Source organism: Bartonella raoultii (assembly GCF_019659805.1).
GTDB lineage: Bacteria > Pseudomonadota > Alphaproteobacteria > Rhizobiales > Rhizobiaceae > Bartonella > Bartonella raoultii.
Map to the genome: position 1 here is coordinate 1 of NZ_JAIFRO010000009.1, position 46,419 is coordinate 46,419.

Sequence of the window (46,419 nt, forward strand, 5' to 3'; positions counted from 1 at the left end):
AGATGTGTATAAGCTACAGCCCTAAAGCTTACCCCGTAAGCCCCAAGCCTAAAGCTTACCTCCCCCGTAAACCCCAAGCTTAAAGCTTACCCCCGTAAGCCCAAATTTCCACAATTTAAGAAAATATTTAAAACCGCGTTGGAAGAATATTTGAAGAAGCCCTTCGACGTGATGTTTCAATGCGCAAAGCTTGAACCTGTTCTTGAAAATCTCTAAAAGAGACAGCAGCATATTCAGGATCTTTGAGAATATTTTTATAAAGCTCGTATTTTGCACGTGCTTTAATAAGATCAAAAGCATAAAACAGCCAAGGATCTTCTTCCAACCTGCTGGTTTTATCTCGCAAACGATAAATATCATAAGAAAGGCGCACAATTTCAACTTCTTTTGGTGTTGGGAAGAGCCCTATTTTATGCTCTAGAACCGTATAAAAGAGAGGTATTCCCTGTATAGGCCTCACACCATATTGCTGTTGCAACAGTTCAGCGGATTTAAAAAACAATTGTGTTTCTGCCTGTGTTCCTAAAAAAACAGCTTGTAAAGCTCTTTCCGATTCAAGAACAACCCCGTCTTCTTGTCCATACCATGTTTTTCCACTTTGGGTTTTGAAAATCTCTTGTTTTTTTTCATTAAAGAAAAAGAGTTCTCGTTGACACAAACGCAAAGCGATTTCAATTGAATCTTGAATTTGAACAGTATATTCTGCAGTTGTATCATCAATTTCATCTTGGATAAGCGTGACCATATCAGCAAAGGTTTGAGAGTGGTCTATAGGTACAGGATCAAGATCAGTGGACAAAGAAGTCATGATCAGTCATCCTCCTTTTTATATTCATAAAGAAAGCTTTTTATCTTTTCCCCAACGAAAATATTTTTATTGAGGAAAAGATTGAAAACATTCCCCAATTCCCTTAATTGGGCTTTACATAACTTGAGATAACGATTGTACCAAAATCTTGAATCTCTTCCTTTTTTCCTGGCAACTGGAAACGTGTTTTTTTCATACCGATAATGGTTTTTGCCGCAACACCGAACTCCCGTTCATAATCGAAGAGTTCTTCAACCAATTTATAGCGCGTAGCACCACGGTCTTTACCAAAAGCAATAACAGCACTTTGTGCACCAAGCAAGACAGCACGGCGGACAATAGGAATAGAATTTTTATAACTAATAGTCTGAACACCTTCGGTAACATGTTCAGCCTCACGCAATACAACCCCATTGTACATACCAAGAGATCCATCATAGATAGGATTTTTGATACGGTTTCCACTATAGATCGCTTTTGTAATATCAAGCCATTGCCCTGCATCTGTATTGGTTCTCAATTGCGTTACTTGCTTTGGATGCAGATAAAGCACATAAACATTTTCTCCATCAACGCGAACAGGTCTAATTTTCGGATTTGCAAGTTTTGCGCGTTCAACCGCTTGATCGATTAACGTAAGATCAAAGGTCTCCTTTGAGGTTATATCTTCATCTTTCGTTTTGTTATTCGGGCGCAAGATGCGTTTACTGGTTGGTGCAGTTGGTGTATTAAATCCATAATGAACAGGTTTAAGTGTAATTGTACGTCCTTCAAAGTGTAATTCTTTGGCATCATACCCACACGCTTGAAGAAAAAACATCATACTCAAGCGATCCGCATACCAATCAACGAGTCCATTTTTGGCTTCGGTTCGCAAATCATGTAAAATACGTTGCTGATCAATGGTGCCTTCATTTTTGACCCGCACCGCATGAACGAGTTCATTAATAGCCACGCGATCATTGAAAAACTGGAGCGCTTCTTCATTGCCCTCAAGTGTCTGTCCTTCGCTAACCCCATCACCGAACAGTTGCATACGCAAATTAAAGTTAACAGCGTCTCCACTTGCCTTATTGGTTTCATCTTTTAACTGTATAATACTATTTGAGTCAGTCCCAATCAACGGAGCAATCGGGATCGCCTTTGAAACTTCTTGATTTAATAATTTAGACCATGCGCACACTGCCATTGGGTCATTGAGTCCGGTATAAGTCACACTCATGTTATCCTCTTAAAAAATTATTGACATAAAAAAAACCGGCCAAATACCGGTTATTGACATTCCACATTTTTTTAATTTTCAAATGATGGATAGTTTTTTAGATCTTTTTTATGGTTTTGTTGGTTTCCTTTTCCTCCCCTTTGCACGCTTTTACTACGCTTTTGCGCGTTAAGTCCCATAAGGTTTTTCTTTAAGAAATGCTCTCAAAGATTTGTGCTTTAAAGCCCCCATTGTTTTTTAGGGTTCTCCTCCCCCCATTAAGCGGTTAAAAGCGGCTTTATTTTTGGGATCAGCAATCCAAGTACTAAATTCTGCTTCTGACATTTTGTTAAGCATATCCATAGAAATAGGACCATTTGGCGTCATACCATTATAGGCCGCAAGGGTTCGCGAAGAATTGTGTCTTTCTTGTAGATTTCCCACCATATTTTGGTCCACATTTGTGTAGCCAATTTTTTGCGCAATCGTGTAAATAACCTCAGCAGGATTTTGATTTTTTTGCGCACAATCATGCAAGATCTGTTTTAGTTCCTCACCAATGACTGCATCAACGACTTTTGGATCAGCCACTTCAGGATAGAGTGAAGCAAAAGCAGCCAACTGCTTGGCACGCGTATCATAAATAAAATCAGCTGCTTGATCAAAATCATGATATTTGTGTTTCACATGTGCAACAGAGTTCTGATAAAAAGCGTTTAACTGTTCTGCTTCAAAAGCAGGAGGGTCTTGTTGTTGTTTTTTTTGTAAGACTTCTTGTTTATGGAGCATTTTCCCCAGCCATTGCATATAACCCATAAAGTCTTTTTGCGGATCTGGTATCCCCTCCCCTTCTTCGTGCTCTTCTTCCTTTTGCAATGAAGGCTGTTGTTTGTGTACGTCTTGGTGTCCTTTGAAATTTTCTTGAAGCGTTTTTGCCTTTTCTATGCTTTCCGTGTTGCTGTCTTTTCTTTGAGAGGTTTCAGGCAAAAAATCCTGTTTTAATTGATTTTGTTCTAGTGGCGTTAAGTGTTCTTGATCCATAACTGTTAGCCTTTTCTTCTTAGACAATAAAATGATATTTTTTTAAATGACCCTGCTTATTTTTAAAAATTCCCCCAGCAATGGCTGAACTGTTTCCCTCTACACGCGCCTTGCCCCTTTGCCCTTTCTTTCCCAGAACATCTTATAGACTCCAGTTCATTTTCATCATGCTTTTTGCGCAAACATATCTGTTCGTCTCCTTTTTTCCTTTCCTGTGATGGGAAGCACACGTTTTTTTAAAAAAGGGCTTTAACAAACTTTACGCTCAGCTGAGAACTTTAAGAGACAGCACCCCTTGAAAAGAAAAAGCGAAGAGAATTTTCACTCCCAGCGTTTAATTTTGAGCATTTTCTCCTTGTAAAATGCTCTGTAACATCTGCTCTATTTCGGCCTGTTGTCCTCTTTCCATACCGTTTTCCTCTTTCAACTGTGATGCAGGTTCTAGCTCTTCTTGGAAAGGGCTCTGTTTTTGTGCTTTAAGAGCAATTTTATGAATAAGCGATGCCGGTAAAGGCGAATAACGTAAAAGATCGAGCATAATCTCTGGTGTTGCAAAATTTTGCATTAAAGGGAGCAATTGCATAATAAGTGCAAAAGTACGCTCTTTTTCATTCAGGCTTGTTGGAGCATCATCAACCACAATATCATATTCTAAACTTGTTACCATTTCACGTGTCAAAGGGACATATTGAGCATTCTCATCACCGGCAATACGCACCAAGCGCCCATCGGAAAGATAATTTTGAATAAGATAGAGAATAATTTTTCCTTGTCGTTGACGATATCGCCGCAAACCATCAAAGAAAGAAGCGAGCAAATTGAGAGAAGATTGGCGGCGTTGTTCTTCAAGAATTCCCGGTTGATTGACAGCACGTGTTCCAATAAATTCAGCAGACAAACCTGTTACATGTTCAAGAGCAGCCTTTGCTTCATTAAATAATTGGAAAAAGCCTTGAGGAAATTGCGCTACAGGTTTAGGCTGAATTCTTCCACCCGATACAGCACCACTTTTAAGCCAAGTAATACTATCAGCTCTTGCCCAACTTTCTAAAGCTTGTCGATCATCATCAAAGGCATCGCGTTCAGCCATAATCCCGCCTTTTGACTGGCTATTGAGCAAATGCATAATTTGGCTAAAATATTTATTTGCCCAACGTTGTGGATCTTTAGTTGGTCTAACGATCCCATAGAATTGTCGGCTCAGCTTATCAAAAGTACCCGTGATACATTCCCACCCCAATTGATTGGATGGAACGAGTGGTTTATCGGGAGCTTCGAGCAATTTTTTCCCCAAAAAGGCCCGTTTAACGACTTTTTTACGTACCTTTGTTGCTTGGATATCAGGAAACGCTTTTTGTAAATTATTGAAATCTTGCTCAGAATAATCGATCAATTTTCCACGCAATGGATCAACCACTTTATAAACCACCTCACGTTCAAACCACCGGCATTCAGCCAATGTCACCATTTTGGGGCTCTGAGCACTTATTGGCTCTTGTGTATCTGGATAATAGTTATGGATTTTATTGTTGTTTATTGTCTGTAAAGATGAATACTTAACCCAATCAGCATGAAGATCACTCCAATGAACATGCGGAAACATTTCCTGCGCAACAGCGAGCGGTTTTTCATCGATATACCATAAGCGTTGCGCATCGATAAGATTTGGTTTTACAGCACTTGCATCCCAGACCATTTTCATAGGGTCCAACCGAGCAATCACTGGTTTTCCTTGTGGGTCTTCCTCATAGTCAAGACGTGTATCTGTCCATCCCATACCGCAAATAATAGAATCTTGAAAAGCATCGGAATCTTCATATTCTCCATCGGCCTCATCACGAAACCATTCTGCTGCTCCGGTAAGGATTTGGTTTGCAAAAGCAGCCCCTTCTTGTCGTGGAATGAATTGTACTTGTCGTTTATTATTACGCTCAGCACCGACGACAGCGTTAATCAAAGGTGCAATACGGTTAAAGGTCATAACGGGCCTATTTTGTTCGTGCAATACGGCCAGATCTTGCTCATTCCATTGTCGCCCATTATAAAAGTCATAATCTTCTTGGGCATTTTTTCTCCATTTCTCGACATGCACAATATCATCGTGATACCAGCCGACAAGTTTTTTAAAGAGAGCTTGATCTTCAAGCGACTCGTATTGATCAAAAGAATCTTTAACAGTATTCATTAAAAAGCCATCCATGAAGTTTGAGAATGGTGAAAGGAACGATAGGCATTTTTTTTGGGTTTTACATTTGGCTGTTCATAAGCCACACACATGAGTCCAAAACTATCAGCCCCATGGCTTGCCCAGTCATGCTCAGCGCCCAAACCGATATTGCGCTGTTCATCGCGTTTTTCGTGGTACCAAGCAAGAGCCTTTCGTCCTGCTTGTGTTGTTTGACGGTTAAACCATATAGCAGGAAATAATCGTCTTACGGCTTCAATACGCATTTTAACAGCGCCCACCCCTTGATTAGGAATGACTTTTGTTTGAAACCCAGCTTGTTGGAGAGCGCTTTCAAAACTAACATTATAAACACGATCTTTTGTTGCACCATCATGCGGTAAGACCATAAGGGCTTTTTCATATCCTCTTTGAAAGATCCACCCAACATGTTCACAAAGAGGTTGGCCTTGTGCTTCATAATAATCCAAAACGCGGATTTCCCGTCCCACAAATTGTGCAACCCACAAAGCAGTAGCATCGGCTTTTGCGCCTGTTCCACCAATATCCCAAAAGATTTTAATTTGTATCAATGGATCACGTGGAACGGTTGTAATGCGTCCCTCCTGTTCAGCTTCCAAGAGCGCTTTTTGGTAATAAGCACCTTGTACAGCTTGGAGATACTCTCCTTCCCAAATATGATTATATTGTTCAGGTCTTTGTTGTAAATCATCCATACGATCTCGATTGAGTTTTTCTGGAAATTGAGGATTATCGCGCCAATTAATTTGTACGCCTTTTATATTTGGATTATCGCTATATCGGAAACGTTTTTCCACAGGGGCATTTTCGCGACATGGGTTCCATGTCACCCATAATTCAGCATTCCAATCCTTTCCTTCTTCACGCAAAGTCGGAATAAGTGTTTGCCAAGCAGTTTCCGTTACAGGTTCAGCCTCATCCACCCAGCAAAGAAAGACACGCCCCATTGATTTAATACTCGCGATATTGCGATCAAGACCAGCAAAAACATAGGCAATGCGTCCATCTTTTGATTTAATATATTTATCACCAATTTCATAATAATCCTTCAAGAAAGGATAAGCTTCTATAGCGCGCTTAATTTCTTCCAAAGAGCTTTCATGAAGAGAATTTTGAAATTGTCTAGCACACAGAATAATGCCGCGTTCTCCCGCCTTACCATGTCGATATCCGATCACCGCCGACATGAGAGCAAAAGAGCGCGTTTTTCCAGAACCACGCCCTCCCCAAGCAGCACGCACATCGGCTTTGCCAGAAAACACAGGGATAAGTTTTGGAATAAAAGCCACTTGAACAGTTTTCATGATAGTATTTTATAATTGAGAAATAAATTTTTCTTTTTTTACGATTTTGCGCTTTTCTTTAAAGGCCTCAAGCCTTCTCAGCGCTTTCCTTCAGGCACAACGCCCTCAATTTTTCGCAAAATCCTCCGCACCCACTTCTCATGCCTCCCCCTCATCAAGTGCATTCTTTCCAAGAGACTATTCTCAGAGCACTGCACCCTTTTTAAGCATTTGCTCCAATCTTCGTTTTTTTTGATTTCTTCTCTTCTTTTGTAATCACAGGAACAATCTCAACACGTGAAATTGTTTTACCATCGCCTCCAGCATCCCCCGTCACTTGAAGTGGTAAAACTTTTGCCAAAAGCGAAAAAAAAGGAACTGGATTATTTAATGCATGATATTGAAGATAAGAAACCAAACCATCTTCACCATAGTGATATCCCGCCTGCTCAGCAGCTGTCAAAAGAGCTTCATTAAAGCGCTTTGTTGTTTTATTTACCTCCCCCTTTGATCGCCCTCTTCGGCGTAAAGGAAGACAAGATTTCTCTGTCATTATCATATTCCTTCCCATAAAGAAGAACAAATTCCATGACATAAAATTTTCTAAGAAGCATTGCTACAACGCACTCCCTTGCAGCAAATGCAGCCAAAAGGCATCACCACAGCAAGCATCATGCCAACAGCGGCCTTCTCCAAAACTTGGCCTGCTTAATAGAAAAGCTTAAGTCCTGTCTCTCTTCTGTACACTGTTTTTGGAATACTCAAAAAGGCCTTCAGGAGCCTATTTTACGCTTGTTTTACGCTTGAAAAGTCTCTGGAAAAATTTTTTCCTGTAAAGAAAGCTTAATACCATCCCTCTAGAAAAAGGTTTGTCTAGAAAGCAAACTCCATTGGCACACAGCAAGACTTTCCTGATCACAACTCCTCTGGCCTGATCACAACTCCTCTGGGTTGCTTTATTCCAACTTCTGCTGATTAATTCCCCAGCATGCAATCTTTCTTGCAAAACCCTTCTTCCATTTCTTAGAAGATTCTTATAAAAGCATTTCTTGAAAAATTCTTATAAAAGAGTTCACATCCGTAAAAGATTTTACACAAGATTCACGAAAGAAATTCTCCAATTGAGCAATATCGAAATTTTGAGCAATGTCGAAATTCTACAATTGAGAAATCTCACTAAGAAATGCTACAATTGTGATCATAGCATTATGATAGCTTTTTAGATTAACCCTGTCAAGTCTTGATATTTTTTTCATTTTTATGCACATAGTCTTTTCTTTTTCTACCATAATTTTTTATGTTTCTGGTAGAAAGACCAAGCGCTCTCCTTGTTTTTCAACTTTTACGGTTGTTTCCTCATGAATTTCTCCAAATAAGATTTTTTCTGCAAGAGGATCTTGAATTTCTTTTTGTATAATGCGTTTCAAAGGACGCGCCCCATAGAGAGGATCATATCCTTTATGGGCGAGGAATTTTCGTACTTCCGGTTCTATATGCAAGGTTATTTTGCGTTCATTGAGTAAATTTTGCAAATTCTGTATCTGGATATCGACGATAGCTTCCATATCATTGCGCTGTAATCTTTCAAAGAGGATAATTTCATCGACACGATTAAGGAATTCGGGACGGAAAGCGGCTTTAACGACATTCATCACATCATTTTTTGCCTGATTGGTTTTTTCGCCTTCAGGCAGAGCGGTTAAAAACTCTGCTCCAAGATTTGAGGTCATAATCAGCAACGTATTGCGAAAATCGACGGTTCGTCCTTGACTATCGGTTAATCGTCCTTCATCTAATACTTGAAGCAAAAGATTAAAGATATCGGGATGGGCTTTTTCAATTTCATCAAAAAGGATAACCTGATAGGGTCTTCTACGAACGGCTTCGGTAAGCACGCCTCCTTCTTCATATCCGACATATCCTGGAGGTGCTCCAATCAAGCGTGCAGCAGCATGTTTTTCCATATATTCGGACATGTCAATACGTAACATTGCATTAGCATCTTGGAAGAGGAAAGCAGCCAATGCTTTTGTGAGTTCGGTTTTTCCAACCCCTGTTGGTCCTAGAAACATGAAAGATCCAAGAGGACGGTTAGGGTCTTGCAATCCTGCGCGCGCGCGCCGAACGGCACGCGCGACCGCATGCACAGCTTCTGCCTGTCCCACGACACGGGTTGCAATTTCGTCCTCCATACGCAAGAGTGCTTCTCGTTCTGCTTCAAGCATACGATCCACGGGAATTCCCGTCCATCGGGAAACGATACGGGCGACATGTTCGGCTGTTACGGTTTCCTCAACGAGATGATTTTTTTGATCATCATTTTCCGCCAAAGTTAATTGTTTTTCAAGCTGTGGGATCACACTATAAGCAAGTTCTCCAGCTTTTTGGAATTGTCCATTGCGCTGAGCGATAGCCAAAGCATTGCGCGCTTCTTCGAGTTGTTTTTTCAAATCGGCCGCATGTCCTAATTTTTGTTTTTCGGCCTGCCATGCGGTTGTCATTTCCGTTGACTTTTGCTCTAGCGTTTTCAGTTCTTCCTGCACCGATTGCAAACGCTCCTTTGCCGTTGGCTCGACATCTGTTTTCAAAGCTTCCCGTTCAATTTTCAATTGTAGAATTCTACGATCGATAGCATCGAGCTCTTCAGGCTTTGAATCGACTTGCATACGCAAGCGTGCAGCTGCTTCATCGATAAGATCAATCGCTTTATCAGGCAAGAATCGATCAGTAATGTACCTGTTAGACAAGCGTGCAGCAGCAACCAAAGCACTATCTGCCAAGCGAACTTTATGATGTTGTTCGTATTTTTCTTTAATACCGCGCAAGATAGAGATTGTATCGTCTAGAGAGGGCTCTGGAACAAAAACGGGTTGAAAGCGGCGTGCAAGAGCGGCATCTTTTTCGACATATTTTCGATATTCATCAAGTGTCGTTGCCCCCACACAATGGAGTTCTCCACGTGCAAGAGCAGGTTTTAATAAGTTAGAAGCATCCATAGGCCCATCGGATTTTCCTGCTCCAACGAGATTATGCAATTCATCAATAAAGAGAATGATTTGTCCATTTTCGGCTTGCACTTCAAAAAGCACAGCTTTAAGCCGCTCTTCAAATTCGCCACGATATTTTGCGCCGGCAATCAATGCGCCCATATCGAGGGCATAAAGTTGTTTATCACGCAAAGTTTCTGGGACATCGCCATTAACGATCCGCAATGCCAAACCTTCAACGATTGCCGTTTTTCCCACGCCAGGTTCTCCAATAAGGACGGGATTATTTTTCGTCCGTCGAGAAAGCACTTGTATAGCGCGTCGAATTTCTTCTTCTCTTCCAATGACAGGATCGAGTTTTCCTTCACGCGCATCTTTTGTGAGATCACGTGCATATTTTTGCAGAGCATCATATTGTCCTTCGGCATGAGGGCTTGTCACTGTTTTTCCTTTACGAAGATTTTGAATAGCTTGATTAAGTGCTTGTGGTGTCAATCCTGATTTTGTAAGGATATCGGCTGTTTTTGCAGATTTTTCCATCATAAGCGCTTGCAACATGCGCTCTAGAGTAACAAAGTGATCCCCTGCTTTTTGTGCAAGATCTTCCGCCAAAGTAAAGACTTTTGCCAAGGGCTGAGAGAGATAAAGCTGCCCATTTCCCCCTTGGACTTTTGGCAAAGCATCAAGGGCATTGGTGAGTTCTTTTTGAATAAGAGAAAGATCACCACCGGCCTTTTGAATAAGCGAAGCGGCCAATCCTTGAGAATCATCTAACAACACTTTTAGGAAATGCTCAGGCATAAATTGCTGATGATCAGAAGAGAGTGCATGATTTTGTGCTGTTTGTAAAAAACCTTGAAGCCGTTCGCTATATTTTTCTAGGTTCATTTTTTTTCCTTTCTTGCACCACCTCCACCCTTTTTTTCAAGGATCTCGAGATCAAGCAAACCACGGGATCAATCACACCACAAAAGCACTGGAACAATGTGGCATTATAGAAGGGTTTTGGTGCTGCTCTTATCAATATGGGTTTTCTACCAGCCCTTAGCAAGGGGGCTAGAAAAAAGACAAGCTATCCTTTTTCAAGAAAAGGGGATCCTTTCTCTATCACACAATCTTCTTGTTTCTCTTACAAGAGTTTCCCCATTCTCTTTTTCAAAGAGACCTCTTTTGAACAATAAAAAAACATATTTCATTTATAGAAGGAGACATTCCATTTTTTGGTCGTTTTCCTGAAAATACAAATGTTTTTATTCTCTTCTTTAAAGGGAGGTTTTGTATTTATACTTTTCAATTTCTGCGCTTAAAAATTCATTTTATTGCATAGAAAAAGGTAGATTTATGAATTGTCATGTAAAGAAAATATTTTTACTTCTTTTTTTGTTTCTTCTCAGCAAACCAAGCTATGCGGTTTTTGCGGGTAAAATTATTACGATACAACATACATGGCCTAGCAACGATTCCTTTGATACGCTCTCTTTTTTTCAGCAAGTCACTTATAATGGTGGAGCAAATGCTCTCTATTTTTGGGGAAACCAATTTCAATTTAAAAACGGTGAAACGGGTTATATTGGTTTATTCAACAAAGGCGTACACACTGTTCATTTTTCTATTCGCAACGCAACGGAATGGAAGAGTGAGCACTGTCAATATTTCATGCAGGAAGGTCCAGGAGTAAGATGCGAAATTGTATTTCCTTGGAAGATTGGGCATCAATATCAATTAACTGTTTCCAAGACAGGCAATATGGTGACAGGAACAATTATCAATCTCATGACTGGTAAAGAAACTTTAATCGGTATTATTGAGATACCACCCACCTTTGGCAACATGCACCAATCTTTCAGTTTTGTTGAAGACCATTCACACGCAAAGAAACGTCTTTCTTCATGTTTTGTCTTAAAACCACAAAGTTCCATTTTTTGGTCTCCCGTAGGGGATAATAAATTCAAAGCAGCACTCCATTCCTCTACGCAAGGTAGCTGTAATGATCCTTACATCGTGCAAGCCTTATGCAATAAAGATTTTTGTATCAACACGATCAACCATCTAAGTGGTGTAGCATCTCCCGCAACAGAGCGCGTTACCATTGTCAATGGCAAAGATCTATCGGCCTCCATAATTTCTTACACATTGAAAAAACATGAATTTATTACCATTTATTTGGAAGATGGTCATTGGGCCCAGAATATCTTTTTTCCTCCTCCTGGTCCCTTTAAATGGAAATCTATTTTTATGGACAATCGTGCCCCTTACGATTCCTTCATCCACGTCAATAACAAAACACGAAAGCTTATTGCGGGTCAAAAGATCATGTACAGATCCGATGGTCAAGCTTGGAAAATTATAAAAACACAGTAAAGAATCTTTTTTCTTCTGAAGAAAGACTTCGTCTTATGCTTTTTTCAAGGTCTCAATAAGAATCATCTCAATGCTTATTTTTCAACCTCTTCACTGTTTATTGGAAATAACGCAATCTTTTTCTGTTTAAAAAGAACGCTTCTACACAGACCATCCCCAAGCCCGCCTTTACGTCCCTATACTGCATACGCGCTTTTTTTAAAATTTTATTATTTCTTTGTCTCACACCGCCATAAAGGGCAATATTTCATGAAGGTTTTTAAGCAAACAAAAAAGAAGAGAATTCCTCTCTTCGTTTTTAAATAATACGTACTGCACATGCAAACTTGCGTATATGCTTAAAAAAACATCCTCTTGAAAGGGTACAAGCTTGTTTATCCAATTATGCAATGCGCTTTGCTATTATATATTCCACGGAAAGATTTACCGCTATTTACCCAACAAGCACTGTATAACATTTTTAGCCGGTAAAATTTTCGCAAAACACCCATAGGGTCAATTTTCTCCACCTTCCCGCTGAAATAAGGCCTTTTGAAAGCACAACAGAATGATTTTCTCTCAAAATTTCTAAATGAGCCCCTGTCGTTATCCAGACATAAAAAAACAAAGAAAAAAGCTGCACACATTTTTTGCAAAGCAGCAGCTTTTTTCTTTAAAAATTTCTTTCTCACATTTTATGGATAATGTGTTTTTCAAACCTCTTTTTATTCTGAAGAGGGTGTGTTTTCATCAACAGACTCCCCTTCTTGCTCTTTTTGCTCAGTAGGCTGTTTTTCTTCTTCACTGTTTTGTCCCTGCTTTGCTTCTGGCTCTTGCTGCATAGGCTGCACTTCACCTTGGTGCTCAACAGGCTGCGCTTCCTCTTGGTGTTCAACAGGCTGCGCATCTTCTTTTACGGGCTGTGCTTCCTCTTGGTGCTCAACAGGCTGCGCATCTTCTTTTACGGGCTGTGCTTCCTCTTGGTGCTCAACAGGCTGTGCATCTTCTTTTACGGGCTGTGCTTCACCTTGCTCCTCAACAGGCTGCGCATCTTCTTTTACGGGCTGTGCTTCCTCTTGGTGCTCAACAGGCTGTGCATCTTCTTTTACGGGCTGTGCTTCACCTTGGTGCTCAACAGGCTGTGCATCTTCTTTTACAGGCTGTGCTTCACCTTGGTGCTCAACAGGCTGTGCATCTTCTTTTACAGACTGCGCTTCCTCTTGGTGCTCAACAGGCTGTGCATCTTCTTTTACGGGCTGCACGGACTGTGCTTCACCTTGTTGTTCAGCAGGTTGTTTGTTCTGTTTGTCTTTCTCACACCCCATGATTGCTAACCCTGCCGTTAACATAACCATGCATAAAAAAATAAGCTTTTTCATTTTGCCTCTCTTTTCCTATCACTCCAGCATCCCCTCAAAACGGAGCTTGAAGTTCCATACGGTATAACACTAAAGCCTTCATTATCATGACTTTCTTGTTTTTTCAATGAATGACATTACAGCCCTCATCTCAGCACTTTATTTTCAGCCTTTTACTCTTCTTCATCGGTTTTTTGTGCGAATGGAGGCAAAATATATGCCCCTGACAGCCAACGGTTAAGATCAATAGCACGACAGCGTGCTGAACAGAAAGGATAAGTATTTTGTTGTGACATCTGACCACAAATTGGGCAAGGATGCACAGGACGCTTTGGAGATTTTTCTTTTATAAGAATCTTTGCTTGAGTCTCTGCTTGGTCTTCTGTCTTTTTTGCCTCAATTTTTTGCTTTTTATCCTGTTTCATCAGGTTTTCCTGCTGATAAGTTTGTTTCATGGACTTCTTCGCTCCACTGGGGAAGAATTGGATATTTATAAGCCATTAAAAGATCCATTGTTTCAGCTAAGGGCAATCCCACAACATTGGAATAAGAACCGGCAATATCGACCACAAAAGCCCCTGCTTTTCCTTGGATAGCATATCCTCCAGCTTTTCCTTGCCATTCACCAGAAGCAAGATAGGCTCTCATAACCGGAGCGGTTAACCGTTTAAAGCGCACACGACTTTCAACCAATTTCACGACAACTTTTCCATATTCATTAATGGCACAAAGAGCACCATAAACCTTATGCGATCGCCCTGAAAGGAATCGTAAACATTCGTAAGCCTCATCTTCGTTTTCTGGTTTAGGAAAGATAACACGCCCAACAGCGACCACGGTATCTGCAGCTAAAATGACTGTTTTTTTGTGTATTTTTTCCGCGTCTTTATTTTTATTGTACCATAAGAGCGTTTCTTGCGCTTTGAGCGCTTTTTGCTTTGCCAAACGTTTTGCTAGATTTGCAGGATGCTCTCTTAATTTTGGAGTTTCGTCGATATTTGCAACATAAACCTGATGGGGATCAATGCCAATTTGCGCTAAAAGCGCTAAACGACGAGGCGAAGCAGAAGCAAGAATCAAATAGATTTCTTCGGAAGCGTTTTCCCCTAACTTTTTTTTTCCTAAGAAGGTTTCCTTTATGTTCTTCATTTCCGACCTCTTAAGAATGCTTTTAAAAGCACTATCCCATTTATTTTAGCGCATCCATTTATTTTGGCGCCATGACTCTTTTTTTAACGACAGCTTTCAGATTTTCCCCTCATAGACTTTTAAGCTCCACATATCCTTACGACACGCACTCTATCCCTTTACAAATGACTCTTCAGGCTTTTCAAGCCGATATTCTTTTTTTAAGAAACGCTTAAAGAGGTTTTAGAAAAAACATTGCCACTTTTAAAAAAGCAGCCAGCATTTTCACTTTACTTATAGCGGTATGTAATGCGCCCTTTCGTCAAATCATAAGGGGTCATTTCCACCATAATTTTATCTCCTGCTAACACGCGAATACGATTTTTCCGCATTCTTCCTGCAGTATGCGCAATAATTTCATGATCATTTTCCAGTTTTACACGAAACATTGCATTGGGAAGGAGTTCAGTTACAACACCAGAAAATTCTAAAACTTCTTCTTTTGACATTAATAATAATTTCCTTTACAGTATCGATATTTGTTTAAGCTGTGCATTATTTTCAGCGTTCATACCCTATTTTCTTGGTTTTGTGAACAAAATTTCATAAAAAGAGGCAGATTTTCCTTTTTTATTTGTTTCTTAACGCTTTCAAAAAACTTGAACACAGCCCTCAACATCCACTTTTTAGTGTATGATGGAAGAGCATTCATCTTTTTATAATATAGAGCTTATCCCAATTTTTTCTTCCCCTTTCAGCGCTTTTTTCCACGCTCTGCTTTTCATATCCCTCCTTTTTTCTTTTTACCAACACACAGCATTTTCTCTCCCCGGCACCATTTCCCCCCTTTCTTTTTTATAATCCCTCTTCTTTACGAAGAAGGTTATCAAAAAGATATCGCAATATGCCCATTTTCCGCCTTAAGTCACAAAGCCAAGAGAGCAAATTTTTTCCTCTTTTTAAAAAGTTTTTACAGAAAAAAAGAAAAGCGTATAAAATTAAATACGATAATACTTTATTACGTTTTTATGCTCTCATCACATTACAACACCGATAAAATGCTTTCGTTATCCCCACACGAAAAATAGAACCAACAGCATTCATATTTTACCCGCTAACGAGGCAGGATCCTCCACTTCCTCACGCCCTCTACGCCTCTTGACATGCTTGTCTTCAACCCTAGCAGCTCCTGTCCTAGACACTCCCCCCTTCCTTCCAATAGTCCTTGCCTTTCTCCTCTCAAACAATGACACTCTTCATACATATTGGGCCGCCCTGTATATATTTTTTCTCTTCTCTCAAGTGTCTTTTACATCATATTCATTTTCCTGTGATGGACACGCTTTATAAAATAACCGTCACAAAATCCGCCTATAGATTTGTGCATTTTGCAAAGGAAAGACCACGCTTCGTACACCAGTTTATGGCATCTCAGCTTTTCTAGCAGCAATAAGAAGAACGGAAAGCTTATCATCTATGGAAAGCGTTTTTTTAAATAAAAGAGTATTTTTTTCTGTTTTCATTTCTCATACGCATATCAATTGCGTTATTTCCCCCTTCAAGCAGTTTTTTATCGCATTTTACACATTAAAAAAAACGATCAAAAAGCAAAACTATAGACTTTATTTTTGGGGTTAAGCTATGACAAAGTATCCATTTTTTATATGTTGAAAGAGCAAAAATTTTACAAATATTTTTCTTTTTAAAAGAGAGAGGCTCTGTTTCTTTGCTTGTCTGCGCATCAGAAGAAAACTCTTTCAAATGCTGTCACAGCGTTATAAAAGCATTTTTTCAATGAAGTTCGGATCATAAAAAACACGTTTTTTTGTTTTTACAAAGATGCGAATAGGAAGCGTGAGCACTCTATAAAAAACCGCCCTTTCAGGCGGTTTTTTATAAGGGTGAAACCAGTCCAAAGTCCCAGTTTTCACTCTCCTACTCATCACTTAATTCATTTCACTTCCGGTATTTTCTTCTTAAAAGAACAAAAGATGAAGCAACCACAACCTCATATTCGCCTTTAAAAAGAAGAACACCTACAAGTCCTCAGAAAGTTCAAGAGGCAGTTTTATTAACTGCCCCTTTATAATTCAGGATATAGAGCGCACTCTTTTTTTGACAAGCTCTTATCTTAAGAAACTTTTTTAAGATGAAGAAGGAAACCAACTGGATAACAGCTCATATCTTACTGGATCATCAGCACATTGACCACCTCCACATTCAAGGATAGTGGAAATCAAATTTGCAGCAATTAAAAATACAAACAAGAAACTTGCAGCTTTACTCAAGATAGGGAGAGGAGAAAAGGCTTTAAATTTATGCGCATATTCGCTTAATATCATCACAAGAGAAACAGCAAAAATACAAAGAACCGAAATAATGAATGCCCAAGTATAAAAATGCAATCCTAAAAATGTTGAACCATATCCAAGATCATCTGGTGTAATATGTAAAAAGACTTGGCGTGCAGCAACAATACTGGTAACCATACAGCCAAGAATAACCATACCATAATGGGTATTTTTCACCCTATGATGAATATTGAGTAGGAAACCACATCCAGCCAACATCAAACCAACGCGCTGAAGCAAACAAAGCGGGCATGGCAACTCAAACTTTACTAACTGATAATAAAAAGCCACGAGCAGAACAACAGAGAGTCCAATAAGGCCTAAAACATTGAGAAGCGTAATGAAGTGAGGGTTTTTTTGTTCAACATGTTCCATGATAATGACCTCAAAAAGATAAGTTTAAAGTAGAAGTTGCGTGATGATTAAAAGTAAGAAGAATAACAACGAGCAGAGCTGCCCAAAGAGCGTAACTTATATTTTTTTTACCATATACAGTTGTTATTGCCGTACCAAGGGCTATTAAAAATGGAACAAACATGGCTTTAAATCTCCTTTCTTTATTGTGACACCTACCATATTACAAAATAGGGCAAAAAAGAGACAAAGCACGCAATTACTCACAATTGATGCATAGATTTTATGCTCTATACATAAATTATGGGAAAAATAGAGATGCCTATAGGCTACTACAAAAAATATCAACAAAAGAATTTGGTGATCTGCAGCCGTTTTCTCAACAAGCAAAAGAGCATATTCCCCCCTAAAAATGAAAAAATCACTTAAATGGCAAAATAGCCGTTACGCGCTGAATTTTTTTTAAAATTTTTTCTCTTTAGAATTTAATAAAAACGTCCTTTTTTGCCTTTTTTTTGCCATTAGAATCATTTCGTTACAAAACACTGTTACAAATTGCAACAGTTTTTGTGTATTTGTCCCTTAGGCGCTTTTTTTATAAAAGGAGATAATTTCTTAAAAAGCTTATCATCATACAGCTCTTTTTTCTAAAATGTTCCCTATATAAACACAGCTTGATTCTTCCAACGCCCATTTTTCCAGCTTCTCTTTTAAAGAAACCGCACATCTTGGATAAAACAACCAAAGAACAGAATAACTTTACTCTTTATGCCTTTGCGTTTTCCATTTAAGAAAGCACATTTTACCCAGCATTTGCCAGTCTATAAGATCATTTTATAAAGTTTTTTCCAAAGTAAGCCATAGGGTGCTCACCAACAAAAGCTTTGCACTTTTGACTTTTATGGAAGTGTTTTTTGTTTTTGAAACGCTCGATTTTTTTATTTTTGACCTCTCTCCCTCTTAAACATAATTGAAAAAACTGTTGCCGAGTGATCAATTCACTTTGCAAAGAAAGTGTAAAGCTTTTAAATAAAGAACAAATTGAATCGCCTTGAATCATTGAAAAGGATGTGAAATGACAAAAAAATCATATGATGTCGCGATTTTAATGGGAAGCCAATCAGACTGGCAAACAATGCGCCATAGCGCAGATATTTTAGCGCATCTTCATATTTCACATGTTTCGCATATTATCTCAGCACATCGAACCCCAGAACGTCTTTATCAATTTGCACAAGGAGCCAAAGAGGCAGGTTTTAAAATTTTAATTGCCGGTGCAGGAGGCGCAGCACATTTACCAGGCATGCTAGCAGCACTTACGCCTCTTCCTGTTTTTGGTGTTCCCGTACACTCACAGTCTTTATCTGGTCAAGATTCTTTGCTTTCCATTGTGCAAATGCCGGCAGGAGTACCCGTTGGCACATTAGCGATAGGTAAAGCAGGCGCTATTAATGCGGCGCTTTTGGCTGCAGCAGTTATGGCCGTTTATGATGAACATCTCGCACAACGGTTACAAGATTGGCGTCAGCAACAAACAGCCAATGTCGCGCACACCCCTGTGACCGAGGTTTAAAATGATACACCCCCCGCACCCCCGCGCTCTTTCCCCCCTCAATACCACCCCTTCTTCTGATGTTCTTAGATCCTCCAGCAAGAAACCTTCATACACCCTGTTGCCTTCAAGAAGCGTTATTGGTTTAATAGGCGGAGGACAGTTAGCACGTATGCTTGCCATAGCAGCAGCGGAATTAGGATTTCGTACAATTGTTTTTTGCCCTGAAAAAGATTGTCCCGCCGCCCAAACAGCAAATGAGCATATTCATGCACCTTATGATGATCTTACAGCCTTAGATCGTTTTATTTCTTTATGCGATGTTGTCACTTACGAATTTGAAAATCTTTCTCTTAAAACCGTTCAATATGTTGAAAAATCAAGGGCTGTTTACCCCTCTTCCAAAGCGCTTGCCATTACGCAAGACCGGCTTTTCGAGAAGCAATTTTTACATGAACAAGGTATCCCTACAGCATCATGGCATGCCGTTGATAGTGCTTCTTCTCTTTCCTTTGGACTTTCTAAATTAGGTGGACGTGGTCTTTTAAAAACACGACGTTTTGGTTATGATGGCAAAAATCAGATAATGCTTAATCATCCCAACGAAGTTGTTCTTGACGAAGCCTTTACAGCTTTTCAAGAACAGCCTTCCATTTTAGAAGAGGTTGTTCCTTTTTTATCAGAGATTTCTGTGCTTTCTGCACGTACAAAACAAGGGGAACATCTTTTTTATGACTGCCCCGAAAATCAGCATAAAAACGGTATTCTTCACAAATCCTTTGTCCCCTCACATGTTCCGCTAGCCGTGCAAAAAGCCGCCCAAGAAATAAGTGTAACAGTCATGGATTGCCTCAATTATGTTGGTGTGCTTTGCATTGAATTTTTTGTCTTAACAGATGGTACACTTTTAGTGAATGAATTGGCGCCTCGTGTTCATAACTCTGGACATTGGACACAAAAAGCATGCGTTACTTCGCAATTTGAACAGCACATACGTGCCATTTGTGGTCTTCCTTTGGGAAGCACCTATCGTCATAGTAACTGCCAGATGATAAATCTTCTTGGCAACAATTTAAGCGAATTAAAATATTTTCTAACACAAGAGAACACATCGGTCCATTTATATGGAAAAAGCACTGTTCAACCACAGCGCAAAATGGGGCATGTCATCCAATTGCTGGAGCCTTCCAGCAAAGCAAAATAAGAATATTTTCTTTTAACCGTCTCTCACCACCAAAGGCATTCACAAACAAAAAGAAAAAAGCATTGTCTTTTTCTTTTTGCTTTATTTTTTCTCTTTTCAACATTTTGAAAACATTTTTCTTTTTTCCTCTTTTAACACGGCTCACTTTGCTCCAACCGCCAGCTATCTGCCCAAAATGATCAGCGCCATTGCAAAAGAAGCAATAGCTATAACTTTGATGAAAAATTTTTGCGCAGATTTTATCAAAAGCCTCTCCCTTTTCAAAAAATCATGATGATACATGAAGACCATTCCATCCCTTCTGTCACAAAACATTAAAAACACTTCAACCGCTTCAAACCACCAGCGTAAAACCTTTCATCACACAAACGACCACACAGCATCCTCCACCTTCCCTCGTCTATCGCCCACCTCCCAGCTCTTTTCTCCTTCGCTTAATAGGGAATTTATAAGGGATCTATACTTGACAAGGAATGTGCTTTTTGCTAGAAGAGCGACGTATTTTTACAGTTTTTACTTGCTTATTGTACAGATAAAAGAGAGCGTTTAGATAAAAGAGGACGTTTACAGATAAAAGAGAGCGTTTTTTGCTTTTTTTAAAATGTATTTTACTTTTATAAGTACAAAAGAGAAGATATATAACGCAATGTTGGAGTACAATCCCAATATATGTGAGATAATATTGCTTGAGATAATATAGCTCATGTGTCATAAAATTTGTGACATAAAGGGAGTGTATATCACATAAGAGGGTAAAATGTTGTTTTTAGAGATTACTTTATAGCAAAGTGTTATAGTTGCAAGATAACTGTTTTAAAATGAGCGCATTGCGTTCCATAAAATTTGTGTAAATGTTACTTAGAATCTGTATAAACGGTGAGTATAATGAAAATTAAAAATTCGCTTAAAGCACTAAAAGAACGTCACCGTAACAATCGTTTGGTGCGTCGTAAGGGTCGTGTTTATATCCTCAATAAGGTGAATCCGCGTTTTAGAGCGCGTCAAGGCTGATATTATCAAGGTTGCTATTATCAAGGCTACTATTTTTTGCCTACTTTTTATGGGTATAAAGTTTTGATCTTGGGCTTTTTCGCCAAGGTTTTTTGCCTATATCTTTTTGCCCAGATTTTTTTATTTGTGAAGATTGATTTTAGGTTACAAGTCCATTTTTGATCATTTACCGTTTGAGGGCTTGTTTTATGCGTCTTTTGATTTTTTTAAAAGCTTTACGATTGCGCAATTATTGTATTTCTGGTCAGAGTTTTTTAGTTGCTTTTGCAGTTTTTTTCTTTTCCATTGCAAACAACATCTGCTTTACTTCCCTTGGATACGCAAACAAGCTGCCTTCCTTACCTTCGGATCCTCCCGCTCCCCAAACGCTTTTACCCTTAGATGATATCATTCCCTCTCGTCCTAGCTCAGAACCAGCAATTCCTGATTCGGATTCAACGGCCGTCACTCTTGAAGATTTTGATTCCTCCTCCTCTCCCACTGAGAGAGCACAGCAGCGCAAAGAAGCGGAAGTTTCCCGTTTACTTAAAAAATTAAAATTTTGTGCCAATGTTGATGAAGCCAAAACAATCAGTAAACAACTTCAAACTTTATGGTCACAATCGGGAAGTGAGACAATAGATCTTTTAATGTTCTGGGCAGAAACTGCCACCAACGCAGACAATTACGGTCTTGCACTTGACTATATTGACAATGTGCTAGCACTTTTACCCACATATGCAGAAGCATGGGTTAGGCGTGCATGGATTCATATTCAATTGAGTGATTTTAAACTTGCCATGCTTGACTTAAATCAAGCTCTCACACTTGAGCCTCGCAATTACATGGCGTTTTTCGAGCTTGGCGTTGCTATGGAAGCAACAGAGCGTCCAGAGCTTGCTCTTAAAGCTTATAAAACAGCGCTTGAATATTATCCACAAATGCAAAGGATTCAAAAGCGTGTTGAAGAGCTGATAGAAAAAAAATCACCCCAAACGCTTTAAAGCGGTGCAACATGAACAGACGCAATCAGGGAAATTAACGCCATACCTACTGCAATATCCCACCAATTTTAGAGAGAGAGAGGCCTATGTCTATAATAACCACAAAGCCACCGCTCTTTTTCCCACCACAAGTATAGGCTCTCCCAGAAAGCCCTCTTCATACCCTTCCTTTTTTTCAGTAAAACGGGGAAGCAATATCCCACCAGTTTTAGAGAGAGAGAAGCCTATTACAATTTTTTGAAAAGAAGCATCTGAAAAATATACTTGAAAGCGATAGATCAACCATAGAAAAAGCATCCACAAAAAGAGTATAATCATAAAAAGAATGCTCTTGAGGTCATTTTTACTCTAGCTGAAAACTTCAAACTGTTTTATAGTAGGAAAGGGTGTTCTGCGCTTCTCGACAGGGAATAACGTATTCCTGAGACCTTAGTGATCTCCAAGGGAGCTGTCCCTGATAAAGCTCGTGGGCTTTTTCATATGGCGCCCACCTATTTATGTAGGTTCTTGGGATCAACTTTTTCCATCGGCTGTTGTGGATCACCCTTTTTTACATAAATGAAATATTATCATTCTCTTTTAGACAATGAATCACTTTTATTTTTTCAAGAGATGTAAAAACTTTTGATAAGCGAAGGGGGGATTATTGTGTTGCACTTTGGGACAAAAGACAAAATAATAGCAGAAATAGGTCCAGTCAGTTTTCTCATTTGCGTCCAACCACAAAATGGCTTATTTCATTCTACTCTACGCATAGCATAAGGGGGCTTGATTCATTTTGCGATATGTTTTTTCTCTAGCAAAGAACATAAAGAGGTTCCTACCCCTTATCAAATACTTACATCTCATAGAAGAATGAAGAAAATCATGACCCAAAGTAGCCTGCCCTCTTCCCCTTCCTCTCAGTCATCTTCATTTATTCGCACACAATTACGCAAGAAAGGCTTATCACAGCGCGATTTGCTTTCAGCACAAGAGCGTGCACTTTTTTCACAACAGGCTTGTTCTCATCTCATCAAAAAGCTTGAAGAACAAGAGGAGGATTTTTCCCATTTGATTCTTGCTGGTTATTGGCCAATCAAATCGGAAATAGATCCGCGCCCTTTATTTGAAATGGTCACGTTGCGTGGTGGTCATTTAGCTTTACCAGCCGTTCTTGATTCCACCACGATGGTTTTTCGTTCTTTTTCACAAGAGTGTGTTTTAGAATCTATGCGCTTTGGCACTTTGGGTCCAGGAGCAGAAAAGAGTGTTGTTTTTCCCACAGTTATTCTTGTTCCTCTTTCAGCCTTTGATAAACGATGTCACCGTCTTGGCTATGGAGGAGGCTATTATGACCGTGCGGTTTCATCCCTTGAAAAAGCAGGGCACCATGCGCATTTATGGGGTATAGGCTTTTCGTGTCAGGAAGTAGAATCTCTTCCCGCGGCGGAACACGATCTCATTGTTGAGGGGATTTTTACAGAAAAAGGTTTCTTAAAGCGTTAAAGTGTGATTAAAACACCCATGCATTTTTTATTTTTAGGAGATATTGTAGGAGCAACGGGCTGTAGAGCTGTTTTTGAACATCTTCCACAACTGATTGAACAATGGAAACTTGATTTTGTTGTGGTCAATGGTGAAAATGCATCTGATGGTTTTGGTTTAAGCCAAGAAACGTATCAAGATCTTTTAATGGCAGGCGCTGACGTTGTTACGACAGGAAACCATGCTTTTTCCAACAAAGAAGCTTTGCGCTATGCGCATGAGAATGACCGTTTTTTGCGTCCTGCAAATTTTATGAAAGAGACTCCAGGAAAAGGGGTTGGTATTTTTACCGCCAAGAATGGAGCGCGTGTACTTGTTGCAAATCTTTTAGGCAGTGTTTTTATGCCGTGTAAAGTTGTTGATCCATTTGAAATGGCAGAAAAGATTTTAGCAGCCTGCTCTTTGCAGGAGCAAGCTGATGCGATTATTTTTGACTTTCACGCAGAAACGACGAGTGAGAAGCAATGTTTTGGTCATTTTCTTGATGGCCGCGTGAGTGTTATCGTTGGTACACATACCCATATTCCCACAGCAGATGCGCAGATTTTAGAAGGTGGGAGTGCTTATTTATCAGATGCAGGCATGTGTGGAGATTATAACTCATCTCTTGGAATGGATAAGGAAGAACCATTACATCGTTTTCTTTATAAGAAGAAGCAAGATCGTTATGAACCAGCACGTGGTCCCGCCACCCTTTGTGGTTTCGCTGTTGAGCTTTCAGACAGCACCGGTTTAGCAGAAAAGGTCTCAGCGGTACGCATTGGTCCTCATTTAAAACCTGAGAGTCCAGATTTTTGGTGATTTTTCACCTTTCCTCAGCAAAGCACGGGCTGCTCTCTCAAAGCCCTTAAAGAGCACTTCAGACAAGCGGGCGTTTTTTCTTTTTTAAAGGGTTGCCTTTCCTCAGCAAAGCACGGGCTGCTCTCTCAAAGCCCTTAAAGAGCACTTCAGACAAGGGAGCATTTTTTCTTTTTTAAAGGGTTGCCTTTCCTCAGCAAAGCACGGGCTGCTCTCTCAAAGCCCTTAAAGAGCACTTCAGACAAGGGAGCGTTTTTTCTTTTTTAAAGGGTTGCCTTTCCTCAGCAAAGCACGGGCTGCTCTCTCAAAGCCCTTAAAGAGCACTTCAGACAAGCGGGCGTTTTTTCTTTTTTAAAGGGTTGCCTTTCCTCAGCAAAGCACGGGCTGCTCTCTCAAAGCCCTTAAAGAGCACTTCAGACAAACGGGCGTTTTTTCTTTTTTAAAGGGTTGCCTTTCCTCAGCAAAGCACGGCTGCTCTCTCAAAGCCCTTAAAGAGCACTTCAGACAAGGGAGCATTTTTTCTTTTTTAAAGGGTTGCCTTTCCTCAGCAAAGCACGGGCTGCTCTCTCAAAGCCCTTAAAGAGCACTTCAGACAAGGGAGCGTTTTTTCTTTTTTAAAGGGTTGCCTTTCCTCAGCAAAGCACGGGCTGCTCTCTCAAAGCCCTTAAAGAGCACTTCAGACAAGCGGGCGTTTTTTCTTTTTTAAAGGGTTGCCTTTCCTCAGCAAAGCACGGGCTGCTCTCTCAAAGCCCTTAAAGAGCACTTCAGACAAGGGAGCGTTTTTTCTTTTTTAAAGGGTTGCCTTTCCTCAGCAAAGCACGGGCTGTTCTCTCAAAGCCCTTAAAGAGCACTTCAGACAAGGGAGCATTTTTTCTTTTTTAAAGGGTTGCCTTTCCTCAGCAAAGCACGGGCTGTTCTCTCAAAGCCCCCCTCAAAAAGGGTTTAAGTTGTTATACGTTGGATTTTGGCTCCACATTGGGCTAATTTTTCTTCCAATTTTTCAAATCCCCGATCAAGATGATAGACACGGTTAACGATTGTTTCCCCCTTTGCAGCCAAAGCAGCAATCACAAGAGAGACAGAAGCCCGCAAATCGGTCGCCATAACAGGAGCACCTTGCAAAGAATTTACGCCGGAAACGATTGCAGTTTGCCCATCAAGCTTGATCTGTGCGCCCAAACGGATCAATTCTTGAACATGCATAAAACGATTTTCGAAAATTGTTTCTGTGATACGCGCCGTTCCTTGAGCGCATGTCATCAATGCCATAAATTGCGCTTGAAGATCGGTTGGAAAAGCTGGATAAGGACCTGTTTTAATATCAACAGGCATAATTTTTGTTTGCAGGGGGTTTCGTTTAACAGCAATCCCTTGCGTTTTTATTTCGATCGTTAATCCGGTTTTTTGAAGCACTTTAAGCACTTGCGTAAGATGGTTAGCATTTGCATTTTTAAGCAAAACCTCTCCCCCGGTCATAGCAACAGCCATAGCATAGGTTCCAGCTTCGATTCGGTCAGGGATCACACGTATTCGCGTCCCTTTGAGTTTTTTCACGCCCTCGATAGTAAGCGTTGTTGTACCTTCTCCTACAATTTTTGCTCCCATTGCATTGAGTGTACGAATAAGATTTGAGACTTCAGGTTCACACGCAGCATTTTCGAGGATTGTTTCCCCTTTTGCCATAGCAGCAGCCATGAGCAAAACATGTGTCCCTCCAACCGTAACTTTAGGGAAACGATAATGGGCCCCCTTTAATCCTTTTGGCGCTTTTGCATGAACATATCCTTTTTCGATTGTAATATGCGCCCCTAAAGTTTTAAGTCCTTCGAGAATAAAATCGACCGGTCTTGTTCCGATAGCACATCCTCCAGGGAGAGAAACAGAGGCCTCATGGCATCTCGCCAGCAAGGGCCCAATGACCCAAAAGCTTGCACGCATTTTTTTAACAAGTTCATAGGGGGCGTGTATTGTCGTTATTTTTTTAGCTGTAAAATGAATTGTTCTTGCATTGACACAATCGTGATGATTTTCTTGACCGTCAACAGCATATCCAACCCCATGATTATTGAGGATTCGAATAAGCAATTCGACATCAGCCAAATGGGGCACATTCTCTAAAATAAGAGTTTCTTCTGTCAACAACGCAGCAATCATAAGAGGCAAAGCAGCATTTTTAGCACCTGAAATAGGAATTATTCCCTTCAGTTTTCTTCCGCCCACAATTTGAATAGAGTCCATAGCACTTTCCCTCTTTCCCTTTGTATTTCCCCTTCCAAAGGTTTTCCCCCTTAAAGGTTTATTTCCTCTAAGGATTTTGTTCCTTTAAGAAGCTTTGTTTATTTATACTTCACAACCAACCTGATCATTTTAAAACGAATCATAAAAGATTTGGTTGCATAGATGCGATAAGAAGCATTCTTTAGAGGTCTGTTTCTGCTCTTTTTCGACTTTGCTCTTTTCGACGTTTCAGGTTTTGACGCAATTGTTGTGCCAATCTTTCTTGACGTTTTTTTTCTTTTTCGTCTTTTTGGTGAAGTTTTTCTGTTTTTTGTTTTTGCTGTATTTGTATCATTGCACAACCTTTTTTAAGCAGTGTTGAGCTTTTTTTAAGGAACTCATGGCCATTGATAATGAATGTATGTCATGACACAAGACGTGGTTTCTTTCAAGAATGACAAAAGGTCTCTTGCCTATTTTATGACAATATGGCACAAGACAGCGGCAAAAGCTGTCAAGAAAGCTGCGGTAGCTCAGTGGCAGAGCACTCCCTTGGTAAGGGAGAGGTCGAGAGTTCAATCCTCTCTCGCAGCACCATTGTTATGGGTACTTTATATACCTTATCCACTTCTCTTTTCAGATTTTTGCAAATTCTGTTTCGGCAAGATCCGCTCTGTGTGCATCTCTTTTCTTTGCGTTTTTTCCCCTTCAGCTTAGACAAGTCCTACAACAGCTTTACAAAAGCCTTTTCACATTTTCCAACCATTCATAAAGCTTCCCCACCACATATATGGTGCTTTACCGTACAACCAGTCGCTTTGTAACAAAGGTCAAGCCATTTTTGCAATTTTCTCTTTTTCTTACGTGCTACACAGATTCCTCTTTTCCTTTTTTACATCTTCCTGTTTTTAGCAAAACGTCCCTGCACTTTTCCCTTAAAACTTTTACGTCCCAATGGAGCGTTTTCTTTTCTTTCAAGCTTTTCTTTTATCGTTTTTCCACACCGCATTGCCTGTTTTTTTTCATATTTTGGGCTTAGCGTTTTTTCCAGAATATTTTCCCCTCTCATGCCAAAACCCGTCTCAGCAGATTTAATATGCTGTACCATTCTCTCTAACGCCTCATTAAAACGGCTAATTTCATTTTCGAGTTGACGAATATAAGCTTCATCACGATAAGCACGTTTAATCAAAGGTGGCATATTGGGCCAATAAAGCATCAAATCCACCCATTCACGTTGCGCAATCCAGAGCCCTCCCTGACATTGTGCTTTATGCTCTTGGGGAAAACTTTTTTGATAAAAATAAGGAATAAGAATTTCTGGTTTTTTTGTTTTAATTTCTAACAATCCATTTGTTTCAATGAATGCATCAGGAGAAAATCCCTTCATACGATCATCGGCCAAAACAAACCCAATATATTGCGGTTCTGTTTGCATATGTGTACCATAAAGCTTTCGCGCTGTTGGCTCTAATTCTGTTCCACGCCGCATAGCAAGGGTTGTCCCCTCTTCAACAATTTTTCCAGTGATTCTTTCTCCAGCCAATTTCATCATAACAGACTGATATTTTGCGGTTTTTTGCCCCTGTTTTTTTCGTGCCATAACCATCTCAAACAAAGAAGCTGTAATCACCCCTCTACGTGCTTGATGCCATTCATCGGTTCCTTGAAGACAATCAATTATAATTGGCATACGCCCCTCCCCCTATGATAAAATAACCTTTTTGAAGAATGCTTTTTAAAGCATTAACAAAATGCACCTTCCCCCACACAAGCATCCTCTTCTCTCATCAGCCTTCCCCAAAGGCAAAGATCCACAGCATAAATGGCCTCCTTGTGCCTATCACTTCTCCAAACACGTCTTTCTCCACCTTTTCTTGAAAGCTCTGCCTTTGTTTTTTACACTTTTTTTGCATATGGCTTTTTGCTTAAAAGACTCTTCTTTTCAAAGAAAATAAGAGTTTTTTTTCCTTTAACAGCTCTCATGAAAGCCCCCCTTAAAGCGCAAAAAAAATTAAAATTTTCCTCATCAATATCAGCCATAGCATAATGAAAATGTCTTCCTCAGATTTCTTTTCTTCCCAAAACGCTCAGACAATAAAAAAGTCATTGCGCTGATATTTTTCCGCCAAATTTTTCGCAACATAAGCAGCTGCTTTCTTCGATATAAAAGAAACCGCATTTTCTTTTTGTGGCTCCAATCTGATTGTTTTTTTGTTGTTTCCGGCGTAATAAAGAGGAAATCCTTTATAAACGGTTGTTTTGAGATAACTTGACATGATTTACCACCAATAATCATTCAAGACATCACAAGGGCGCAAACGGTGCTGTTTTTCGTAGGATCCATAGACATTGTCTTCATAATGACGCGTTATTTTTTCATCTAAAAAAACATGGTAAGCATCGCTATTGAGAATAAATGGTTGAAGTTGCGTATTTTGTTCATCGATTTCATAATGCGTAATATAAAACGCAGCGAGTTGTTCACTAACGTCTTCGGCGTGCAATGTTATAAGATCAAGACGTAAAATTTTGTGAATAGTTTCATATTCTTCTAAAATTTCGAAGACTTCTTCAATTTGATCGAATATTCCTTCATAAGCGTCAGGCTTTTCATCTTCACAGAGAATGATGATCATTTCATCCTCTTTAACGAATGGTATGTTTTTCATAATTTTTCCCTATATAGTTAATAAAACGTAGCTTTCTCTTGACAAGGTCAAATATAGCGTTAGTCTTATATCCTCTATGGGAGATATGTCAAATTATTTTATCCTTAATAAGAGATATATTTTAGCCATTATAACGTTAAAAAGGCATATGCGAATGCAAAGTTGCTCTCTTTTCTTCGCCTTATGTCCATATATTGTTCTCTATTTGTTCTTACTCAATGCAACCACCAACAGACAGGAGAGCTAAAATGAAAGATTTAGAATTATTAGAACATTGGTGTAAACTTGATTCAAAAACACAAAAAGAAATTATTTCGCTTCTTCGCCATTTGTCCTCCTCAAAAGAGTCAAAATTGCCTGTTTCTCTTCGGGAGAGAGTTTTGAAATAAGTTCCAGAAACTCCTTGTCTTGATGACTTGCTTCCTGTCCATAAAGGATATAATTCATACTGATATTAATTTCATGACAAATACGTGCTAGAGATTCAATTGTTGGTTCCTTTCCTTCAGACAGGATAGAATGAAGATATCCCGCACCTTTACCGGCTGCGAGGGAGACAGATCTTTTTGACCGTCCATTGTTTTCAAGAGCAGTTTTTAATCTTTGACGCCAACCATCGATATTCATATTCTCACCATATAACGCGTCTTTTAAAAAAAACACGTCCTTTCTGTAAAATAGGCTTGCATTATCCTCTAAAAAGGATAATACTAAGAAAACAAATTCTACTTTTTGGGGGGAAAAAAGTTCATTTTCGGGTTAACAGAACATTTTATCACCCCAAAGGATGCAAAAAGGCGCCCCCGAAAGCCTATGCGTCTCAAATATTGTACTCTTTATGTTTTAACATCTACGCAATCTCAAATTATATGGTTGCATACCCTTTACCAATACAACCCTCTGCTAGAGATTCAGCCATTTTTTTCACGCTCACCTCCTCTAACAGAGAAAACCAATAGAAAACCGAAACCATTCCTAAAGCGTCAAAACGTTTATTAAATAGCAATATATACACAAAAATATGATTTTCAGTTTTGTTGTAAAGAAAAACATATAAGAAAAGAAGAAAGCGGATTGAAGTATGCAACTTTGCAATCAACAAGAAACTCCACACTACGAATCGTCCACGCTTCCTTATGTTTGTTGGTATCAGAATGATTTTCTAGGTGGCGTTCGCGGCATGCGGGCCCATGAAATTGGCATATATACGATTCTTCTCAATGAAATGTACGCGCGCGGTCGTCCTTTAGAGTTATCGGTAGAACGGTTAGCACGTCTTTGCGGCTGTGACAAAAGAACCTTTCTCAATGTTTTAGAAATGTTAATAGAAGAGGGAAAGATTTTAAATTTAGCCAATGGTTTATGGAATAAGCGCTGTGATCGTGTCTTTCAAGAGCGTGCAAAACTGCTTGAGAAAAAATCTTTTGCGGGTCGTTCTTCAGCAAAAAAACGTAAGAAAATCAATGCTGAGATTGAGCATTTGCTGAACAGGTGTGAAAAAAATGTTCCACATAACTTAGAAGCTCAGAAGACAGAAGAAGAAAAGGAAACACCTAACGGTGTTTCAGAAAAGCCCCGTTATTTATCCCTTTTAGAATCGGAAGCCCCAGAAAAAGAACAGCCTACAAATGCTTCTCGCGCTCATTCTGGCTGTTCTTCCCCACAAGGAGAAGTTGTCGGCATTTCTTCTCCTTTAAAGGAAACAGCAACAAGCCCTTCACATTTGAATGAGGATGCATCCCATTTTTCCAACTTCAGCAATAAGTCGAAGACTTCCCGCCCATATCTTAAAGGACATCGTCTTCCAGCAGATTGGCAAGCAGATATCGATGCGGCAATTTCAGAAGGGTTGCATGAAGAACAAGCGCGTTGGCAAGAAAAGAAATTTCGTGATTATTGGCATGCTAAAAGTGGCAAAGAAGCGCTTAAAGTAGATTGGCAAGCCGCATGGCGCAATTGGTATCGTCGCGAAATTGAACGGATCAAAGAATCTACAGAAAAGGCAAGATTTTTATCCACGCATGGTACAGCCGCACATCAAAATAACGACAATGATACTCTTTACCGAAGCCTCATCAATTATCAGACAGGGTAAGCGTCACTTAGGAAAAAAATCAAGAGAGCTCAGACAAGGTTTGTCGTCTTTTTTCTTTTTAACAAAGCCAAGCAGCACAATAGCAAAATACCAGGCATGAGCGCACCACATCACAGAGTATACGAGGTAACATGAACACCATTTTTGAGATCAAACAAAAGCTTGCATCTCAAGCAAGCACGATAGCAGAAATGCTTCTTCCCCAAGGACATAAATGTGGTAATAATTGGGTTATTGGTAACACACGTGGAGAAGTAGGTAAAAGTTTATCGATTTGCTTGAGTGGCAGTAAAGCAGGACTTTGGTATGATTTTGCAGAAGGCGTTGGGGGCGATCTTTTAGACCTTTGGTGTGCAGTAAAAGGTATCACTCTTTCACAAGCATTAGAAGAAGCACGTGCAAATCTGCATCTAGCGCGTCCCAAACCTTTCAAATCTCCTCATCGTACTTATCGTCGTCCACCGGTTCCAACGGGGAGCGCTCCCCAGAATGCGGTAAAAACATATCTTCACCAAGAACGCAAAATTCCGCTTGATATTTTAAAGCGCTACCGCATAGGAGAAGAGGATAAAAAAATTATTTTTCCCTTTTATAAGCCTGATGGCACACTTGCTTTAGTGAAAGAACGCCAAGCACAAGCAGGCGCAAAATCCAAACCAACAGCAGCGCAATGTGAACCCATTTTGTTTGGTTGGCAAGCGTTTTACCCAACATACCCCACTGCTCCACAAGGCGGCTCTACTTCTCCACAAGACGGCTCTACTTCTTCACAAGGCGGCTCTACTTCTCCACAAGACGGCTCTACTTCTCCACAAGGCGGCTCTACTTCTTCACAAGGCGGCTCTACTTCTTCACAAGGCGGCTCTACTGCTCCACAAGACGGCTCTACTTCTTCACAAGGCGGCTCTACTTCTTCACAAGGCGGCTCTACTGCTCCACAAGACGGCTCTACTTCTTCACAAGGCGGCTCTACTTCTCCACAAGACGGCTCTACTGCTCCACAAGACGGCTCTACTTTTTCACAAGGCGGCTCTACTTCTTCACAAGGCGGCTCTACTGCTCCACAAGGCGGCTCTACTGCTCCACAAGACGGCTCTACTGCTCCACAAGACGGCTCTACTTCTTCACAAGGCGGCTCTACTTCTCTACAAGGCATTTTTTCTTCATCGAATCGCACACTTGTTATCACAGAGGGAGAAATTGATGCGCTTTCCTTAGCGGCCTACGGATATCCAGCAGTTTCTGTTCCGTTTGGAGGTGGAAGTGGAGGAAAACACAATTGGATTGAAAATGAATTTGATCATTTAGAATCTTTTGAAACCATTTTTTTAGCCACAGATATGGATAAACCGGGGGAAGAAGCAGCCCATGAAATTGCCAACAGACTTGGTCGTCACCGTTGCTATCGTGTACACCTTCCCCATAAAGATGCAAACGACTGTTTAACAGCTGGTATTGATGCAGCAACCATAGCAGCAGCCTTTGCCTCAGCAAAAAGTTTTGCTCCAGAAGGATTACGACGCGCATCAGACTACAAAAATCAAATTATAGGGCTATTTTGGCCAAGCGCTGGACAACATCTTGGCTATACGGTCCCCTATCCAAAACTGAAAGATAAATTATATTTTCGTCCAGCGGAATTAACGCTATGGGGCGGTGCAAGTGGTGCAGGAAAAAGCCAATTGTTATCAGACTGTATTCCCCATTGGATTTCTCAAAAGAGTCGTCTTTGTTTAGCCTCCTTAGAAATGAAAGGAGAACAATCCTTACGCCGTTTAATAAGACAAACGGGGGGCTTAGAACATCCCCCCACCGAAATGATTGAACAAATTTTGCATTTTTTAGATAATGGTCTTATTCTTTATGAGCATGTAGGAAAATCAACTGTTGATACACTCCTTGATGTCTTTGACTATTGTCGTGCACGCTATGGCTGCGATCAATTTATCATAGACAGTCTCATGCGGCTTGGCATTTCTTCTGATGACTATGCAAAACAAGAACAAGCCGTTTATAAAATGGTAGATTGGGCTGTTTTAAATGCTGTACACATTCATCTTGTTGCTCATGCCCGCAAAGGGACTCTAGAAAAAGAGATTCCTGGAACAGAAGATATTAAAGGAGCTTCAGAAATTGGTGCCAATGCTTTCAACATCATTACTATTTGGCGAAATCGTCCCTTAGAGGATAAAATTTGTGCGACTTCATGCAAGGAAGAAAAAGTAGATTTAGCGAAACGTCCTGGCGTCATTATCAATATTGCAAAACAACGTTCAGGTGATTTTGAAGGAAAAGTTGGTCTTTGGTTTGATCCACAAACCTATCGCTATCGCTGTTCTTACGATCCCCTCTTAATATCGCGTCATTATCTTGAACGCTCCCCCTCTTAAACAACCTTGTCTTTAATTAATCTATAACTTCCCACAAAATATTCTTCTCATGAAAGACGAACAATCATTTTCACAACAAATCTACATCCGCCATATACCGCATAACTTACACGGCCTTCAGCATAATTTTTTCTTTAAAAGAAAAAAAGCTCAACACCAAGAACAATCCCCTCTGCACCTTACGCCATGCCCTCGTTTCATAAGGGCACACAACGCAATCTTTTCCTTCTATGCATAGAAGAGAAGCTCCTAAAAGCATTGCCTTTTAAAAACAAAAATCAAACAACAATTTTTGAGGAGAGAACATGAAGCATCAAGATAATAGAAAAAATAAAGAGAACCCAAAAAGCAATTTAGAAACGTCTCATCTCTCTATTCAAGAGCAAAGCAAACAGCATATTGGCCACTTAAAGACGCAAGAAGTTCCCATTGAAACACGCAATCCTTATTTTCAGCAAGCACATCCAGAAAGCACCAACAACCCACGTAGCATCGTTGCAATTTCCAATGTCAAAAGCCGCCCTATTGCACTTTTATATGCGAAAGGACATATTAGCAAAGCACAATATAAAGCAGCAGAACGTTTTTATATTTACTGGCGCCAAAGTCAGGGAGATCTTCATATGGGACGTGATTACACACGTCAAAAAGTTGAATGCAGACAAAGTTACACCCATCCCATCGAGCGTCAAATAGAGTCATCCAATCATTTAACAACAATTAAGACACAACTTGGCGTGCTTGGCTATTGGCTTGTTGAACAAGTTGTAGGTTATGACCAAAAGATCAAAGACCTCACGCCTTCCAAACGTAAACAAAACTCACTTGCTGACCATTTACGCGATTGCTTAGATCTGCTTGCATTTCATTGGGGATATACGAACCATCAACATTTCAAATAATTCCCCTCCTCGTCAAACACAAGCGCTAAAACCCTTCACACGGACCAATTCATCTCCATCCCCCCAAAACACCGTTAACCTCGCCCCTCTCTAGCAACTTTTTCCATAAAGCGCCCAAAAATGACGTCAAAGCTATATCCTTAAAAGAGAGTTGAAAACCGCAAAGAAACAGTCACTTCGTTAAAAACGAACTTTGTTTGGTGCTAGCTGCCTTGCGATAGCAGTTATCTTAAGCGCCAACGGTTTTAAAGACCTACTTTTTTGTGCAATCTTTTGGGCGAGAAAGCAACTTCATCAAAAGCCATATGGTTAAGCCACCCCCTACAGCCCTCTCCAACAACATCTCCCCTGATAGCGCATTTTCCTATCAACTATCCCATAGATGGCAACTATCCCATAGAGTTTCTTTGCCAGAAAAAAAATTTATATCTTATCTTTGCAAAGTTACCCTTTGTCCTTAAAAAGTTAAAAAAGTAAATTTCTCTGTATCACCTGTATACAAAGCAAACAGCACAAAAGAAAAAGAGAATTTTATATAAATAAGCATCCAATCCTTTAAAAGAAAACCCTCTTAACTTTCTGCATCACCATCTCCCAACAAAATCTCCTCAGCAAAAATCAATCTATAATCTACGCTCTTAATAGAATTGCTTTAGTAATATCCACTTTCCCCATCTCATAACTTTTTCATTGAAATACGACCATCCTTACAAGCTTTATAAATTCTTTAAAAGGCATTTCCCTTTTTATCATTTTGTTTCATCACTTTCAAAGCGTGAGTCGCTTTCTTTTTTATAGATAAGTAAATTTTTAAGCTAAATTTTTTCATAAATTTTCATTTTGATACATGAATAAAAATATTTTTCATGAAAAAAACATATTATCATCCCCCTCTAAAACATCGTTTAAAAGCACATTTTAATAACAAAAAATCATCATAAAAATATATATTCTCGATATAGCCTGAAAATAAAACGATAATTACAGAAATAAATTTTTAACGATATTATCTTATTATGTTTATTTTTTTGTACAAAAACACATTTTATAGATGCGCACTGCATAAATTTTGTGTAAATAAAACGCATTAAAAATTCAAAAATAATATTTAGAGCCCTCAATGATGATAAGTTTTTTAACAGCTTGTGTTGTCCCACATATTTGCTATTCAAAGCATACAATTCTTCAAATATCGAAGCGACAAACAAATACCCATAAATACAACGCCTTATTAATCTGAGATATAGAAACCATAAGCTTCTTTCTCATTAAAAATATTTGTCATCTTTCAAGCTGATGCCTCTATCCTTTTGGAAAAGCATCAAACCTTAATGGGATGCATTCGTCCTCAAAGGATGCACCCCACCCCTCATAAAAGATGCCTCCATTCCTCTAAGGAAGCATCGAACCTCAATAGGGTGCACCCGCCCTCAAAGGATGCACCCCACCCCTCATAAAAGATGCCTCCATCCCTCTAAGGAAGCATCGAACCTCAATAGGGTGCATCCGCCCTCAAAGGATGCACCACACCCCTCATAAAAGATGCCTCCATTCCCTGAGGAAGCATCGAACCTCAATAGGGTGCACCCGCCCTCAAAGGATGCACCCCACCCCTCATAAAAGATGCCTCCATCCCTCTAAGGAAGCATCGAACCTCAATAGGGTGCACCCGCCCTCAAAGGATGCACCCCACCCCTCATAAAAGATGCCTCCATTCCTCTAAGGAAGCATCGAACCTCAATAGGGTGCATCCGCCCTCAAAGGATGCACCCCACCCCTCATAAAAGATGCCTCCATCCCTCTAAGGAAGCATCGAACCTCAATAGGGTGCATCCGCCCTCAAAGGATGCACCCCACCCCTCATTAAGTACATTTTACTGATCTGTTATTTATCATTTCGTTTTTATGAACCCCTCACCATGAACAAAAATCTGTTTGTTAACAGCTTTTTTAAACATCCATTTTGCTATCTATAGCTGTATATGATCTTCAAACTCTCCTTTCCACCTCAATAAAATAGCATTTGAAAGATTCAATTGCGGTAAAAATAAGGATAATTTTGTCAAATTAGAGGCAAATTTTATTCTTTTTTGTGGTTGTTGTATTTTTACCATATTTATTTAAAATGATTTTATATATCATTCATTATGATATTTACTGAGTGGGATAAATAGAGGAGAAAAACTATGAATATTCGATATTTTTTCATAGCCGGTGCTGTTACAAGTGGTTTATCACTTGCACTTCAAGAATCTGATCGTATAGTTAGCCAAAAACCTTCCCCCGTTGTTACGCCTTATACTGTTGAGACAATAACGCCATGGTTTATTCAACCAATAAGCGACACAACAGATATAAATATACTCAAACTACAAAGAAATAAGGAGGAAAAACAAAGAGAAATAGAAGATTTATACAAAAAAGGAAAAAATCTATTACATGATATTATTGGATTTTTTAAATCTTTTATGCTGCTTTTTCTTAAATATTTTTAATAAAAACAGATAATACAAAGCTAAAAACTTAAAAAAAGTCCCTCAACATTCTCTATGCTATAAAGCGACATCTTAAAAAATCTTAATTTTTAGGAATTTTTATGAAAAGCTATACCATTTGAAATTTTGCATACAAAATATTTTCCCTCTAAAATACTGTTCATAACTTAAGCTTGATATGCTTACAAAACGATTACCTTCTAAGAAAATAAAAAACCATAAAACATAGCAGCTTTTTTAAAATATATCCTCCCTAAAAGGATAAAAAAGTAATAGAAATAAAATCTTAGCTTATAAAAGCAATGCCCAAGTACTTTTTCTTAAAAGCGAAAAGAAAAGCACCCACCCTTCAAACGCATTGCTCATTCCCCATTACATCTGCATGTTCTCGTGTTTTTCTTTTATACAATTTATGTTTTTTAAATTGTGTGATTCTTTTGAAGCATCTGAAAAGACGTTTTATATTCCTCAATAATACAAGACATATAAAACGAATCAATTTTTATATGCATCAATGCCCGTTCTTCATTCTTTATACAAAACGCTCAAAAAAGTTTTTTCACCTTATATGTCATAATTATTGAGATCTTTATACTTCTTCCCATTATAGATAAAGTATTTACTCTTTCCTTTATCTTTTCTCATTGCAAACTTTATCTACGGAAAACTTTTTTATTACAGAGCTTTCAATGAATGCCTTTTAAGATATTGATAACAGAATCGCTATCCTTTTTGTTAAAGGCTCTCTCTGCACTCTTTTTCATTAAAACGAAACAACTTCAATTTTGCACTTTTTATGCAAAATTACAGTCTTTTAAAGAGAAATTTTTTGATTCTTTTGTCTAATATAGGCCTCTGCTGCCATAAAATATATTTATCAAACTGCAAGCGTTACTTTTCTACAGGATAAAACCAAAATATGAAAAGCTTTATTTCATGATTCTTCTTTCTCTCGCAACAGCATACCTGTAAAGCACGACTCTTCAAGATATTTAAAAAAGAATCAGCCAACGCAACAGCGTAGTCATTTTTTCTCTTCAATGCATAAGCTAAATAAAAACGTGCTGTTTTTCATACAAAGGCGCACATCCCTCCTACACAAAGCTATTCTCCACATCAACCGCACAACTTTCCACACAAAATACACATTGATACACAAGAGTACATGTGACTTGTCATCAAGTTACTTTATTGCTCTGGAAAATCCTCTAACTGTTGCATTGTTTTTTTTAATTTACGATCTCGGATACTATGGAGTCCCCAAAAAATAAGTAAGGGTGCAAAAATACAGATCCAAATGACAACCGGTAGCAAAAAAATAAAATTTCCCAGTCCATACCATTTTTTTTCACACCACAAATCTACTAAAGAACCAGCAAATGCAGGAGATGCTAAAACCATTATGATAAGCGGAAGACATAACCTTATCAGCGCATTTTGAAACATGAGATTACAATTTTTAAATGAGAAAAAACGTAAACTTATGCCCACTATAGAATTCTTCATCTTCATTTTCCCCCCCTTTTTTCTTAAGATTTTTTAAAGGCACCCTTGTTTTATCTTAAACAGATCTTTCCGCTCAATAAGAGAAAGCTTAAAGCTAACCAACTTTTATATCTAAAAATGCTGGTACCCCATTCTTTATATAGAGAATATCGTGATAATATTTTCTTCCCTCTACTTTATAAATGACAGGCTCATCAGAAACAATAAATCCTTGTTTTCTCAAAGATTGTTTTTTTTCCTCGCATGCTTTTCTATAGTCATCTCTTTTTTTACGACATAACTCCAGATCCCCAGCTCTGAAATATTGATAGCTTCCCACTTTCATTGCCATTTTCTCTGCAGCCTTTTGAAGCAAAGCATAACTCAATTGCGCCTCTTTTTCCACCTCTTTTGCTAAAATGACCGCACGTTCAAGATGAATTTCTTGAATAGTTTCATCAAACCCCATCCGATCACCGATAATAAAGCGTTTGCTATAAAACAACAAAATCCCAACTTCACCCAACAAAGCCAAAGCCGCAAGATGCAAAAGACCATCCGGTGCAATTTTTGCTTTCCCATTTTCCCAAGGTGGAATACTGTATCGAGAACGAAGCACTTTATGAATATCAAAATCTTGCTGCACCTTTTCTAAAGCTTCCTCAAGTGCTTGTTTTAAGCGTGTTTCCCCCATTTTTTCTTCAAAAATTTTCAGTCCCTTTGCATCAAAATACAACTGAAGACTGGGCAAAGCTTTAGAATTACTAGGATCAAGAGTCTGGCAAGCAGCAGCAAAAAGACCAGTCATAACCAAAAGTCCACAATCAAACTTTGGATATCCTTTCATATTTTCATCATTATAAAGAAATTGTACTTCGCGGTCTGGCAAAGCATAAGTGGCCACATAATCGCCTCGTCCCTCAACTTCAATAGACCATCCCCAATGCTGTAAAAGCGCTGTCGCACTTTCCATAGTCAAAAAATTCAAAGGCTCCGCATCTTGCAACGCATCTACAGGCTGCTCCGTACCCCGTAGCACATGCGCAGACTGCTCCGCATCTTGCAACGCACCCATAGGCTGCTCCGTACCCCGTAGCACATTCACAGGCTGCTCCGCATCTTGCAACGCATCCACAGGCTGCTCCGCATCTTGCAACGCTCCCATAGGCTGCTCCGTACCCCGTAGCACATGCGCAGACTGCTCCGCATTTTGCAACGCATCCACAGGCTGCTCCGCATCTCGTAGCGCCCCCATAGGCTGCTCCGTACCCCGTAGCGCATTCACAGGCTGCTCCACATCTTGCAACGCATCCATAGGCTGCTCCGCATCTTGCAACGCACCCATAGGCTGCTCCGTACCCCGTAGCGCATTCACAGGCTGCTCCGCATCTCGTAGCGCATCTACAGGCTCCGCCGTACCGCGTAGCACATTCGCAGGCTGCTCCGCATCTTGCAACGCACCCACAGGCTGCTCCGCATCTTGCAACGCACCCACAGGCTGCTCCGCATCTCGTAGCGCACCCATAGGCTGCTCCACATCTCGTAGCGCATCTACAGGCTCCGCCGTACCGCGTAGCACATTCGCAGGCTGCTCCGCATCTCGTAGCGCCCCCACAGGCTGCTCCGCATCTTGCAACGCACCCACAGGCTCCGCCGCACCCCGTAGCGCCCCCACAGGCTCCGCCGTACCCCGTAGCACCCCCACAGGCTGTCCAAGCGCTGTCTCATATTCTTTTAATACATTATCCAGTTCCTTTGTCACTTTACGCAAAAGGCGCACACGCTTTATAACAGAGCTATATAATGCTAAAATCAACATGGTAGTGACAACCGCAAGAGTCATCACCAATAACCCTCCTAAGACAATAAATGCTATAAAACTCCCGTCCATTTTCTCCCCTAGCACCCTTTAGATGTTTTCTCTCGTAGACGTATTATATTGTCTCGCTTTTGGGTGACTTCTTCTAATTTTTTGATCTTTTTTTTCAACAAATGCGTAAAGATGATACGGCATCCCACAGCGATTGGAATGAGAAGTATAATAAAGAGTGTAATAAATTGCAGGAAACGAGAAAGAATCATAAGAACAATAGAAATGGTGTCATTTTCAAACTCCAACAGTTTCCATTCTATTAAAATGTCAATGACAGAAAATGCTCCCTTTAAAATTACAAAGAGAAGAGAAATGTAAAAGATTCTTTTGTAATCTCTACGTGAAAGAAACGCCTCTGTAAGTGAAAATGCGCCTAACTCTTTATCACAAAGAGCCTGTTTTTCCTTTATTTTTCCCATTTCTTCCATAAATACTCTCTGTGTATTTTTGCACAACGGCTTGATTCCTAAAGTTTCTACCTCTTACAATTTGTTGCAAATACCCCGCATCCTTTATCTGACAGCGCCCTTATTTTGCTAAAGTTATCATTATGCAAATGTAGAAAAAAAGCCCGTTCCACTTGTACAAAATCATGCACTCTTGTTATACAAAATACCCTATTTGGAGATAATGATCCAAGAAACAACCTTCTGTTTCTTTTTAAATAAAGCGCTCATTCAAATTTTCCCCCTCTCTTATCTGTAAAGTGTGCAATCATCCGTTTATTATATTATTCAGCTTTTTCCCTTCGTTTTTCCCATTTTTGAATCATGTTTTTACCACCTCTCCCCTTTTGTAAAAATTTCCCAATGATTCATAAAATAAAAAGAGACCGCCTGTCCCAGAGGAGAGCCTCAAAAAAACAGCGGCAAAATTTTATGAAAGAAAAGCGTACAGCTTCCCCCACATGATCTTATATCTTCTTTTAAAAAAATGCCTAGAATTCTTAAAAAAAATCGCGTCTCTCAGACAGCTTGTCTTAAAAAAGAAGCATAATAAAAAGATCCTGTCTCTTTAAAAAGTGATTATTGAAGCAACCACCATAACAGTCAAGAGAGAGAAAATTATTTTATGATCTTATCCAAGATAAAGAAAGCCTTGACTTTCCCACAAGTGATACTTTCTTTTTCATTGTACTTTAATTTTTTTTGAAGCAGAAGCGTCATGCTCATCAAACACTTTTTCCAGTTTTCTGATGACTTGCACGAGAGCCTCATCTGCTGGAAAAAAAGCAGAGCTCTTTTTTCTTATTAAAGTGCACGCTTTTGATCCTTCTTGTGTCAAAAAGCGAGAAATAGAGATTTTAAAAGAAGAATTTTTTACAGTTTTTCTTACTTTTCTTTTCCTTGACCAACCAATTACAATACAACTGGCTCATTTTTCTCTTTAAGTTTCTCTTCCAAAAGTGGGATAATTTTTTCTACTCTAGACATGATAATAAAATGAACCACTAAAACAATGGGCGAAAAGAGAAGGACAAATACGGATATGCATGAGGGGAATAAAACAATAAAATATTTTACACCATGTGACCAGCTTTCTAACCTTCCCACATCCCAGCCTTTTGTGATGGTCAAGCTAAAAGCCTGTAAGACCCCAAACAGAATAGAAAAGATCCAAACTTTTTTATTTTTGTATAAAGAACTTGTTATTTGTTCAAATGAACGTAAATTTTCCTTTTTTTCCAGCACTGAACACTGTGGCTTTCCTTCACTTTTCCCCCTTTTCCCCCTTTTCCCTTGCGGCATGAGACTGTTTTTCAATTCTAAGGACAAGCTCCTGTGTAATTTGATACGCTGATAAAATACGTAAAATAGGCTCACAAAGGACAGCGTAAAACCACTCCCAGAGAATATCAAAAACAAAATTTTTAAAGCTTCAACAAAGCTCATCCTCTTTCTCCTTCTTTTATACTTTTGAGAGAAACAGCTTTAGAATATTGCTCAGGCATTTTTTCTTGTTTCTGGATGATTTTTCTCAAGTTATTTGCTATAAAAGCAAAGGGCAGAACTATAATTGGTAAGCATGCGATAAGACATACAATAATAAAAGAGGGCAATAAAAGGATAGATGCGCTCCTTGTCCCTTCCACAAGAACATCCCTCCCTCTCGCCACTCTGGAGTAAGAACGAAGCTTACCGCCTGTAAGGTTCCAAGTATGAGCGCGATAACAAATATTGTTTTATATTCTGTCAGGAGAGAAGCGATAGATTTTATCCCAAGAAGCATATTTTCTTTTAAGGACAGGTTTCCTACACCTATATCAAGGACAGGAGCACATGCGTCCATTTCTCTTTGATAATTGCTTACAGGTTGTATTACACCGTTTTTGCGTTCCTTACAGATACGAAAGTACAATCTTATACGCTTAAAAACCAAGTCATAAAAGAACAACGCCAACAGCGTTATGAAACTTTCAGTCATCATCCAAAACAGAAAACGAAGAGCTAGAACAAAATAATGCATCATTTGTTTTCTCCTCTTGCCTTACTGATAAGGATTTCTTTTTCTTGCTGTTCACCTATGCTTACCAATTGCTGAATATTTTTACGCAATTGGCAATTAAAAAACATTCCTATGACTATGGCAATGGGTATAAAGAACACAGCCAAGAACCCCACGATTTGCGGGATCAAAAAGATCAAAGAACCCCAATCTGTCTTTGCGCTTGCTATCCATCTATGCAACCATGTTTCTATTATATTATAGCTCAATACCATAGGAAGAGCGCCACTGGCTAACTGAATAATATTCGCCATTTTTGTTGCTTTTAGATCTAACAGAAAAATTGTAGATTGTTTCTTTAGCGCACTATTTTTCAAGGCCTGTAACATACGCCCATATATTCTGTAACGTTTAAGAATGATATAATAAAAAAACACTGATAACAGACAACTGAAACTCGCTGCTATAAAAAAAGACAGATAATGAAAGACAAAAGGTAAAGCAAGAAAGTTTGTCATTTTCCCCCTTTTCAATTTTTTATACCTTCACACCTTTATGCATGATATAAAAAATGACATATCATAAAGGGCCCGACTCTGTTCCGATTATAAAAATTTTTAAAAACTTTAAAAGGCTTTTTTCATCTCTTTGATTTCCCTTTCTTCAAAGGATTAAGAACAATATCCACAAAGTGCATACAGTTTCTCTCACAATGAAAGCACCTAAAACCTGTATATAAAAGAGAGAATAAGACTAAAGAACAAATGACACCATAAAAAATGCAAAGCGCCTCTCTCCTCTTCAACGAGAGAAAAAACGCGAAAACAGGGCTCTTTTAGCACAATTGCGTACGCTGCATCCTCATCATAAGAAACAACGAACATAGAGTACCGTCCTCTTTTCTTGAAGAAAACATTGATTTTTTTAAAAAAATGAAAGAAACTTAAAGGGCTTTTTCAAACGCGGCCCAGAAGAGCAAAACGACATCCCCTTAATATGGAAGCAGAATACAGCCTAGAGAAAAACCAGCATAAAAAGGGCCCAACCTTTTAAGACCAGACCTTAAAAAACAGTGCGCTCAGAAAAAGGCTCTCTCAAAAACAAACCTCCAAGAAAAGCCCCTTAGAATTGAGACTCCATCCTTCATAGCCTGTTGCCCCATAACGTCTAAACAATATCATGATGATCTCCCTGCTTCATTTTCAAAAATGCGCAAAATAAAAATCTTAAAAACAATTTTCTTTAAAGGATATTTTAACCCCAAGAAGAAAGTATTTTATTACACATTTTGTTATCTTTTTCGTTTTTCTTCTTTAGCAGATTATCGATATTTTATTTGAAAATAGGCTTCCTTTTATGGTATAATAGCAGAAAGTTATATTCCTTAAATGATGTGTATCAAGCATCTGGATTCCTCCCCCGAAAGCAAGAGCAAAACCATAATTTGATGGTTTTAAGAGCTAAAATGAGAAGATCTAAATTCGAAGGGGGCAAGATTAGAACATCTCAGAAAGCTTAATCACAAAGCAAGGTCCTATTTGCTTATAACGCTTTCCTCCCACACAACAATTTTTCCTATACCCTCAACATATATTCAAAGATTGCTTTCGAAAGAGCCAAACAATGATCAGGTAAACAGGATGAACAATAACGCACAACAACATTTTTTGTCCCTCTGGGAACAATTTTATCATCATTTTTTAGTGCTACCCCTTTATAGTATGCGCACATTTCCAAAATGCTTTACCAACATTGCGCAGTATTTACCGAAAATTCTCATTTTATTCAAATGGTACTCTCATGAAGACAGATAAAAAACGCGCTAGACCAAGAATAACAGAAACACCAAGAAAGCCCAATGAACGTATTTCACGCGCTAAAAATCTACGTAAACCTTCATCTCAATTAACAATCGAAATGCGCGCAAAACATTTTGGTTTAAGCATAGAAGATGCAAAAAATCCACTTTCTGGTTCCTATATCGGGCGCCTTTGTTTGCTTGGATATAAACAAGATGCCTCCGGTATTAGTAAGGAGCAATATGATGCTGCACAGCGATATCTCCAAATTAGAAATGACTATCTGTGTTCGAAAGGCTTACCACATGGTTATTATGATAACTTTACATACAAAACATCAAATGAAAAAGCGCACAAAAAATGGATTGAAAAAACAACAAAACACTATGAAAATATGAAAGCTGCAATCCAAGAAGCACAACAAAAACATCGCCAACATAACTTTCACGCTGCTTTACAATATCTCGTTGTAGAAGATCAAGCACTTCCCTCTCTTATCGGCTCATTACGTCTCATTCTTAGTATACTTCATAAGCATTTTTCTTGTTAAACAGAAAAATAAACCTACACAATACATAATGATAAAATGGCACGGATCTTAAATTCCCACAGGAGAACAGATATCCCCTCCATATTTCTAACATGCGGTGAAAACCCTAAAATATAAGGCAAATTTATATTTGTATGACAGCCTTACCCAAGCACGCACGGCCAGCCACCAGCAACACAAACCACCAACAGCACCAGCCCCCAGCAACACCAGCCACCAGCAACACCAGCCACCAGCCACCAGCAACACCAGCCACCAACAGCACCAGCTACCAGCAACACCAGCCACCAACAGCACCAGCCACCAGCAACACCAGCTACCAGCAACACCAGCCACCAGCAGCCACCAGCTACCAGCAACACCAGCTACCAGCAACACCAGCTACCAACAGCATCAGCTACCAACAGCACCAGCTACCAGCAACACCAGCCACCAGCAACACCAGCTACCAACAGCATCAGCTACCAACAGCACCAGCTACCAACAGCATCAGCTACCAACAGCACCAGCAACACCAGCCACCAACAGCACCAGCTACCAGCAACACCAGCCACCAGCCACACCAGCCACCAGCAACACCAGCCACCAACAGCACCAGCCACCAACAGCACCAGCTACCAGCAACACCAGCCACCAGCAGCACCAGCTACCAGCAACACCAGCCACCAACAGCACCAGCTACCAGCAACACCAGCCACCAACAGCACCAGCCACCAACAGCACCAGCTACCAGCAACACCAGCCACCAGCAACACAAACCACCAACAGCACCAGCTACCAATAGCACCAGCCACCAGCAACACAAACCACCAACAGCATCAGTTACCAGCAACACCAGCCACCAACAGCATCAGCCACCAACAGCATCAGCCACCAACAGCACCAGCAACACCAGCCACCAGCAACACCAGCCACCAGCAGCACCAGCCACCAGCAGCCACCAACAGCACCAGCTACCAATAGCACCAGCAACACCAGCTACCAATAGCACCAGCAACACCAGCTACCAACAGCACCAGCTACCAGCAACACCAGCTACCAGCAACACCAACCACCAGCAACACCAACCACCAGCAACACCAACCACCAGCAACACCAACCACCAGCAACACCAACCACCAGCAACACCAACCACCAGCAACACCAACCACCAGCAACACCAACCACCAGCAACACCAGCCACCAGCAACACCAGCTACCAGCAACACCAGCCACCAACAGCACCAGCCACCAGCAACACCAGCTACCAGCAACACCAGCCACCAGCAACACAAACCACCAACAGCACCAGCTACCAATAGCACCAGCCACCAGCAACACAAACCACCAACAGCATCAGTTACCAGCAACACCAGCCACCAACA

The 46,419-nt window shown here is 39.7% G+C and carries 38 protein-coding genes, 1 tRNA gene and 1 other RNA gene; 15 read left to right on the forward strand and 25 right to left on the reverse strand.

What is annotated here, in order from left to right:
* Positions 1–127 precede the first annotated feature (127 nt).
* The 7 genes from K3248_RS07635 to clpB all read right to left on the reverse strand — a co-directional run bounded on the left by K3248_RS07635 (position 128) and on the right by clpB (position 10,414).
* The gene (locus tag K3248_RS07635; protein WP_220717779.1) at positions 128–808 is read right to left on the reverse strand and encodes a hypothetical protein; all 681 of its coding nucleotides are present in this window, start codon (positions 806–808) and stop codon (positions 128–130) included.
* 103 nt (positions 809–911) lie between these two features.
* Positions 912–2,030 (reverse strand): BaGTA-type gene transfer agent major capsid protein, encoded by a 1,119-nt coding sequence (gene bgtG, locus K3248_RS07640; protein ID WP_220717780.1) that lies wholly within the window; start codon positions 2,028–2,030, stop codon positions 912–914.
* Positions 2,031–2,267: 237 nt separating this feature from the next.
* The gene (locus K3248_RS07645; RefSeq protein WP_220717781.1) at positions 2,268–3,050 is read right to left on the reverse strand and encodes a hypothetical protein; all 783 of its coding nucleotides are present in this window, start codon (positions 3,048–3,050) and stop codon (positions 2,268–2,270) included.
* A 334-nt stretch (positions 3,051–3,384) separates the two neighbouring features.
* Positions 3,385–5,235, reverse strand: coding sequence for a BaGTA-type gene transfer agent portal protein BgtI (gene bgtI, locus K3248_RS07650; protein ID WP_220717782.1), 1,851 nt, complete (start codon positions 5,233–5,235; stop codon positions 3,385–3,387).
* Entirely contained in the window at positions 5,235–6,560 is a 1,326-nt protein-coding gene (locus tag K3248_RS07655; RefSeq protein ID WP_220717783.1) for a PBSX family phage terminase large subunit, read from the reverse strand. Before K3248_RS07655 ends, bgtI begins: the two co-directional genes overlap by 1 nt.
* 202 nt (positions 6,561–6,762) lie before the next feature.
* Positions 6,763–7,092: a hypothetical protein gene (locus K3248_RS07660; protein WP_220717784.1), complete on the reverse strand. Its 330-nt coding sequence runs from the start codon at positions 7,090–7,092 to the stop codon at positions 6,763–6,765.
* Between the two features lie 742 nt (positions 7,093–7,834).
* A complete protein-coding gene (gene clpB / locus K3248_RS07665) occupies positions 7,835–10,414 on the reverse strand; it encodes an ATP-dependent chaperone ClpB (RefSeq protein WP_220717785.1) in 2,580 nt (859 codons plus the stop codon).
* Between the two features lie 453 nt (positions 10,415–10,867).
* Between clpB and K3248_RS07670 the strand changes: the two genes are divergently transcribed.
* Positions 10,868–11,887, forward strand: coding sequence for a DUF3472 domain-containing protein (locus tag K3248_RS07670; protein ID WP_220717786.1), 1,020 nt, complete (start codon positions 10,868–10,870; stop codon positions 11,885–11,887).
* A 704-nt stretch (positions 11,888–12,591) separates the two neighbouring features.
* On the opposite strand, the gene K3248_RS07675 is transcribed toward K3248_RS07670, so the two are convergent.
* From K3248_RS07675 to K3248_RS07700, 6 genes are all read right to left on the reverse strand, one after another.
* Positions 12,592–13,245 (reverse strand): hypothetical protein, encoded by a 654-nt coding sequence (locus K3248_RS07675; RefSeq protein ID WP_220717787.1) that lies wholly within the window; start codon positions 13,243–13,245, stop codon positions 12,592–12,594.
* 152 nt (positions 13,246–13,397) lie between these two features.
* Positions 13,398–13,649 carry a DNA gyrase inhibitor YacG gene (gene yacG / locus K3248_RS07680; protein ID WP_220717788.1) on the reverse strand — a complete coding sequence of 84 codons (252 nt, stop codon included), beginning with the start codon at positions 13,647–13,649 and terminating at the stop codon, positions 13,398–13,400.
* On the reverse strand, positions 13,636–14,373 hold the full coding sequence (locus K3248_RS07685; RefSeq protein ID WP_220717789.1) for a Maf family nucleotide pyrophosphatase: 738 nt from the start codon (positions 14,371–14,373) through the stop codon (positions 13,636–13,638). Before K3248_RS07685 ends, yacG begins: the two co-directional genes overlap by 14 nt.
* A gap of 269 nt (positions 14,374–14,642) precedes the next feature.
* The gene (gene infA / locus K3248_RS07690) at positions 14,643–14,861 is read right to left on the reverse strand and encodes a translation initiation factor IF-1 (protein ID WP_010702900.1); all 219 of its coding nucleotides are present in this window, start codon (positions 14,859–14,861) and stop codon (positions 14,643–14,645) included.
* Between the two features lie 1,635 nt (positions 14,862–16,496).
* Entirely contained in the window at positions 16,497–17,078 is a 582-nt protein-coding gene (locus K3248_RS07695) for a disulfide bond formation protein B (RefSeq protein WP_220717790.1), read from the reverse strand.
* A gap of 10 nt (positions 17,079–17,088) precedes the next feature.
* On the reverse strand, positions 17,089–17,241 hold the full coding sequence (locus K3248_RS07700; RefSeq protein WP_220717791.1) for a DUF5993 family protein: 153 nt from the start codon (positions 17,239–17,241) through the stop codon (positions 17,089–17,091).
* Positions 17,242–18,132: 891 nt separating this feature from the next.
* On the opposite strand from K3248_RS07700, the gene purE reads away from it, so the two are divergent.
* The 7 genes from purE to K3248_RS07735 all read left to right on the forward strand — a co-directional run bounded on the left by purE (position 18,133) and on the right by K3248_RS07735 (position 24,135).
* Complete coding sequence (gene purE, locus K3248_RS07705; RefSeq protein WP_220717792.1) at positions 18,133–18,630, forward strand: 5-(carboxyamino)imidazole ribonucleotide mutase; 498 nt, start codon at positions 18,133–18,135, stop codon at positions 18,628–18,630.
* Between the two features lies 1 nt (position 18,631).
* Positions 18,632–19,813: a 5-(carboxyamino)imidazole ribonucleotide synthase gene (locus K3248_RS07710; protein ID WP_220717793.1), complete on the forward strand. Its 1,182-nt coding sequence runs from the start codon at positions 18,632–18,634 to the stop codon at positions 19,811–19,813.
* Positions 19,814–20,698: 885 nt separating this feature from the next.
* Positions 20,699–20,824: a type B 50S ribosomal protein L36 gene (gene ykgO / locus K3248_RS07715; RefSeq protein WP_220717794.1), complete on the forward strand. Its 126-nt coding sequence runs from the start codon at positions 20,699–20,701 to the stop codon at positions 20,822–20,824.
* A 188-nt stretch (positions 20,825–21,012) separates the two neighbouring features.
* The gene (locus K3248_RS07720) at positions 21,013–21,807 is read left to right on the forward strand and encodes a tetratricopeptide repeat protein (protein WP_220717795.1); all 795 of its coding nucleotides are present in this window, start codon (positions 21,013–21,015) and stop codon (positions 21,805–21,807) included.
* 385 nt (positions 21,808–22,192) lie between these two features.
* A non-coding RNA gene (gene ssrS, locus K3248_RS07725) (6S RNA) lies at positions 22,193–22,353 on the forward strand.
* A 321-nt stretch (positions 22,354–22,674) separates the two neighbouring features.
* Positions 22,675–23,295: a 5-formyltetrahydrofolate cyclo-ligase gene (locus K3248_RS07730; RefSeq protein ID WP_220717796.1), complete on the forward strand. Its 621-nt coding sequence runs from the start codon at positions 22,675–22,677 to the stop codon at positions 23,293–23,295.
* 18 nt (positions 23,296–23,313) lie between these two features.
* Positions 23,314–24,135 carry a TIGR00282 family metallophosphoesterase gene (locus tag K3248_RS07735; RefSeq protein WP_220717814.1) on the forward strand — a complete coding sequence of 274 codons (822 nt, stop codon included), beginning with the start codon at positions 23,314–23,316 and terminating at the stop codon, positions 24,133–24,135.
* Between the two features lie 939 nt (positions 24,136–25,074).
* On the opposite strand, the gene murA is transcribed toward K3248_RS07735, so the two are convergent.
* Together murA and K3248_RS07745 are read right to left on the reverse strand one after the other, a co-directional pair.
* Positions 25,075–26,370 carry a UDP-N-acetylglucosamine 1-carboxyvinyltransferase gene (gene murA / locus K3248_RS07740; protein ID WP_220717797.1) on the reverse strand — a complete coding sequence of 432 codons (1,296 nt, stop codon included), beginning with the start codon at positions 26,368–26,370 and terminating at the stop codon, positions 25,075–25,077.
* Between the two features lie 181 nt (positions 26,371–26,551).
* Positions 26,552–26,704: a hypothetical protein gene (locus K3248_RS07745; protein ID WP_220717798.1), complete on the reverse strand. Its 153-nt coding sequence runs from the start codon at positions 26,702–26,704 to the stop codon at positions 26,552–26,554.
* 167 nt (positions 26,705–26,871) lie between these two features.
* On the opposite strand from K3248_RS07745, the gene K3248_RS07750 reads away from it, so the two are divergent.
* A tRNA-Thr gene (locus K3248_RS07750) sits at positions 26,872–26,946 on the forward strand.
* Positions 26,947–27,241: 295 nt separating this feature from the next.
* On the opposite strand, the gene K3248_RS07755 is transcribed toward K3248_RS07750, so the two are convergent.
* From K3248_RS07755 to K3248_RS07770, 4 genes are all read right to left on the reverse strand, one after another.
* Positions 27,242–28,042: a lambda exonuclease family protein gene (locus K3248_RS07755; RefSeq protein ID WP_220717799.1), complete on the reverse strand. Its 801-nt coding sequence runs from the start codon at positions 28,040–28,042 to the stop codon at positions 27,242–27,244.
* Positions 28,043–28,439: 397 nt separating this feature from the next.
* The gene (locus K3248_RS07760) at positions 28,440–28,628 is read right to left on the reverse strand and encodes a hypothetical protein (protein WP_220717800.1); all 189 of its coding nucleotides are present in this window, start codon (positions 28,626–28,628) and stop codon (positions 28,440–28,442) included.
* A gap of 3 nt (positions 28,629–28,631) precedes the next feature.
* Positions 28,632–29,021, reverse strand: coding sequence for a hypothetical protein (locus tag K3248_RS07765; protein WP_220717801.1), 390 nt, complete (start codon positions 29,019–29,021; stop codon positions 28,632–28,634).
* A gap of 309 nt (positions 29,022–29,330) precedes the next feature.
* Positions 29,331–29,648 carry a helix-turn-helix domain-containing protein gene (locus K3248_RS07770; RefSeq protein ID WP_220717802.1) on the reverse strand — a complete coding sequence of 106 codons (318 nt, stop codon included), beginning with the start codon at positions 29,646–29,648 and terminating at the stop codon, positions 29,331–29,333.
* 454 nt (positions 29,649–30,102) lie between these two features.
* Here K3248_RS07770 and K3248_RS07775 point away from each other — a divergent pair, with 454 nt between their 5' ends.
* The 4 genes from K3248_RS07775 (at position 30,103) to K3248_RS07790 (ending at position 36,903) form a co-directional block, all read left to right on the forward strand.
* A complete protein-coding gene (locus K3248_RS07775; RefSeq protein WP_220717803.1) occupies positions 30,103–31,116 on the forward strand; it encodes a YdaU family protein in 1,014 nt (337 codons plus the stop codon).
* A 131-nt stretch (positions 31,117–31,247) separates the two neighbouring features.
* Complete coding sequence (locus K3248_RS07780) at positions 31,248–33,506, forward strand: toprim domain-containing protein (RefSeq protein WP_220717804.1); 2,259 nt, start codon at positions 31,248–31,250, stop codon at positions 33,504–33,506.
* Positions 33,507–33,811: 305 nt separating this feature from the next.
* Positions 33,812–34,408: a hypothetical protein gene (locus tag K3248_RS07785; protein WP_220717805.1), complete on the forward strand. Its 597-nt coding sequence runs from the start codon at positions 33,812–33,814 to the stop codon at positions 34,406–34,408.
* Positions 34,409–36,594: 2,186 nt separating this feature from the next.
* Positions 36,595–36,903, forward strand: a complete 309-nt coding sequence (locus K3248_RS07790; RefSeq protein WP_220717806.1) for a hypothetical protein — start codon at positions 36,595–36,597, stop codon at positions 36,901–36,903.
* 1,188 nt (positions 36,904–38,091) lie between these two features.
* Here the strand turns inward: K3248_RS07790 and K3248_RS07795 are convergent.
* From K3248_RS07795 to K3248_RS07820, 6 genes are all read right to left on the reverse strand, one after another.
* Positions 38,092–38,415, reverse strand: a complete 324-nt coding sequence (locus K3248_RS07795) for a hypothetical protein (RefSeq protein ID WP_220717807.1) — start codon at positions 38,413–38,415, stop codon at positions 38,092–38,094.
* 88 nt (positions 38,416–38,503) lie between these two features.
* The gene (locus tag K3248_RS08830) at positions 38,504–40,279 is read right to left on the reverse strand and encodes a DUF6990 domain-containing protein (RefSeq protein WP_246588394.1); all 1,776 of its coding nucleotides are present in this window, start codon (positions 40,277–40,279) and stop codon (positions 38,504–38,506) included.
* Positions 40,280–40,287: 8 nt separating this feature from the next.
* A complete protein-coding gene (locus K3248_RS07805; RefSeq protein ID WP_220717808.1) occupies positions 40,288–40,680 on the reverse strand; it encodes a hypothetical protein in 393 nt (130 codons plus the stop codon).
* A 939-nt stretch (positions 40,681–41,619) separates the two neighbouring features.
* Entirely contained in the window at positions 41,620–42,153 is a 534-nt protein-coding gene (locus K3248_RS07810) for a hypothetical protein (RefSeq protein WP_220717809.1), read from the reverse strand.
* A 118-nt stretch (positions 42,154–42,271) separates the two neighbouring features.
* Entirely contained in the window at positions 42,272–42,730 is a 459-nt protein-coding gene (locus K3248_RS07815; RefSeq protein WP_220717810.1) for a hypothetical protein, read from the reverse strand.
* Positions 42,727–43,224 (reverse strand): hypothetical protein, encoded by a 498-nt coding sequence (locus K3248_RS07820; RefSeq protein WP_220717811.1) that lies wholly within the window; start codon positions 43,222–43,224, stop codon positions 42,727–42,729. Before K3248_RS07820 ends, K3248_RS07815 begins: the two co-directional genes overlap by 4 nt.
* Positions 43,225–44,506: 1,282 nt before the next feature.
* Between K3248_RS07820 and K3248_RS07825 the strand changes: the two genes are divergently transcribed.
* Positions 44,507–45,055 (forward strand): hypothetical protein, encoded by a 549-nt coding sequence (locus K3248_RS07825; RefSeq protein ID WP_220717812.1) that lies wholly within the window; start codon positions 44,507–44,509, stop codon positions 45,053–45,055.
* Positions 45,056–45,189: 134 nt separating this feature from the next.
* Entirely contained in the window at positions 45,190–46,356 is a 1,167-nt protein-coding gene (locus K3248_RS07830) for a hypothetical protein (protein ID WP_220717813.1), read from the forward strand.
* Positions 46,357–46,419 lie beyond the last annotated feature (63 nt).

Excerpts from the sequence above, each read along its gene's own strand:
- K3248_RS07635 (WP_220717779.1), bottom strand. The coding sequence starts at position 808 with ATGACTTCTTTGTCCACTGATCTTGATCCTGTACCTATAGACCACTCT.
- bgtG (WP_220717780.1), bottom strand. The coding sequence starts at position 2,030 with ATGAGTGTGACTTATACCGGACTCAATGACCCAATGGCAGTGTGCGCA.
- K3248_RS07645 (WP_220717781.1), bottom strand. The coding sequence starts at position 3,050 with ATGGATCAAGAACACTTAACGCCACTAGAACAAAATCAATTAAAACAG.
- bgtI (WP_220717782.1), bottom strand. The coding sequence starts at position 5,235 with ATGAATACTGTTAAAGATTCTTTTGATCAATACGAGTCGCTTGAAGAT.
- K3248_RS07655 (WP_220717783.1), bottom strand. The coding sequence starts at position 6,560 with ATGAAAACTGTTCAAGTGGCTTTTATTCCAAAACTTATCCCTGTGTTT.
- K3248_RS07660 (WP_220717784.1), bottom strand. The coding sequence starts at position 7,092 with ATGACAGAGAAATCTTGTCTTCCTTTACGCCGAAGAGGGCGATCAAAG.
- clpB (WP_220717785.1), bottom strand. The coding sequence starts at position 10,414 with ATGAACCTAGAAAAATATAGCGAACGGCTTCAAGGTTTTTTACAAACA.
- K3248_RS07670 (WP_220717786.1), top strand. The coding sequence starts at position 10,868 with ATGAATTGTCATGTAAAGAAAATATTTTTACTTCTTTTTTTGTTTCTT.
- K3248_RS07675 (WP_220717787.1), bottom strand. The coding sequence starts at position 13,245 with ATGAAAAAGCTTATTTTTTTATGCATGGTTATGTTAACGGCAGGGTTA.
- yacG (WP_220717788.1), bottom strand. The coding sequence starts at position 13,649 with ATGAAACAGGATAAAAAGCAAAAAATTGAGGCAAAAAAGACAGAAGAC.
- K3248_RS07685 (WP_220717789.1), bottom strand. The coding sequence starts at position 14,373 with ATGAAGAACATAAAGGAAACCTTCTTAGGAAAAAAAAAGTTAGGGGAA.
- infA (WP_010702900.1), bottom strand. The coding sequence starts at position 14,861 with ATGTCAAAAGAAGAAGTTTTAGAATTTTCTGGTGTTGTAACTGAACTC.
- K3248_RS07695 (WP_220717790.1), bottom strand. The coding sequence starts at position 17,078 with ATGGAACATGTTGAACAAAAAAACCCTCACTTCATTACGCTTCTCAAT.
- K3248_RS07700 (WP_220717791.1), bottom strand. The coding sequence starts at position 17,241 with ATGTTTGTTCCATTTTTAATAGCCCTTGGTACGGCAATAACAACTGTA.
- purE (WP_220717792.1), top strand. The coding sequence starts at position 18,133 with ATGACAAAAAAATCATATGATGTCGCGATTTTAATGGGAAGCCAATCA.
- K3248_RS07710 (WP_220717793.1), top strand. The coding sequence starts at position 18,632 with ATGATACACCCCCCGCACCCCCGCGCTCTTTCCCCCCTCAATACCACC.
- ykgO (WP_220717794.1), top strand. The coding sequence starts at position 20,699 with ATGAAAATTAAAAATTCGCTTAAAGCACTAAAAGAACGTCACCGTAAC.
- K3248_RS07720 (WP_220717795.1), top strand. The coding sequence starts at position 21,013 with ATGCGTCTTTTGATTTTTTTAAAAGCTTTACGATTGCGCAATTATTGT.
- K3248_RS07730 (WP_220717796.1), top strand. The coding sequence starts at position 22,675 with ATGACCCAAAGTAGCCTGCCCTCTTCCCCTTCCTCTCAGTCATCTTCA.
- K3248_RS07735 (WP_220717814.1), top strand. The coding sequence starts at position 23,314 with ATGCATTTTTTATTTTTAGGAGATATTGTAGGAGCAACGGGCTGTAGA.
- murA (WP_220717797.1), bottom strand. The coding sequence starts at position 26,370 with ATGGACTCTATTCAAATTGTGGGCGGAAGAAAACTGAAGGGAATAATT.
- K3248_RS07745 (WP_220717798.1), bottom strand. The coding sequence starts at position 26,704 with ATGATACAAATACAGCAAAAACAAAAAACAGAAAAACTTCACCAAAAA.
- K3248_RS07755 (WP_220717799.1), bottom strand. The coding sequence starts at position 28,042 with ATGCCAATTATAATTGATTGTCTTCAAGGAACCGATGAATGGCATCAA.
- K3248_RS07760 (WP_220717800.1), bottom strand. The coding sequence starts at position 28,628 with ATGTCAAGTTATCTCAAAACAACCGTTTATAAAGGATTTCCTCTTTAT.
- K3248_RS07765 (WP_220717801.1), bottom strand. The coding sequence starts at position 29,021 with ATGAAAAACATACCATTCGTTAAAGAGGATGAAATGATCATCATTCTC.
- K3248_RS07770 (WP_220717802.1), bottom strand. The coding sequence starts at position 29,648 with ATGAATATCGATGGTTGGCGTCAAAGATTAAAAACTGCTCTTGAAAAC.
- K3248_RS07775 (WP_220717803.1), top strand. The coding sequence starts at position 30,103 with ATGCAACTTTGCAATCAACAAGAAACTCCACACTACGAATCGTCCACG.
- K3248_RS07780 (WP_220717804.1), top strand. The coding sequence starts at position 31,248 with ATGAACACCATTTTTGAGATCAAACAAAAGCTTGCATCTCAAGCAAGC.
- K3248_RS07785 (WP_220717805.1), top strand. The coding sequence starts at position 33,812 with ATGAAGCATCAAGATAATAGAAAAAATAAAGAGAACCCAAAAAGCAAT.
- K3248_RS07790 (WP_220717806.1), top strand. The coding sequence starts at position 36,595 with ATGAATATTCGATATTTTTTCATAGCCGGTGCTGTTACAAGTGGTTTA.
- K3248_RS07795 (WP_220717807.1), bottom strand. The coding sequence starts at position 38,415 with ATGAAGATGAAGAATTCTATAGTGGGCATAAGTTTACGTTTTTTCTCA.
- K3248_RS08830 (WP_246588394.1), bottom strand. The coding sequence starts at position 40,279 with ATGGACGGGAGTTTTATAGCATTTATTGTCTTAGGAGGGTTATTGGTG.
- K3248_RS07805 (WP_220717808.1), bottom strand. The coding sequence starts at position 40,680 with ATGGGAAAAATAAAGGAAAAACAGGCTCTTTGTGATAAAGAGTTAGGC.
- K3248_RS07810 (WP_220717809.1), bottom strand. The coding sequence starts at position 42,153 with ATGAGCTTTGTTGAAGCTTTAAAAATTTTGTTTTTGATATTCTCTGGG.
- K3248_RS07815 (WP_220717810.1), bottom strand. The coding sequence starts at position 42,730 with ATGATGCATTATTTTGTTCTAGCTCTTCGTTTTCTGTTTTGGATGATG.
- K3248_RS07820 (WP_220717811.1), bottom strand. The coding sequence starts at position 43,224 with ATGACAAACTTTCTTGCTTTACCTTTTGTCTTTCATTATCTGTCTTTT.
- K3248_RS07825 (WP_220717812.1), top strand. The coding sequence starts at position 44,507 with ATGAAGACAGATAAAAAACGCGCTAGACCAAGAATAACAGAAACACCA.
- K3248_RS07830 (WP_220717813.1), top strand. The coding sequence starts at position 45,190 with ATGACAGCCTTACCCAAGCACGCACGGCCAGCCACCAGCAACACAAAC.